The organism is Shewanella cutis (assembly GCF_022410515.1).
GTDB classification, from domain to species: Bacteria; Pseudomonadota; Gammaproteobacteria; order Enterobacterales; family Shewanellaceae; genus Shewanella; species Shewanella cutis.
This window is the reverse complement of sequence record NZ_JACSDI010000002.1, coordinates 115,343-173,013: the sequence shown is the minus strand read 5'-3', so window position 1 is coordinate 173,013 and position 57,671 is coordinate 115,343. Positions and strand designations below refer to the sequence as shown.

Genomic DNA, 57,671 nt, shown 5'->3' with positions numbered 1-57,671 from the left:
TATTGTTATCGAGAGTATTGCTGGCGCAATTGGCGCTCGGAATCTTTGTCACAGGCACATTACTCGTTGGTGCTTGGCTAGTTGGCACTTGGCTCATCCTATTCATCCTAAGTCTTGCTACGGCGTTAATTCACGTTAAAGCGTACTGTTATTTCGTCTTGCTGCTATCAGTCCTTGAGACTGGCTAAGCGCACCGCAACTGCATTTTTATGGGCATCGAGTAGCTCATTGCTGGCAAGGGTCATCACCGCTTGCCCGAGTCCGAGTAGGCCCTTGGCACTGAGTTCTTGCACCGTAAAGCGGCGGCTAAAGTCTGCCAAGGAGAGGCTCGATACCGCGCGGCTGTAACCATAAGTCGGCAATACATGGTTAGTGCCACTGGCATAATCCCCAACCGATTCAGGTGTATAGGCGCCTAAAAACACTGAGCCTGCGGCGCGAATATGATTTAGCACGTCCCGTGGAAAGCGGGTTTGAATAATTAAGTGTTCGGGTCCATAGCGATTCGAAACGAGCGCCGCTTCTTGCATATCTTTGACCAAAATGGTGCGGCTGCCTTTTAGGGCGGTCGCAGCAATCTCTTGGCGTGGCAGGGCGGCCAGTTGCGATTCGAGTGCCTGATTAACCTCCTGTGCTAATGGCTCAGAATCTGTGACTAAAATGACCTGCGAATCCGGGCCGTGCTCCGCTTGCGAGAGTAAGTCTGCGGCAATAAACTGCGCATTAGCATCGCTATCGGCAATGACTAATACCTCGGAAGGGCCTGCTGGCATATCGATAGACACTGTGCAGCGGCTATCCTGTGAGACTAAGCGCTTGGCCTCGGTGACATAACGATTGCCCGGGCCAAAAATCTTATCGACGCAGGGAATCGTTTCAGTGCCAAAGGCTAATGCGGCAATGGCCTGCGCGCCACCGACTTGATAGATCTCGGTAATGCCGCAGACATTTGCTGCATAAACAATCGCATCATTGATCGGTGGTGGGCTCACGAGTACCCGTTGTTCGCAGCCAGCAATTTTGGCGGGCAGGGCCAACATCAGTACGGTTGAGATTAATGGGGCGCTGCCACCGGGAATATATAAACCGACTTTTTCAATCGGTTCGCTACGAAGCTCGCAGCGAACCCCCGCTTGGGTTTCAATGTCGATGGGACGAAATTGCTGCGCGCTGTGAAACACATCAATATTGGCCATCGCTTGGGCAATGGCGGTTTTTAGTTCTGCCGAGACTCGTGCGCTGGCGGCGCTAATCTCGCTCTCACTTAAGCGCAGACTGTCGATATTGGCGCTACTGATATTTACAAGCTTGGCGCCATCAAACTTTTGATTAAACTCTTTCAGTGCTGCATCACCACGGCTAGCAACGGCATCAACAATGGCGCGAACACTTTGTTCTAAGCCACTGTCACCAATTAAAGGTGAGCGCTTAAGCGAGGCTTTTTGTTCATCGGTGGATAACGCTGCCCAAGTCAAAATATCCATAGATCACCCCATCATTTTTTCAATTGGCATGACGAGGATTGAGCTGGCACCTAGCGCGGTGAGCTGCTCCATGGTGTCCCAGAATAAATCTTCAGTACTGACGGCGTGGATGGCCACTCGATTAGTATCGTCGTTTAATGGCAGCACTGTTGGGTTTTCTGCGCCGGGCAGCAGGGCGACAATTTGATCTAAGGTTTCGGTTGGCGCGTGCAGCAAAATATATTTACTTTCACGGGCGCGGATCACGCCGTTTACGCGGGATAAAATGCGATCGATTAAGGCTTGTTTGCTCGGCGTTTGGGTTTGGGTTGATTGAATAATGCAGGCCATGGAGCGGTAGATGACTTCAGTCTCGTATAAACCATTGGCTTCAAGGGTTGCGCCAGTGGAGACTAAGTCACAAATGCCATCGGCAAGCCCTGCACGCGGTGCAACTTCAACCGAGCCTTTTAACATACAATCGCGATAATTTATGCCTTTTTGTTGCATAAAACGGCGCAGCAGATTGGGGTAGGAGGTGGCAATTCTTAAGCCTTCCAAGGATGAGGCATCGGCATAGCTAAATTCGGTTGGCACGGCTAACGAGAGACGACAGGCGCCAAAATCCAGTTGGCGTAACTTCACAAACTCGGCGGGTTTATTTAAGGTTTGGCGCTCAATTTGCTCTTCTTCGAGCACGTTCTCACCAATAATGCCTAAATCCACTACCCCATCCATCACCAGTCCTGGAATATCATCGTCACGCACTCTAAGTAAATCGATGGGCATGTTGTCTGCGTGAGCGATAAGGCGTTGTTCATTAATGGAAAATTTTACTCCGCAGCTCTTGAGTAATTGCTGAGAATCGGTCGATAGGCGCCCCGATTTTTGAATGGCGATACGTAAACGGTTTGATTCGGTCATAATTTTATCTCGCTCAAAGTTAACAAATTCAAAATGATATTCTTTCGTTTCACGCTTTAACGGGTTTATCGATACTGCCAGTCAATGTGGCGGTTAACATATTGAAATTAATTACTAATTAGCTGTTAAATTGTTAGTTAAAAAGCCTAAAAGCAAAAACCCCCGGAATTCCTTCCAGGGGTTAATGATCATCTTTGAATCAGTCCGCCAGAAGGATACGGTCCTCCGGCAGTGAGCATCCGAAGGCTACCGCATATGGTGGTGATGATGGTGGATAGCGTTCAGTAGTTGGCTCATATGACTCTCTATACTCTGTGATTCTGTTTAATTTGGTGTCGGCGGATTCTTATCCATCGAATGTTTTTTTAAGCTAACCGCTTTCTGTGCCGTTTGCAACAGTTAATTTTAACTAAATAAGAATATTTATGCGTTTTGTGAAAATGTTTCATCTTGGTGGGCGCTGGACGATAATCTGCTTATCGTAAGGAGGGGCGAATATTAGATATTTCCTTGGAATGGCACAAAGCAGACTCTGCGTTTAGATAATGAGTTTAGATAAATTCGGCTGGCGACAAGGATGGCAAATCTTGTCTAGCAGCGTTCAATCTAGACTGGCGATTGAGGCTAAGTGTCAGGCACAGCGCTAATGCTGAATTAGCGCGTGACATCCTCTGTTATCGTGTTAAATATTCTCCAAACAGGCGGTCAACTGTCTGTTGGCAATATTTGTCTTCACCACGCCAATATTCGGCAAATACCCAGTCATTTTTGCCTTTGCGTTGTCTATCGAAACAGCGTGGTTTTAATATTCCCAGACTGGCTAATATTTCAATTAATGTTTGTCGCTCGGCTTTACTCGATTTAATCACACTCGCTAATATCTTCTCTAGTGTGCTGGGATAATCGCTCGGGTCTGATGTTTCGATAATCGTTAGTATCTCCCTAAAACAGGCAATATCTTCTGACGTCGGCTCTGGAATATCGGCATTGATAAATTGGCTTAAATCAAAATAGGTATACAAAATATCCCCATGGCGCACGCCGCCCCATTTAATACGCTCGAAATTGAATACGTTAATATCCATCTCGTTATAGGATTCGCTTCCTCGGATGCCATATTGACTGTCTCGGCAAATGCCGCAGGTATAGGAGTGTGCTGTTGGTTTCCCATCCGTGTAGGAAGTGCCTGAAATGACGGTTGTATAGTGATGGGATGGCATTTTTTGGGCGACAGCATAGGATGCAAGGGAAGAGCGCCAATCCAATCGCCTGGAGGTTAGGCTGCTTAAAAATCCTTTTGTTACTTGTGCTTGCGAAATGCCTTTAACTAGCGCCTTGATGGCAACGATGCATTCATCGTGGGAGATCGTTAAAGGATCAAACATTAATCCTTTCGATTTGGCGTAGCTAAAATCGGGTTCGGAGAGACTTCTGTTTTTTGCGTCAATCCAGCCATTCTTCCAATAGGTGGATAATAAAATCTTTTTTGCTTTTTTATCCATATCTGATTCTATTTGTTCCTTTAATCATTGGGTTTAATTTATCTTATAAAAACTTAATTAAAGTGGTTAACGCTCTAAATTTATATAAGCATCGGTTTGATAGTAATAACTGACTGCATGAATTAAGTCATGTAAGGTGGCATTTGGCATCTGTTGTTCTAAGTTAGCCTTGATGCTTTGCAAATCAGCAATACTCAAAAAATATTGATAGCCTTGGTTTTTTGGATAAAGAGGCTCATCCTGTTGGTCGCGCTCCTCTTCAAGTTCATCGTCAATGATTAACACCGCTATTGTGGAGTTCAATGGTTGCTCTAAGGCTTTATACACATCCAAGTGCCACGAAAAAGAACCGAGTTGAGATAATAGGGTTTCCAAGGTTAATGTGAATCGCATGAAATATCCTTTTGTGCGAGTATCATTTACATCATCAAGACGAGTTAATTAAAGCGAAATAATTAGGCTGAAAGCCTCAACAGATCCTGCGTTAATTCGGTTAATGCAAACGATGATAAAATAAACAGTAAATTAATCATGGCCCGCATAATCCAAGGCAATGCACCGTAGGAAAGGCCATATTTATTTGAGGCAATCACGATAACTCCCATGGTGCCAAACCAAGGTGTAAAAAAGAAAATAGCTTGGCATTTAACCAGAGCAACAGCTATATCATGTAGCGCACCGCTGACCAAAAAGGTGAGCAAAACGGCGAGCCACATCGGCAGAAACTGACTGATAGGCCGCATAACATTGCGTGATAAATAATAACCCCATATCGGATTCCAATAATGCCAAAAAATAGGGAATGACTTAGCGCCAAGGGCACGTGATAGCATATTCCTCATCGAGTGATTGGCACCCAGTGGAACACCATTTCGCTTTTTCACATATTGTGACAGTGATAATGTCGTTTGCATGGTTAACCTCTATGCTCCACGCTTACCTTCATAGTGAGTGATCTGCAGTCTGTTTTGCCGTCTAAAGTGTACGGTTATCAATATTCATTACAGCACTACATCTGGCAAGCAGTAAGTTAGGCTTTTATCTGCCATAGCATAACAGGTTTGATTGCTTTTCTCGGGGGACGGCCTAATGAAGACGCCTTGCTTGTCATTAACACGAATCAGCTGCGCTTGATTATCCTGTCTCATAAAAATCGTACCACCATTTTTTAGCGAGACATCAACTATGTATTCGTTCATATTGGCGCAAATCGTGATTTCACAGGATTCAGCATGTTCTTTATCCCCATTTATGACGAGGCATTGCGAAGTCACTTCATCACAACCTGCCCAAGTAAGGTGGCTAAAAGACAACAATAGTAAAAGACCAGAAGGGTATTTCATCGAATCATCCTGTCGCGTTATAAACCGTGCTCTGTGGCTGATAGCGGCAATTTTTTAAAGCGTATTGTCGACTGGCCGCCAACTCCGCAATATTCTCGCATAAAACTATGTTCATGTTGAATTCGGCGCAGGACTGAAACTATTGGTATTATTAGGCGGGCTTAATTACACTGCGGATTTACGGAATCAGGCTCTTTAACGCTTGCAGACTAATTTGCCCAGATTTAGCCGTCTCTGAACTGTATATGTTAACCTTATTAAAGGATCTCGTTCGCCCTTGAATCACTCCAGACGCCCAACTCCGCGGCAAGCCACGCTTCAGCAATCGAGCGATGCTCCACGTTCGATGAGCCGATTGGCGAGTGAAGTGCTGCTCGCTTTTGCTAGTGATGGCGTGCTCGCTAAGCATATTCAAGGGTTTAGTGCGCGTCAGAGTCAGGTTGAAATGGCGCAAATTATCAGTGACGCGATTGCCTGCAAGGGCAATGCGGTGATTGAAGCGGGCACAGGGGTGGGTAAAACCTTCGCCTATTTAATTCCCGCTATGCTGAGTGGCAAGCAAGTGATTGTCAGTACTGGCAGTAAAAACTTGCAAGAGCAATTGTTTTTAAAGGATTTACCCGCATTGACATCTATGCTTGGGATTGCGCCCAAGCTTGCACTATTGAAAGGTCGAAATAACTATTTATGTCAGTATCGGCTCGATAGGCAAATGCAGGAGGCCAGCCATATTGAGGCGCGATTATTGGATGATTTACTCAAAATCAACCAATGGGCAGGCATGAGTAAGGACGGCGATATCGGTGGCTTAACCTCAGTTGCCGAAAACTCTCCCGCGCTTCCCTTAGTGGTCAGTACTAAAGAGACCTGCCTTGGGCAACGCTGCGAATTTTATGATGCCTGCTTTACCCGTAAGGCCCGCAACCGTGCGATGGATGCAAAAATCATCGTGGTGAATCATCACTTATTCTTTGCCGACAGTGTGTTAAAGGACACAGGATTTGCTGAATTATTACCCGATCCCGATGTGGTGATCTTCGATGAAGCGCATTTGCTGCCGGATATCTGCGTCAGTTACTTTGGCCAGCAATCCTCGAGTCGCACTATTGATGACTATTTGCAAAAGTTATTGCAGATTTATCAAACTGAGCTCAGCGATACAGGGCAGATTGCCCAATTTTGTCAACGTTGTTTAGCCAAATTGAGTGACTGGCATAATGGATTGTTTTCTATCGCCGAGTCGGATTGGCGTGTGCTGCTTGGCAATAAGTCAATTGCGCTCGCGTCATGGGATTTACTCGCAGAGTTAACCGCGCTGCAAAAACTCTTGCTCGCCCACGTGGGGCGCAGTGAGTTATTAGATGATATTGCCGTCAAACTGGCGGAGCTTAACCATAAGCTCAATCAGTTTTTCCAATGTGACAATCCACAGGCTGCCTATAGTATTGAATTTGGTAGCCGTTTTGTGATGCTACGGATTTCACCGATTAATATTGCCCGCGAATGTCAGCAGTTATTTGTGGCCAATACCAGTTGGATATTTACCTCGGCGACTTTACAAGTGAATCGCAGCTTAGCGCATTTTGCCAAGGAGTTAGGGATCAGTGATGCCAAGGCGCATATTTTGGATAGTCCCTTTGATTATCCGCGTCAGGCGCTATTTTGTGTGCCAAGGCAATTAGGGAATGTGGCGAATCAGCAGCAGGCACTCAAACAGTTAGTCGATGTATGCGTAAAAGCGATTGAGGCGGCGCAGGGGCGCACCTTTATTTTGTTTACCAGCCATAAAATGCTTGAGCAAACGGCGATGGCATTGCGAACTCGGACTCAATATCCGTTGTTGGTGCAAGGGCAAGCGGGTAAACAGAGTTTGCTCACAAAGTTTCGCCAACTGGGTAATGCGGTGCTACTGGGTACCAGCAGTTTTTGGGAAGGCGTGGATGTGCGTGGCAAATTATTAAGCTGCGTAATTATCGATAAGCTGCCCTTTGTCTCACCCGATGAGCCACTTTACCGTGCTCGCGCCGATAATATCAGCCGGCAGGGAGGCGACCCTTTTACCCAAGTGTCGTTGCCACAGGCGATTATTGCACTTAAACAAGGAGTAGGTCGCTTGATCCGCGACGAAAAGGACTGCGGCGTATTGATTCTCTGTGATAATCGGATTGTAAATCGTCCCTATGGGCAGGCATTTTTAAATTCCTTGCCGCCGATGGCGCGTACCCGCGATTTAGAGCAAGCGCTAGCCTTTTTAAGGCAAATACCTTAATCGGAAAATAATTGTGGGGCAGACAAGCTTTATCTGGAAATGTCTTTTTCGGGAGAATAGATGTGTTTACTTGGCTAAAGGGGTTAATTTCTAAAGACTTATTAATTGAGTTAAGTGAAGCCAAGATTACGATAAACGCTTTTGGCGATAAGGCCAGTATCGAGTATGAACCCTTGCTCGCACTTGTTACTGAGCACAACAAAACGATGATCAAAGCTATCGGCCATGATGCTAACACATTGGACTGTGAGGGAATTCGCATTGTTAATCCGTTTTCACACCCTCGAATGTTTGTCGCAAGCTTTGCTCTGGCTGAAAAACTGCTTCAATACGGCATTTCTCAACTTCACTCCTCAGGATTTAGAGCGGCACCTAGGGTAATATTGCATCAATTGGAAAAGACCGAAGGTGGTTTAACTGATATTGAAGATAGGGTTTTGCGTGAACTTGTAATGGGTGCTGGCGCTAGGGAAGTGGTGATTTATCTTGGCCCGCGTATCAATCCTCAATTTGAGCATTATGACGACATTAAACGTGCACAACTTATAATTAAGAAGGGATAAAAACTATCCCTTCCACTTCAGCTAGACTGAGACTTTTTAAGAATTAGACTTTTAGCCCAACCAAGAGTTGATCAAGCTGTCCCGCAGTTGCCTGCAGTTCATCACAACCCGACACAGATTGGTTGGCCGATTGCTCGACATCATGGGATTGATTGCGGATCTCCATCAAGTTAGTGGCAATCTCGTTAGCCACGGCCGATTGTTCCTCTGCGGACGTGGCAATCAACACACTCATTTCGAACACGCGGCTGCTGTGGTGGGCAATCGACTGAAGATCTTTACCCGTTTGCAGTACATGCTGCTTGCCTTCACTCGCTTGGCTTACGGTGCGTGACATCACTTGAGTGAGGTTGCGTGTGCCCTGTTGCAGTGATTCGATCATGGATTTAATTTCTACCGTTGCCGCCTGAGTACGGCCGGCGAGGGTTCGTACCTCATCGGCCACCACCGCAAAACCGCGACCCTGTTCGCCAGCACGCGCAGCTTCAATCGCGGCGTTAAGGGCGAGTAGGTTAGTTTGCTGGGAGATAGCATTAATGGTCGAAACCACCTCGTCAATCTTGCTGGCGTTGTCGTTAAGGATATTGACGGCATCCGATGCGACAGAAATCTCATCCGACAGCACATCAATCGCGCTTACTGTGGTTTCAATATCCTTAGATCCCGCATTGACCTGTTGATTAGCCTCTTGGGTTTCGGCACAGGATTGCTCAGCATTGCGCGCAACCTCTTTTACCGCTGCGGTCATTTCTTCCATTGCCGTGGCTAAGGAGTCGAGGTGCTGACGCTGATTTACCGCTAAGGCTTGGCCCTGCTGCGCAGTATTTCTAAAAGATGAAACCACTTCGCGGATTTTGCTGGTGGATTCAGCAATCTGCTTCACTAAGTTGTGTTGACGTTCAACGAGAGTGTCAATGCTGATGGCCAAGAGACTGAATTCATCTTTGACTTCGAAAAAGTTTAATCGACCCGTTAAATCGCCAGACGCTGCGCGTTTTAACGCCATAACGGTAGTGTAAAGTGCGCCGCCAACGAAGGTGGAAATGTAGTAGCTAAAGAGGAAGAGCACAAATAGCAACACCGCCATTACACTGTAAATTAACAGATTATCATCGGCTAACAGTGTATTGATTTCGCGATTATCCACACTGATGATGGTGAGTAGATTTTGTTCGCTTAGCGCGCTGATTGCTCGCTCAGGCGTGCTATTGGTATCTATTCCACCGCCATTTCGCGCAATGGTTTGGGCACGGCTATCGGCCTGCGAAATAGATACAATATCAACATTTTGCAAGCCTTGACTAACGAGATTGGGAATATTTTGCCGTTCTTGTTCGGGTAATTTGCCATACAGCGCTGTGGCAATCTGATTGATTTTTTGCGATGTACTTTGTAATCCGTTTAGGTGGCTTTCGAGCAAAGTATGCTGGAACTGGTTATTTAAAAACACCGCGAATCCCACAATCATAAACATGGGGACTAGGGCGAGTATTGCAAATTTGGTTTTTAAGGTCATGTGGATAAGATATTGATCTATCCAACGAAATTTAACTTCTTTCATTAGCGCCTCGATAAATTGGGCTGTGACCAAATGGGTATCGGTCGATTTGCCATAGACTTTATGCTTTTTTGTTTAGTAAGCAGTTGCTTGTATTATTGTTGTCCAATTGCGGCACTTTTGTTTCTTTTGCTGCAATTTTGGCAAGGTACAAACTTAAGTTTACAGTTTAGTTACATGCGTCGCTAGTGGGGAATATATGAAGCTGTGATTGCTGTAAAATGCATCAATTACTTTTTTAAGTGTCCAGCTACAGGTGATTTTTGGGGGTAACACATGAATTTGCATGATAAAAACCCCGAATAGACCCTAGTAATATGCCGCCCGCTCGCGTAGAATTTCTATCCTTTTATTTCGTTATGGCTAGCAATGCGTCTGGCATTAACGCCCGATAACCTGAGCACCGAAATAGCCTGAAAGTTTGGCGCCCATAGCACTTGTTTATCAAGCGCGACTATGCAGTGGAAGAGAAAATGCAGCAGTTAACTGAGATCGTAGAACAAGCCTTAGTCATTATTGACCAGGCCAGTGATCTAAAAGCACTGGATGATATCCGTGTCGATTACCTGGGTAAGAAAGGTAAGATCACCGACATGATGAAGATGATGGGCAGCTTAAGTCCTGAAGAAAAACCCGCTTTTGGTCAGGCGGTCAATGATGCGAAACAGGCCATTCAACAGAAATTAACTGAGCGCATCGATGGCCTGAAAAGTGCAGAGCTGGAAGCCAAATTAATTGCCGAAAAGATTGATGTGACGTTACCTGGTCGCACTATCGAAATCGGTGGTTTGCACCCAGTGACGCGCACTATTGAGCGTATCGAAACCTTTTTTGGGGAATTAGGGTTTTCGGTAAAGCAGGGGCCAGAAATCGAAGATGACTTCCATAACTTCGATGCCTTGAATATCTCTGAGCATCACCCTGCGCGTGCGGATCACGATACGTTTTACTTTAATCCTAAGCTGATGCTGCGAACCCAAACCTCGGGCGTGCAGATCCGTACGATGGAAACTGAAAAGCCGCCATTGCGAATTATTTCTCCGGGCCGTGTGTATCGTAACGACTACGACCAAACTCACACACCAATGTTCCATCAAGTGGAAGGTTTGTTGGTAGATGAGCACGTTAACTTTGCCGAATTGAAAGGCGTGTTACATGACTTCCTGCGTAACTTCTTCGAGGAAGATTTGCAGGTGCGTTTCCGTCCGTCATATTTCCCCTTCACTGAGCCTTCAGCTGAAGTGGACGTGATGGGTAAAAACGGCAAATGGTTAGAAGTGTTAGGCTGCGGTATGGTGCACCCAAATGTGCTGCGTAGCGTGGGTATTGATCCAGAAAAATACTCTGGTTTTGCTTTTGGTATGGGCGTTGAGCGTTTAACAATGCTGCGTTACGGCGTAAACGATCTACGTTCGTTTTTCGAAAACGACCTGCGTTTCCTGAAGCAATTTAAATAACGGAGCTGTATAGCATGAAATTTAGCGAATCTTGGCTTCGTGAGTGGGTCAATCCTGCCGTTAGCCGTGAAGCATTATCCCACCAGATCACTATGGCTGGACTCGAAGTCGATGGCGTTGATGCCGTGGCTGCCGAGTTTAACGGCGTTGTGGTTGGTGAAGTGGTCGAATGTGGCCAGCACCCAGATGCAGACAAACTGCGCGTGACTAAAGTCAGTGTCGGCAGTGGCGAGCTTATCGATATCGTCTGTGGCGCACCAAACTGCCGTCAAGGCTTAAAAGTGGCCGTAGCAATGGTCGGTGCCGTACTGCCAGGCGATTTTAAAATTAAGAAGGCTAAGCTGCGTGGTATGCCTTCAGAAGGCATGCTGTGTTCATACAGCGAGCTGGGTATTGATATCGATAGCGATGGCATTATCGAACTGCCATTAGATGCGCCATTAGGCAAGGATTTACGCGAGTATCTCCAGCTTGATGATGCTGTGATTGAAGTGGATTTAACCGCTAACCGTGCCGATTGTTTAGGTATGGTAGGTTTGGCCCGTGAAGTCGGCGTGTTAAACCGTGCTGCTGTGACTGAGCCACAATGGCAAGCCGTGACGCCAACGATTGATGCCAAAGTGGCTATCAATGTGAAGGAAACCGCAGCTTGCCCACGCTACTTAGGTCGTGTGGTGAAGAATGTGAACGTGAAAGCGGCTACGCCATTATGGATGCAGGAAAAACTGCGTCGCAGTGGTATCCGCTCAATCGATCCTATCGTCGATATCACTAACTTTGTGTTGGTTGAATTCGGTCAACCGATGCACGCCTTCGACCTTGCCAAACTGACTGGCGACATCCAAGTGCGTTTAGGTAATGGCGAAGAGAAAATCACCCTGCTCGATGGCAGCGAAGTGACTATTCCAAACGACACTCTAGTGATTGCCGACGATGCGCGTCCATTAGCGCTTGCTGGCGTGTTTGGCGGTGAATATTCGGGTGTGAGCGACACTACCCAAGACATACTGCTTGAATGTGCGTTCTTCGCACCGTTAGCGATTATGGGTAAATCACGTCGTTTAGGTTTGCACACTGATTCATCGCACCGCTTCGAGCGTGGTGTTGACCCAGAGATGCAACATAAGGTTATCGACCGTGCGACGCGTTTAGTGCTGGAGATTTGTGGCGGTGAAGCGGGCCCTGTTGTTGAAGCTAAATCTGATGCTGACTTACCAAAACCTGCACAAATTTTATTACGTCGCAGCAAGTTAGATAAAATCCTCGGTCACCATGTTCCCGATAGCGATGTGGTTGAAATTCTCGAGCGTTTAGGTTTTAGCGTGGTCGCAGGTGAGGGAAGTTGGCAGGTCACGACCGCCACTTACCGCTTCGATATGGCGATTGAAGAAGACTTAATCGAAGAAGTTGCTCGTATCTACGGTTACAACAACATTCCAAACGTCGCTCCTGTGGCGTCACTGCGAATGTCGGATCATAAAGAAACCGACTTAAGCCTTAAACGCGTTCGTTCGTTGTTAGTGGCCCGTGGTTTCCAAGAGGCGGTCACTTACAGCTTCGTCGATCCTAAGTTGCAAAATCTGGTGCATCCAGGTGAGCAAGCCATGGTGTTACCAAACCCAATTTCCAGTGAAATGTCGGCCATGCGTTTGTCGATGTTTACCGGATTATTGACTGCTGTAGGGTACAACCAAAGTCGTCAACAGGGTCGCGTGAGACTTTTTGAAACTGGCCTTCGCTTTGTTCCTGATATTAATGCAGAATCAGGTGTAAGACAGCAAGCTATGCTCGGTTGCGTCATTACAGGGCCTCAAAATGACGAACATTGGGCTATGGAATCGAAAACTGTTGATTTTTTCGACCTTAAAGGTGATTTAGAAGCAATTATCGGCTTGACAGTTTCCGCATCAGAATTTAGCTTTAGAGTAGCGACACATTCTGCTCTGCATCCAGGGCAATGTGCTGAAATATTGAGAAATGATCGAGTAATCGGTCATATAGGTGCTATCCATCCAAGTTTGGAGAAGCCTTTTGGACTCAATGGTAAAACCATCGTTTTTGAGTTGGAATTGGATGCTTTATTGCATACCAGTTTACCGCTAGCCCAAGCTGTATCTAAGTTCCCGGCTAATCGTCGTGACATCGCGGTTGTTGTAGATGAAAGTGTATCTGCAGGTGATGTAATGAAATTGATAAGAAAAGTTGGCGAAAATCAGTTGGTTGGCATAAACTTGTTCGATGTATACTTAGGTAAAGGTGTTGAGCCCGGCAAGAAGAGCTTGGCGATAGCACTTACATTACAAGACACTACTCGTACACTTGAGGAAAAAGAGATCGCTGAGACAGTAGAATCAGTTGTTTCTGCCCTGAAGACCGAGTTCAACGCATCGTTGAGGGATTAAAGTATGGCACTTACCAAAGCCGAAATGGCAGAACATCTTTTTGAAACACTAGGTATTAACAAGCGTGTCGCTAAAGAGATGGTTGAGTCGTTCTTTGAAGAAATTCGAGGCGCACTTGAAAGTGGTGAGCAGGTCAAGTTATCTGGCTTTGGCAACTTTGACCTTAGGGATAAGAATCAAAGACCGGGAAGGAACCCAAAAACAGGCGAGGATATCCCGATTTCCGCTCGCCGTGTCGTGACCTTCCGTCCCGGCCAGAAACTGAAAACTCGCGTAGAAGCTTCTAACGCGGGCAAGTAATTTTAGATGTTCGACAGTAAAGCCACTCCTTCGTGAGTGGCTTTACTATTTTCTTTTTATGATGAATGACTCTTCCACTGTCTGAGGTGATTTCTTTGTCAAGACAGCCCAAACATTTTGATCGACGTTTTCAACTGGCGTTATTGCACCCTAAATATTGGGTTACTTGGTTGGCGATCGGTCTGTTAGTGATTTTTGGGATCATGCCCGCGTGGCTGCGTGATCCTATTGCTAGAACCTTGGCCAAAATGGTGGCGCCTATTGCGAAAAAGCCGATAGGGATTGCCAGAGCAAACTTAAGCGCGTGTTTTCCTGAAAAATCCGCCGCAGAAATAGAAGCCTTAATTGATGACAACGTGCAGAACTTCGTATTAGTGCTGTTATCTCAAGGTGAGCTGTTAGTACGTTCAAAGGCGCATTTACGCCACCGTGTGAATTTGATGGGCTTTGAGCATGTACAAGCGGCACAAGCAGCAGGGCAGCCAGTGATTTTTATCATGCCGCATGTTTGGCCCATTGATTATGCAGGGCTTAGATTAAACCTCGAACTGCCTATGGTGACTATGGCCAAGGCCCATAAAAATGGCTTATTCAACTGGTTTAATAATCGAGTACGTAGTAGTTGTGGGGGCCACGTTTACATGCGTGAGGCAGGTATACGGGCCTTATTGGCCGAGCTTAAGCGTAATAACAGCTTTTTTTATCTACCCGATGAAGATTTAGGCCCAGATCAAAGTGTGTTTACGCCGTTTTTAGGCACGGTAAAAGCCACATTGCCAGTGGTCGGGCGCTTGGCACAAGCGGGCAACGCGCAGGTGCTACCTGTCAAAATTGGTTATAACCAAGTAACACGCCAGTTTGATTTGACTGTGATGTCCGCTATTGCCGCAGAAGATATGGTGGGTAAAGAAAATGAGGCACTGGCGCTTAATAAAGCGGTTGAGCAAGTGATACTCGCTCATCCAGAGCAGTATATGTGGTTCCTAAGATTGCTAAAGACTCGCCCTGAAGGGCAAGCCTCAATTTATCAGTAAGTGTTTATCGCTTATTGTAAACCCGAATAAAAATGGCTTTAAGTGTGTAGACTTAAAGCCATTTTATCACTGAAGCCGTGCTTGTAATCGATTAAATATCCTCTGCTTGCTCCATTTCAAGCTGCATCAGCAGCATATCTTCACCCTCTAATACCCGCGTATGATAACTGTTACAGGCGGGGCACACGATTGAACGCTCATCGAGCACCGACTCTTGTTGGCAATCAGCACATTTGATCACCAGTGGCTGTAGTGTCATGCTAAGCTCGGCTTCGCGGCAGATCCCATCGAGTTTAAAGGTCTCAAACGCCGTTTGAAGTAGGGTGGGTTCGACACCGCTCATCACGCCGAGTTTGATTGCTACTCGAGTAATTTTAGTTGCTTGATTTGCCCGCGCATGTTGCTCGCACTGTTCAATTAAGGCGCTTACTATAGAATACTCGTGCATTAACAAATCCTTGGTAGCAGTTCACCTTGAGGCAAGTCTAAGTAACGTTTGGTATTCCATGGCGTTCTTAAGATCACTTTTCCGGGTAATTCGTCGCTGACAGTGCCAATAATTGCCGCGCTTTCGCAGTGACCAAAACGTTGCATAATTTCCAACGCACCAAGGGCGATATCGTTGGGCACGGCCAAGATAAAGGTGCCTTCATTGGCTAAATCCATTGGCTCAAAGCCATAGAGTTCACATAAGCCTTTGACCTCATCACAAACTGGGATGCTCGCCTCATTGACTGTGATGCCGACATTGGCGGCAACGGCCCATTCATTTAATACGGCAGAGAGCCCGCCGCGGGTGGCATCGCGCATAGCATGCAGTGGAATATTAGCAGCGATCAATTGCTCCACGACTGGCCAGAGCGTGGCACAATCGCTTTGTAGCGTGGACTCGAGGGTAAGGCCTTCACGCGCCATCAAAATAGCCGCGCCATGGCAGCCGATATCACGGGAGACAATAATCGCATCGCCGGGCGCGACATTGGCCGCCGAGATATTCGGACGTAAAATACGCCCAACGCCTGAAGTATTGATAAATAAGCCATCGGCGCAGCCCTTAGGTACTACCTTGGTGTCGCCACAAACAATTCTAGCCCCACTTTGTTTCAGCTCTTTGGCCATACTGCGTACAATTGTGGTTAAGTCTTTGAGCGAAAAACCTTCTTCGATGATCACGCTACAGCTTAAATATTGAGGCTCAGCACCCATCATGGCGAGATCGTTAACAGTGCCAGCAATCGCCAGCTTACCGATATCACCGCCGGCAAAAAACAACGGTGATACAGTGAAAGAGTCCGTCGTAAAGGCCGTCGCACCCTGTAATTCAAGTTTTGCGGCGTCTTCTTCGCTACGCAAAATCGGGTTATCGAACTCGGCAAAAAACAGATCGCGGATGAGCTTATTCATTTCTTTACCGCCACCACCGTGGCTGAGTTGAATCGCTTTCTCTTTGGTTGATACATCAGCCATGATGTTGCTCCTTGCTATCGATGCCTTGATAGCGGTAATAAGCATTACAAGCGCCTTCGGAGCTGACCATGCAGCTACCGAGAGGGGTTTCGGGATTGCAGCCACGGCCAAAGACTTTGCAGTCCTTCGGTTTGGCGAGTCCACGTAGAATATCGCCGCACTGGCAAGCCTTATGATCATCAATTTCTTTGACGGGCAATCTGTCTTTAAAGCGCAGCTCTGCGTCCCTGTGGGCGTATTCATCCCTTAATTGCAGCGCCGAGTTGGGGATTGGTCCAAGCCCGCGCCAACGAAATTGCGGTCTGATCTGGAAAAACTGTTCAACTTTTGCCTGTGCGGCAAGATTACCTTGCTCAGATACAGCGCGGCTGTATTGGATATCGAGTTCTGCCTTGCCTGCGGCCTTTTGACGCACGATACGCAGGATAGACTCCATAACATCCACGGGCTCAAAACCAGAGACCACTACCGGTGTGCCGTATTGCTCTACGGCTGGGCGATAGATTTTGGCGCCACTGATCACACTGACGTGTGCTGGGCCAATAAAGGCATTGACCCTCGCATTAGGATCGTGCATCACGGCATCAATTGCGGGTGGGACTAATACATGGTTGATATGAAAAAACAAATTCGCCAGCTTTTCCTGCTCGGCCAGTTGCAACAATATTGCCGTCATTGGGGTGGAAGTTTCAAATCCAATGGCGAAAAACACCACGGTTTTATTTGGATTATCACGGGCAATTTTGAGCGTGTCTAAAGGGTCATAGATAGGCCGAATATCACAGCCTTTGGCTCTGAAACTGGCAAGTGAACCTTGGGAGCCGGGGACGCGGATCATATCGCCTAGCGTCACTAAAATCACATCTTCCTGCTGGGCAAGCACCGCGGCTTGATCGATCCGCTCTTTAGGCATAATGCATACAGGGCAGCCGGGGCCGTGGATAAACTCAATGTTATCCGGCAGCAAATCCAGTAAGCCGTATTTCATGATGGTGTGGGTATGGCCGCCACACACTTCCATAATGTTGATTTGTTGATCGAGTGAGTGAGCGACCTGGGCAATATCCTTTGCAAGCGAGGCAATGGTTTGGGGATCGCGAAAGCCTTGATAAAGTTGTTTTAATTCAAGCATGTTCAATCCTTGTCGCAGTGTATCGTCTGTGGTTTGTGATCGTTTACAACTGCGGCTGTTGCTTAATGCGTGGTTTCATTTTCAAGTTTTGCGACTATCTCTTGATATAATTCAAGGCTTTGCAGAGCATCATTGCGATCAATTTTATTCATCACAAAACCGATATGAATGAGCACATAATCACCAATAGCCAAGGGTTCAGTCATAAGATGGCTGCTGACATCGCGTCTTACGCCTAAGGTATCGACGGTTACAGATTGGCGCTCGTTATCAACTGCTACCACTTGTGAGGGGATTGATAGGCACATTATTGTGGCTCTCCCACAGTGTTTCGGCGCAGATTTTCATTTAGCCAAGCGGCAACGGCATGCATGGAATCGCCATTTTTAATCGAGACTTCGAGTATTTGAGTGTCCGGATTGAGTTTTTTAAGCTGGGCTTTGGCCTCGTCGACACTGAAATCGAAGTAGGGTAATAGGTCACATTTTGTGATCAGAACCAGGTCAGCACGGCGGAACATTACTGGATATTTTTCAATCTTATCATCGCCTTCGGGAACGGAGAGCAGCACGATATTTTTATGGGTGCCCACATCATAACTGGCGGGGCAGACGAGGTTGCCCACGTTTTCCACAAAGCAAATATCTAACCCTTCCAGCGGCAAGTGATGCAAAGCACCATGCACCATAAAGGCGTCAAGGTGGCATGCACTGCCAGTTTGAATTTGATGGGCTGTAATGCCCTTTGCGATTAAGCGGTCAGCATCACGGGAGGTCTCTAAATCGCCTTCAATAACGGCGTAATTAAGTTTTGTGTACTCTTTTAAGTGCTCAAGCAAGGTCGTTTTGCCGCTACCTGGGCTACTCATTAGATTGAAGGCGGTAATATGGTGAGCCTCGAAATGGGCTCGGTTGTGGGCAGCTTCTACGTCATTTTTATCGAGAATTTTATGGATCACCGACAAGGTTTTTTTATCGTTAAGCTGAGGATTGGTATGCAATTCCTGATGTTTATGGCTGTGTTCGTGGGAATGACCTGTATGGTGATCATGCCCTTGTTGAATCGCAGAGTGGCGGGGTAGAGAGCAGCCGCAGTCTTTACACATCTTGTCATTCTCCTTGTTCTCGTCACAGATTTGAGCTGTTGTCCGAACAATATGGTGATGCTATCGAATAGGGTTAATTTGATTACGCTAATGTTAAGTGTGATACAAATCCTTAAAGGAATCTTTGATGTTCGTCAGGTTATTAGGTCGTTTTGACCCTGAACAATCAGATTTTGGCCATTTGGTCACGGCGCATATCAAGCACTACGCAGATATGTCATAGCAGCGGTTTATTTGTGGTTTTTATATTGCCTCTTGATGAATTCCATACCAAAGCTGGCCAAGGGCGATACCGCCATCGTTAACGGGAATATGTTTGTTGGGGAGCACTGTATTGCCTTGGAGATGAAGTTTACTGAGGCAATATTCGAGCAGATATTGGTTTTGAAATACTCCGCCACATAGCGCAATGGGCAGTGATGGATAGCGCGCAGCATAACTACAAATAGCATCTCCAAGACTATGCAAAAACGCGCGGGCGATAATGCTTTGCCTCTGGGAGGAAAGTGGCGCCTCAGTGATGTGCACGATAAGCTGTTTAAACAGTTGGCTACTACACCAAACTTGTACTTGTTGCGGGTCATCCTCTGATGAACTCAGCGGTAAATTGAGGATAAGTGGCGGTAAATGTTTTTTATCGGCGCGTCTTGCTGCGGCTTCTATCAGCATGCCCGCTTGGCCTTCAAATTGTGTGGTGTCAATCAATCCTAAGGCGCAGGCGAGGGCATCAAATAATCGGCCAACCGATGAGCTTTTAATCGTATTGCCACTTTGCCAGATCCGGTGCAAATTGCTTAACGTTAAGGGTGTCAGGCTTTTTAGGATCGGTAACTCTAAGGTTTGTACCGCCGCTAAACTCATTTGTTCAAACAGCAGTGCCAGTAATAATCGCACAGGCTGTTTTATTGCTTGCTCACCGCCCAGTAGGGAGATGGCTTCAAAATGGGCTAAGCGCTCAGCTTTGTCTAACCTGGTCAATAACACTTCACCGCCCCAGAGACTGCCATCATCACCAAGGCCGGTACCGTCAAAACTAAAGCCTAATACCGGATCTTGATATTGATTGATGGCCATGACGCTAAGTACGTGGGCATGGTGATGTTGCACGCTTAAGGTTTGGATTGAACCAGAGGCTCCACTCTGTGTATCAAGGCTTTTTTGTTGCTGCGCTTCTGCCCAGCGCGATGGTGCGTAGTCTGGGTGCTTATCATGGACAATCAGCTCGGGACTGAAATGATACAGGCGCGCAAAGGTGCCTAAGGTGCGCTCGAAATACTGCTCGGCACTGACACTAAAAAGATCGCCAATATGCGGACTTAAAAATACATTTGCACCAAATCCGAAAGCGATAGCATTTTTTTGCTGTGCTCCCACGGCGAGGATTGAGCGTGTTAGTGGCGCTGTTAATGGAGAACTTAATGGCGCATAACCCCGCGCTAGACGCAGCACTTGCACCTGCGGCGTATTGCCATTTGGCTGTTGAATAAGTTGCACAACACTGTCATCACAGCCGTTGAGTATCGGTCGGTTATGATCGACGATAGCATCCACCACATGCCCAAGTTGGCTGATAAGCACATCGCAATCGGTGATAATGGGCTCGCCCGACACATTGGCGCTGGTGGCCACTAGCGGGCCATTAAATTGGCTAAGCAGTAAGTGATGCAGTGGCGTATAAGGTAAAAATACACCCAGCTTGGGGATATTAGGTGCGATTTCGGGGCTAAGGTCATGCTCATCCAACGCTTGCATCAATACGATGGGCCGTTCCGGCGAGCTTAAGGTTTGCCACTCCGCCTCCGTGCCCGTAACGTACTGTTTTGCCATTTCAATACTAGGCATCATTACCGCCAGCGGCTTGGCTTTACGCTGTTTTCGTTGCCGTAGTTGACTCACTGCGTAGCTGTTTCTCGCGTCACACATCAAGTGGAATCCACCGAGCCCTTTTATGGCGAGGATGTGTCCTTGTGCAAGCTTATCGGCCGCGGCGGCCAATACCGCTATGCTGTTGTTTTGCGAGTGGAGCAAGGGCGTCAATGCGATTAGCTCACCCTTAGGTGTTTTTAAACTCAGGTGTGGGCCACATTTTGGGCAACTGACTGGCTGAGCGTGGTATCTGCGATTTAATGGATCTTGATAGGCCTTGGCGCAATCGGGGCACATAGCGAAATCCGCCATGGCTGTATGATGGCGATCATAGGGTAAGGCATTGATAATCGTATATCTTGGGCCGCAATTGGTGCAATTAGTAAAGGCATAGCCAAAGTGGCGATCCTGCGGATTGCGCATATCGCCTAGGCAATCCTGGCAGGTACTTTTGTCGGCCGACACGGCAACGAGTGCTGCTAAGCTAGGGTCTTTTGTGCCATCACTTTGGCTATCGCTTTGAACAATCTCGAAGTGTGTCTCCGCTAATTTTACCGCTAGCTGTCCATGGGTTATATGGTCGATACGTGCCAGTGGTGGCGGGTTAGTTGCTAACTCTTGGATAAAAATATCCAGTTTTGCGCTCGGTCCTTGCAGTTCTATCATCACGCCCTTGGCATTATTGAGTACTGTGCCAGTGAGTTGCAAATCGCTTGCCCAGCGGTAGACAAAAGGCCGAAAGCCCACGCCTTGTACTATGCCAGTGATATGCAGTTGGCGACGTTCAATCATATCCTGTTGGTTAGCGGATGAGGCTGCTTGTTTCAATTTCAGTCTTCTTTTAGGTTTGTTCGCAACATTAGAAGATAACAATCTATTCTCTAATGTTGCGATATCTCTGGGGCAAACACGAATGTTAAGTATTTATCCAAGGGTGTTTAATTGCCGCTGCTTAACATACAGCGCACCTACAGCAAGGTTATCTCCCTCTAAGTCGAGACTACGATTGACCAGTAACGGGAAGTTTTTACCTAAGCGTAAACTCATGCGTTTACAGAGGGTTTCGTTAGCTAACTCATTACCCGCTAAAGCAATTGTCTGAACTCCAATATTTAAGTCTATATGCTCAAGCCAATTGGCAAGGTAATCGGCGAGGGAGTCCTGCATCGCAAAAGCCAGTTGGCTTGGGTCGCTGTGGCCAGCCACTCTAAAGCTCAGTAGTGTGCCAAGGGTTTTGCACCAATTAAGGCTCCGATGGGCTTCGCCTTTGGTGAGAGGGTAGTCGATGCGCGGTGCATTCGCTCCCTGATAACGCATGGCAGCTGCCATGAGAGCATCGCTCAAATAGTCTTGTGTCTGGGTTTCTTCCTGCGGATTCAAACCAATCAAGATCGCGGCAATAGCCCATAGGCTCTGAAGATTATCGCGTCTGCCGTGGAGTTTTAGGCTGAGCAGTTTCAAGTAGTCATCAGGAAACTGACTTTTAAACTTCTGCGCAACCGCTTTTTGCGGGCTGCTGTCGAGCCTGTGGAAAATGTCATATCCATTATCGGGCAGCTCAGGCAGGGCAAAAAACAGTGAAGTGTCGCCTTTATTATCGCAGGTGACAATTTGGCTCGGATGATCATGGCTTAAGTAAATCACCGCCGCATTTTTGGCCTGCTTATGGCTGGTAAATTTACCATTTAGCAATGCAGCAAAGAGCGCTGCATCGGTAATTGTATGATCTTCTTGAGCACCTTCGTAATTCGTTTCACTCTCTACAGAGGATAAGACTTGTACGCTAAGCGTGCCTTGGTGTGAGCGTGTTTTTTTATGCGCTTGCCATTGTGCTTTAAAACCGAGAAAGCGAATGTCTTCCCTTAACGGCTCCGGCGCATTGAAATGTTTGCTGATGTTATTAGCATTGTCTCCATCTTGGTGGGACAACTGGGCCCATGCACCGTCAATCCAAGCCAATTTGGGCCTATGGTGCTGACCTTGAAGATAAACCCAATCAATTCCTTTTTGCCGCAAAATTTCGCTAAGGACCGCTACCACGCGACTATAGCCAAAACAAATATCGTATAGCGGCGCAAACAGTTTTTGGTGATCTTGAATGGGTCTTGCGCAAATAAGCGGTTTTTCAATGCTGGATAGCGCAACGACTTGATGATCCTTTAAGCAAAAATGCGCATTTAAGGTGTTTGGATTACAGATCAGCAGTTGTGGTCTGCTGGCATCGCGAGCAAACGGTTCTAAGCTTAACGCTATACCTTCACAGCTTAACGCTAATGAGCCTTGGGTTATTAACTGCTCAGCCATGGCTTTAAGATCGGTTAAGGTGAGGGCTTTTTGGGCAGGGGTTAAGCGGGTTTCACCGTGACAACAGGAACAGGTTAAATCAATGGCGCCAAATTGCGCCGCTTGATTATCGCCAAACAGGGGATAACATTGCTGGCAAAAAGCGGCAACCGATTTATCCGTTTGCGAATTATGAGTCTCTAATAAGGTACGCTGGCCTTGTGGCTCATCGATAACTTTAATGCCTGAGTCAACCAACCAAACAGACATTAAAAAATCAGCGGCAATCGCATCGGCCAGTTGCTCTAGCGGCGCTTGCTCACCTTGGGCTTCAATAAAATAGGTTTGTGGACCAAAATCATTGTGGTTGTCGCAACCAATGCTAATATTCAGCGCATCATAATTTAGGTATTGATTACATAAATGCGCATACAAGGGCACCTGACGTGAGCAGGTAAAATCAAATCTGATGTTTTTCATCTTCTATATTTTCACCAAGAGTGACACCACGTTTATAGGAGTCGGGGATCAGCGAGTCGATACTATGATCGGCAATGCGTGTCGCAGTGAATCCAAGGGAGGCTAAGTGGGATAACAGGGTGCGCTCCATCAAAGGAACTGCGGATGCAACTTTGGGGGTGAGGCCGAGTGTCATAGGTTCAAGCACGGTTGGAGTAACACCTAATACAAAGGTTTTTGGCCTGTCGCCAACCATTTCCATCATGTTTAGGGTTTGTAGCATTTCGACTTCATGGGCGCTGCCTTGCCAGTCAATTTCCTGCGGGGCTTTATCAAAGTCGAAGAAATAGACCTCACCCGCTTCAACCCCGTTTGCATTCACGGTATCGACGACGATCAAATAATCGTATTGGCAAATAATCGGAATGAGTCCCTGGGCCAAGGTGCCGCCATCGAGCATCTCGAGTTGATGGGACTCGTGCGTAAACTGATAATTCTCAGTGATGTAATTGACAAAATGTACGCCGATGCCTTCATCGGCGTACAGGACATTGCCAATACCCAGTAGCAATATCTTCATTGGACTCCTAGTGGTGTGAGTCTGGTTTCGGGTAGTCGTAACCAGAGACAATTGAGTCAACTGAGTTATGTTTGAAGCGTATCCCTGACCAAACCGCCATGTAGACGTGGATAACCACAAAGATAACGAATGCCCAAGTGAGGTAGTGATGCCAAATCCTAACTTGTGCTAGCCCACCCATTTGCGCGGTGATCCAAGCTGCACTGCTCCAAAGCATGCCACCTAAACCTTCATGGTAGACATTGGCATACAGTACGAGACCAGTAATACATATCACAAGCGAAACAAAGGAGATTGCTACGTAGGTCACAAACTGCAGTGGCCCGTAAACGCCAGCTTTATGTAAATGTCCCATCCAAATGTAAGATTTTAGTTGGGTAATCCAGCTCTTAATGCTCATCACATCACGGAACGAGCGTCGCTCGATATCGCTGCGACTGAAAAAATACAAGTAGAAGCGGGCCAAAGTGACTGCGGTTAAGATAAAACCGCAGATCAAATGGGCAAAACGGATCCAACCTTGTACTAATACATCCGTACTTTCGGGCGCCACAAGAAACGGCCAAGCAATATAGAATCCGGTGATCACCAGCACTAAAATCGTCAGTGCCCGTAACCAGTGGAAAATCCGTATTGCGGGACTAAAAACCAGTGTCCGAATGCGGGTTTCAGAATGGTTCATGTTGCGTTCCCTCCCTCGTTGTTATTGACCATTAGGGCTGACACGGAACTCGCTCAATGCCTGACCTTTAAAATCCATCACGTGTACTGAACACGCCATGCAAGGGTCGAATGAGTGAATGATACGTATCACCTCAAGGGGTTTAGTGGGATCTTCCAGTTTCAAACCAATCAGTGAGGCTTCATAGGGACCGAGCTTGCCGTTGGCATCCACAGGACCTGCGTTCCAGGTAGTCGGAACCACGGCTTGATAGTTCTCAATGACACCATTTTTGATTCGGATCCAGTGGCTTAGCATGCCGCGGGGCGCTTCAATCATGGCGTGACCCACATACTCTTTACTAGGATCGATATGAGGATTCACATAGGTGGTTTCATCAGACTGAATGTTTGTTAATAAGGCATCGAAGGTTTTAAGGCCTTCCTGCGCCACGATAACGGTTTGTAGCATCCGCGCAGCGGTGCGGCCTAAGGTGGTGAAGAGTGCCTCCACGGGAAGACCTGTGCGCGCAAGCAGGGCATTGACGGCATCGACAACCACTTTATTGCCACGGGCATAGCTGACTAACAGGCAAGAAAGCGGGCCAACTTCCACGGGTTCACCTTGATAACGTGGTGATTTCACCCAAGAGTATTTACCATCACCATCTAAGGTGGGTAGTTTGCCGTAAACCGTATCCCGCTCAACAAAACCGGTATAATTTGGAATGGTGGTGCCATCGTAGGGATGTTGCGGTGCATCAGCATTGTACCAAGCGTGGCTGACATCCTCGGCAATAAGATCAGGGTTAATATCACTCACACCCGCTAAATCGCCATTCATAATCACGCCTTGGTCGAACAAATATTCGCCATTAGCGAGCACAAAATCATGGGTAGCCATGAAGTTTTTAACATTCACGCCGCCTAGTACGCTAGGCTCAGTGCCAAAGGCTTCGGCTGCCATCACGATATCAGCCTGATAAGCACGTAGGATAAAGTCGGTTACGATCTCATGTTTTTGTTTCCATTCTTGCAGACGAGCAGGACTTAACATATCGCGCACTGAGGTCACACCGCCCACCACTAAGGATTGTGGATGGGGGGATTTACCGCCGAAAATAGCGAGCATTTCTGCTGCAACCCTTTGTACTTCAAGGGCTTTAAGGTAGTGCGATAGGGCTATCAGGTTTTGTTCAGGGGTAAACTTATAGGTGCCATTACCCCAGTAAGCATTGGCGAAGGGACCAAGTTTTCCGGTTTCGACAAAGCCTTTTACACGCTCTTGTACTGCTCTTAATTCACCTTCGCCAGCGGCGATGGGTTTATCGGTATATTTGAGGGCGACTTGGGCGGCTTTCGCAGGATCAGCACTTAAGGCCGAAACCACATCAACCCAGTCTAAGCCGTGGAGATGATAGAAGTGCACTATATGGTCATGCATATATAAGGATGTTTGCATCAGTGAGCGCAGATATTTTGCGTTCAAGGGGATTTGGATCCCTAAGGCATTTTCCACCGCTTCGGTACCGCAGCGATAGTGTGAATAGGTACATACGCCACAGATACGTTGCACAATCAGGCCTACGTCCATGGGCGTACGGCCTTTCAGTATGACTTCAATACCACGCCATAACGTAGAGGATGACCATGCTTTGTTGATGACATTATTCTCATCAACTTCAACTTCGATACGTAAATGACCCTCGATACGGGTGATAGGGTCGATAACAACGCGCTTGCTCATGGGTTATTCCTCCAGCGGCTTGGCAAAAATACTGGCAACGGCGTGGGCTCCAATGCCAACGACTGTCGCGCCTAAAATCACCGCACCGACGGTGTCTGCGGTTGCATCCAATCCATGGAGCAGTTGGCGACCAAGGGGTTTTTCAAAGTCAGCCATATCGTCCCAGAAGTTAGGTTCAGAGCAGCCCATACAGCCGTGGCCCGCTAACACTGGCCAACTGGTGTGGTGGTTGAAGCGTTCCGTAGGGCAGTTATTATAGGTGTAGGGACCTTTACAACCGACTTTATAGAGGCAGTAGCCTTCTTTCGCGCCGTGATCGCCAAATTCTTCAACGAACTCACCTGCATCAAAACGGCCACGACGTTCACAGTTATCATGTACCCGTGCGCCATAGGCCCATTTGGGACGGTTGAACATATCGAGTGCGGGCAATTTACCGAACATGATGAAATACATCAGGGTGCCGACGATGTTCTTTTCGCTAGGTGGGCAACCACCTAAGTTAATCACGGGTTTGCTGACCACTTCGTGCACTCCCTTAGCCCCCGTTGGGTTAGGGTAGGCGGCTTGCACGCCACCAAATGCTGCACAAGTGCCAACAGAGATAATCGCAGCGGCGCCTTCAGCTGCATGTTTGACGATTTCTAGACCTGTGTGGCCTTTACAACCTACGGTTAAGAAACTGCCGTTATTGGCGGTTGGAATAGCTCCTTCAACGGCCAGTAAATACCGACCTTTGTAGGTTTCGAGTGCGTGCTCTAGGTTTTCCTCGGCTTGCCAACCTGAGGCAGCCATTAAGGTTTCGTGATATTCCAATGAGATATGATCAAAAATCAATGTATCTAAATTGGGGCTATCGGTACGAATCAAGGATTCGGAGCAGCCAGTACATTCGGCCATATGTAACCAAATTAAGGGTACACGGTCGGCGAGTTCGGCCGCTTCAGCAACTAAGTTACTAAAGGGGAGTGGTAGGGCGAGCATCCCCGTCACCATGGCACTCCATTTCATAAAGTCACGGCGTGATATGTTATGTTGTTGTAATTTTTCGAATAGGGTTTGCTGTTGACGGGGAGCGAATTGGCGCAATGCATCTAAGCGCGCCTTTCCCTGTTCATAGAGGGCTGCATGTGTGTCCATGGGTCAACCTTTTTTGTTGTTTAAATGTAAATTGGTAAGGGTTTACATAATTGACACATGCAGTTTAGGCGCTAGGTGGTCAAAAATTCTTGATGCATATCAAGAATTTTCCAGAGATGTGATTAAACTGATTTTGACATTTAATTAACATGATTCAGATCTAATTTTGGTTTTGTAAATGAGACAAAATGTCCCAGTTTTAACATTTTCTCTGCTAGCGCTCGCTTTGCAATCAATTGAAGTCATAAAGATTAATGCTTAATGCTGACTTTATTTATTCTTTTAACGTTTAAGCAAACCTTAAGATTCAGTTAATAAATTCAAACTTAATTGTGATGTAAGGGTAACCTATGAAAAAACTCGTGTTGTTCCTCGGAATGCTTAGTGCAAGTGTGCTTGCAGCGCCTTCACTCGATCACTTTGTATTTGATACACAAAGTCAAACCGTATCCCTTAATGAATTTAAAGGCAAAGTCGTTTATGTCGATTTTTGGGCCTCTTGGTGTGGACCCTGCCGTAAGTCTTTTCCTTGGATGAATGCCATGCAGCAAAAGTATCGAGAGCAAGGGTTAGCGGTTGTAGCCATAAACCTTGATACCGACAAAGCCCTTGCCGATGAGTTTTTAAAGCAAGTGCCAGCCCACTTTAGCGTGCGTTTTAATCCCGAAGGCGATGTGGCGCGAAGCTTCGATTTATTGGGGATGCCCAGCAGCTTTATTTTCAATCGCCAAGGCCAGTTAGTGAATCAACATGCTGGTTTTTTCCAAGACAATATTGCTGATTATGAACAAGAACTCGTGAATCTTTTGAAGGAGTGAGCTATGCGAAAAATCACATTAGTTGCTGTCTCGTTATTGATGTTAGGGGCGGGTGGTTGCTCAAGCTTAGGGGTTGAGCCCTGGGAAAAAGGGCAGTTTGCCCGAAGCGACATGGCGCTCGATAGCGAAAAGTTAGATCAGGCTTTGGACGATCATATCTACTTCAGTAAAGAAGGCAGCAGTGGTGGCCGCGCTTTTGCCGGTGGTGGTTGCGGTTGTAACTAACCTCAATTTAGTAATCGCTAATACCTTAGGTTTTTCGTCTAAATAAGCTTCAGTGATATAAAGGTGTTGTCAGCCATGACAAATAACAACAAGTTAGACACAAATGCCCCGCAAATTGTGCAAATGGAACCGCAGACAAAATACATCGCCAGTGCGTTGGCGTTAGCCAGTTGCGGTTTGTTTGTATCGAATGGACACGCGACTGAATTAGCAAAAAATCTCGATGACTGGAAAGTCGATGCAGCACTTATGTATTACGGTGAGCAGGATAGGGTACAGGCGGTTGAGGCCATAGGTACGGCGCAAAAAGCCTTTGGTGATGATAGCGTGCTTGATCTAAAACTGGTTGTTGATAGCTTAACGGGGGCTTCGGCCTCTGGCGCTGTCGCCCAAAGTAACAGTCAGACCTTTACCCGTCCTTCTGGTAATGGCCAATATACCGTTGCTGCGGGGGAGACGCCGCTCGATGATACTTTCCACGATACTCGAGTGCAGGCGAATGCGAACTGGTCGCAGGTACTGAATCCCGATTGGAAGGTAAATGGTGGTATTTATGGCTCTAAGGAATTCGACTACATGTCGATGGGGATTAATGCGGGAGTTGAGCGTGGTTTTAATAAGGACAACACGACGCTGTTTTTAGGTACCGCGTATAGTTTTGATGTGGTTGACCCTGTGGGTGGCAGGCCTGTTGCGTTATCAACTATGGCGATCCGTGATTACTTTACTAGCGACGAAGCTTATCGCAGTGCGTTTGATGCCACTCGTCAAAACAGTAGTGATGATAAACAAACCATTGATTTGATGTTGGGCATTACTCAAATTCTCAATCAGCGCTGGTTATTGCAGGCCAATTACGGTTTATCCAGTGTGACAGGTTATTTAACCGATCCCTACAAAGTGTTAAGCGTCGTTGACACTAACGGCACGACGGAAAACATCGTCTATGAAAATCGCCCTGATTCACGCTTAAAACATAGTTTTTATATGATGACCAAAGGGGCGCTCGATTCGGGAGTGGTCGATTTTTCCTATCGCTATACTACGGATGATTGGGATTTAACCTCACACACCTTAGAAACCCATTATCGTTATTACTTCAGTGGCAGTTTTTATGGTCAGTTGCATCTTCGTTACTATCAACAAACGGCGGCGAATTTCTATCAACCTTTCTTGATGGCGGAGTCGCCATTACCTGAGTTTGCCAGTGCCGATTATCGAATAGGTGACATGAGTGCCTATACTTTTGGCGTGAAGTTTGGTCATCGTTTAGCGGGTGGACACGAAATGTCCTACCGTTTGGAATACTATCAACAAGATCCGAAAAACAATGGCACCGAGATCCCAGGTCAGTTGCAAAACTATGATCTGTTCCCGACTCAAAAGGCGATCACCGCACAGTTTAGTTATTCTTTTTAAAGGTAAACTGTGTTAATTAGTACAAGTTAACGTTGCAAGTTAGCACGCTAGGAATTGGGCAACTGAGCTGCCCAATTCCAGTATCCTGTATGTAGGAACTGCATTTAAACCTGTCATTGGTGCAGCCACATTAAGCACCACCATAAGGAACGCGATATGTCATCATTTTCTCCAAGCACGCCATATCGACTCCTGCGCCGTGATTGGGGATTTTTGGGCGAATTTAGGGCTATGGCCAGCCCATGCGAATTATTGATTGCTAGCCATGATGAGAGCACCGCTTACGATATGCTCGATATGGCGGCTCGTGAGGCCTATCGCATCGAGCAAAAATATAGCCGATTTATTGAGGGTAATTACCTATGGCAGTTGAACCATGCCCAAGGCAAGCCTGTGGCTATTGATGAAGAAACTTGGCAGCTTTTATCCTTTGAAAAACAATGCTTTGTGTTAAGTGGTGGGTTGTTTGATATTTCGGCTTGCCCGTTGATGCAAGTGTGGCGTTTTACTCAGGACGCCATTCTGCCCGCAAAGGTTGATATTGATGCGGCGAGGGCCTTAGTAGGATTTGAGCGCCTTGAATTTAATTCTCGCGAGCTAAAAATCCCCGCTGGTATGCAACTCGATTTCGGTGGTATCGCAAAAGAATATGCGGTCGACAGTGTGGCCTATGAACTGGCTGAGTCCTATCCCAAGATTTCGGTCTTAGTGAATTTTGGCGGTGATATCGCCTGTCCTGTCGCGCATTCTGTGCCATGGCAGGTGGGTATTGAAGATCCTAATCGTCTTGACCATGCCGCCAAAGTGCTTGCCATCACACAAGGTGCTTTAGCAACAAGTGGTGACACAAGACGCTTTATTGAGGTTGATGGTAGGCGTTATGGGCACATTGTCGACCCGCGAACCGGATATCCCGTGAGTGGCGCTCCACGGTCGGTGACCGTTCTTGGGCCAAACTGTGTGACCGCTGGGATGCTCGCCACCATGGCGATGTTGCAGGGTGAGCAGGCTGAAGCCTTTTTAACCAAGCAATCGGTTCAGTTTAGTATTTTTCGATAGGGCATCATCATGCGTATCATGTTAGTGGAAGATAATGAGTTGCTGGCGCAAGGAATTTGCCTAAGCCTTGCTAAAATGGGCATGCAGGTTGATCACTTAAGTAGTTATCATCAGGCGTTGGTGGGAATAAAAAATGAAACTTTTAGCGCCATTGTGCTCGATTTAGGTCTTCCCGACGGAAATGGTAAAGAACTCCTCAAAGCATGGCGATCGCAGGGGGTATCTATTCCCACCATAGTGCTGACCGCGAATACCGATTTTGATACCAAATTAGAGTGCCTCGATGTTGGCGCCGACGATTATTTAGGCAAACCCTTCGATGTGCGTGAATTAGCCGCGCGTATTAGAGCAATCGTGCGCCGTCAATTCGGTCTTGACCATAACAGCTTAAATATTGGCGCATTAAGTATCGATCTCAACACTCGAGAAGTGACTTTTCGTGAGCAAAATGTGTCCCTCTCGCGACGGGAGTTTCAGCTATTACTGGAACTTGCTCAGTCCGCAGGCCGAGTGTTAACCCGTAATCAGTTAGAGCAACTCACCTATGGCTGGGATGAGGTGGGTAGTAATTCAATCGAAGTTCATATTCATCATTTACGAAAGAAATTAGCCAATGAGTTGATTAAGACGGTTCGCGGGATTGGTTATACCCTGACGGAAGTGAATTAGCCGTCATTATGGCAACTTGAGTAAGGATTTAAGTGACAAACCTAACGTATATCGGTATTTAGTAACAGCCTTTTAGGGCATGTTTACACTCACCATTAACAACGGGGATAACAGGGTGAATCGACTCAAGGTGCTGGATGTGTATTCTTTACGTTTGTTATTAACCTTACTAATGCTCTCAGGTATTTCATTATCTGTAGGGATTTCAAGCTGGTTAAGCACCCGAGATGCTAAGCACCAAATTGAAGAATTGTTTGATGCTCAAATGCTGCAAACAGCCAAAATGCTAGAGTTGTTTTACCATGATGAAGCGGATTTTAAGCATCCCCAAACACAGCCTCAAGTTCTCCATGTCCCAGATAGCCAAGTCAGTAGTTTTGCTGAAAAAGCTGACGCGCTTAAGCTTGCCTATGAACATAAATTGGCGTTTCAGATCTGGAGTGAAACCGGGCAGGCGCTGGTATTTTCTGACAACATTGAGCGTGAACCTCTTACCAAATTTGAACAGGGCTACAGTAAAAGAGTCTTTGAAGGTGAGTTGTGGCATGTGTTTAGCTTTTTTTCTGCCAAGCATAAAGTGTGGATAATCACGGCCCAGCAAGATGAAGTTCGTCAAGAGTTGGTTTCACAAATCATGCAAAATGCGGTAATCGTGCCACTAATAGTGGTACCGTTAACCCTGCTTATCGTCAGCTTACTGTTTTATATTTTGTTTCGTCCGCTAAAAACCTTCGAACGCGAATTAATGGCACGCTCGCCTAACGATCTCACGCCGTTAGCCATGTCGTTACCTAAGGAGTTAGTGCCAGTGCGACGGGCGCTCAATCAGTATATCAGCAGTATTGCACGTTTTATTGCCAGAGAGCGCCGCTTCAGCGCCGACGCCGCCCATGAGCTAAAAACGCCATTATCTGTGATTAAGTTACATCAACAGGGTTTAGAGGGATTAGTCGGAGATGATCCTGCCCAGCATATCCACCTCGCGGCGATTGATGCGGGTGTTAAGCATATGAGTCATACCGTTGAACAATTACTCCTGCTTGCCCGTGTCGATTCTATTGCTGAATTGAATGTACAATCCTATGCCTTGTTGCCTATGGTTGAGGATGCGCTCAATCAACTCATGCCTCTGATCACTGAATATGAATGGAATATTGATGTGGATGCGGGATTAATCCTTAAATGTGACCGATTTTATTTGTTGGTGGTCTTGAAAAATATTATTGAAAATGCCTGTAAATATAGCCCAATAGAAACCGAGATCAGCATCAGTGCAGTCAAAGTCGCTACAGGAGTTGAGATAAAAATTTCTGACCGTGGTCAAGGGATGACAAGCGAACAAATCGCCAGTGCAACCGAACGTTTCTATCGAGTGAATGAAAATGAAGGGATAGGGGCGGGATTAGGACTCTCTATTTGCCATCATATTATTGGTTTACACCAAGGCCAATTGACAATTGCTTCCCGTGAACAGGCTGGCTTAGTTGTCACGTTGTTTTTGCCACAATAGCGCCGCATAGGCAGGTGAGTTAAGTGTTTTATATCATCAAATTTTTACGTTAACAGGCTCGCATATTGGCGGCTATCACCTAAGATTATTGGCGATGGTCAGGCTGAAAAACTCACTAAATATGTGTTCAATCTGCGAACTTGGCAGCACTTTATTAGCATTTGTTACTTTTAAAGATCAATATGGTATGTTAAATCAAATTTGATATTCTTAATTGATATAAGTATATTGCTAAATAGTATCGGGCAAAGGGAGTTAACTGCATCTTTATTTATGAGTTTTTAACTCCTTCTGATATCTTTCGCGATATGTAACAGTATGTGTTTTTTTTCGTTCAAACAGCGGTAAAAAAATTTCACTGTACATATAAAAAACACTGATTTCTTAGATTATTTTTAGGTTACCTATTCTATGGTTAGCTTGTTGCGTTGCCAATCGTTTAAACCTTCTTCTTCACTCATTTGCTCACTGGCTCTTAGCGCGGCATTTGCGCTGTCGGGCACTGCGTTTGCTGATGAGTCAAAGCCTGCTGAGAACAAACCTGCTACTCCTGTGGTCAGTCCGCCAAAGGCAACGGCTCAGTCTGCAAATAAAACTCAAGTGAGATTCACCAAAACAGGCACCTTTGATGGTGACTCAGTGGTGAAATTGGCGCGTAAACTGGCTTCTAAACCCTACGTGGTTTTAAAGGACCCTATGCCAGCGGGTCTTGCTAAGCTAACCTATGATGAATACCGCGATATCCGTTTTAACCCTGTTTCGTCAATTTGGCGCGATCAAGGTTTGCCATTTCAAATGCAAATGTTTCACCGTGGGTTTTACTTCCAAGATTTAATTGAAATTGCCATTGTGGAAGCAAACCAAGCGACCCACTTAGCTTATGAACCTAAGTATTTCACAGCAGGAGAGGTGATATCTCAGGCCTTGCCCAATGATGACATTGGCTACTCAGGATTTCGTATTCATAACCAGTTAAATACCAATGGCGTTTTTGACGAGTTGATGGTGTTCCAAGGGGCGAGTTATTTCCGCGCTTTAGGTAAAGGTAACGCCTATGGTTTGTCTGCCCGTGGTTTGGCATTAAAAACCGCTGATCCTGAAGGTGAAGAGTTTCCGATTTTCCGTGCTTTTTGGGTAGAACGTCCATCCTACGACAGTAACCTTATTGTGGTGCATGCATTGCTCGATAGCCCAAGTGTAGCGGGTGCATATCGTTTCTCTGTTCGCCCTGGTGATAACACTCAAATCGACGTTGAAGCGACGCTATTTCCCCGTGTAGAGCTGAGTAAAGTTGGTTTAGCGCCAAGTACGAGTATGTTCCTACATTCGCTTAATGGCCGCCACGATACCGATGATTTTAGACCTGAAGTCCATGATTCTGATGGTTTATTAATGTTCAATGGCCGTGGTGAACACCTATGGCGTCCGCTGGCAAACCCACGTCAATTGCAGGTGAGTGCGTTTTCTGACAACTCTCCGCAGGGTTTTGGTCTTATCCAGCGTGAGCGCAACTATGCCTCTTACCAAGACCTTGAAGCACAGTATGAACGTCGTCCAAGTTTATGGATTGAACCTGTGGGCAACTGGGGACAAGGTGCAGTTGTTCTGACAGAAATTCCAACAGAATCAGAAATTCATGATAACATTGTGAGCTTCTGGAAGCCGCGTCAGCCTATTCCTGCTGGTAGCGAATATCACTTTGCTTACCGCATGAGCTGGGGCGATGAACCAGTAGCGAAAACCAATTCTGTCGTGGTGAGTCGCACCGCAAGTGGGCGTGCAGACATTGCGAAAGCGACCCCAAGACGTTTGTTTGTTGTTGATTATCATCTCAATGGCACTATGCCAGATGAATTACCTCTGGCGAAGGTTGAATCTTCCGGTGGGGTGATTTCAAATGTGGTGATCGCACGTAATGCGGCAAACAATGGTTATCGCCTCGCGTTTGAGTTAGAGCCGGAAGATAAAGACCTTATCGAATTACGTGCTGAACTCAAGTTCTCTACACCGCGTCAGGTTGAAACCTGGCTCTATCGCTGGACGCTTTAAGGTCCATGACGGAGCAATATAATATGACTGTATCCGAGAATTCGGTACTTGATACTGAAGTGCTCGTGGGTGGTAGTGCCATGCCTAATGAAAGGCCTGGCCCTATGGAGCCCCAAAGTTTAAGCCAAATGCCAGAAGGATTCCCTCGGCGCAGCACTGTGGCAAACGGTGTTCGTTCACGGACTTCCCGGCGGTTTTTTGTGGTCGGTGGCGCTTTGTTGCTATCGTCCTTTGCTATCTATGAAATGGGCGCTGTATTCAGTATAGGTGGTATTACCCCACTCGAATATCTGATGTTGGCGTTGTTTGCGATTAACTTCTGCTGGATTGCACTCGCGTTTTGTAGTGGGATAGCTGGTTTTTTACTTCTGCTGAAAAAGCCTAAGCCAAACGAGCTTGCGCAAACGGAGTTGCATACTCGCACCGCAATTTTAATGCCGACCTATAATGAATCCCCCGACAGGGTGTTTTCGGCGGTTTCAGTTATGGCTGAGGCATTATCGCAAACGGGTCATGGACATGCGTTTGATTGGTTTATCTTAAGCGATACTACAGATCCCGAAATCGCTCTGTTAGAAGAGCAGGCATTTTTGGTTCTTCGCCAAGAAACTCATAAACATTCGCGTGTTTATTATCGTCGCCGTCGTAAAAACGTCGCACGAAAAGCAGGGAACGTGGCTGACTTTTGCCGACGTTGGGGCTCGCGTTATGATCACCTATTAGTACTCGATGCTGACAGTTTGATGGAGTCATCAACCATCACTGGCTTAGCGCAGCGGATGCAAGCCGATCCTGATGCTGGACTCATTCAAACTATTCCATCACTCATCAATGGCACTACCTTAATGGCGCGTTTGCAGCAGTTTGCTGCGCGTATTTATGGGCCAGTGATTGGAACTGGACTAGGATGGTGGGTACAAAAAGAAGGTAACTTCTGGGGGCATAATGCCATTATCCGCACCGAAGCCTTTATGGGCGCGGCAGGATTGCCCAACCTTAAGGGTAAACCACCTTTTGGTGGGCACATTCTAAGCCATGACTTTGTCGAAGCTGCCCTTATCCGCCGTGCGGGTTGGAGTGTCGTCATTGCATACGACTTACCCGGCTCTTATGAGGAATGCCCTCCATCGATTGTCGACTTAGCCGTTCGCGATCGCCGTTGGTGTCAGGGTAACTTACAGCATTCACGCATTCTGCCAACCAAAGGATTACACTGGATCAGCCGTCTGCACTTAATGACCGGGATTATGGCGTATTTGTCTTCGCCATTTTGGTTGTTATTGATTTTAACGGGTTTGATGCTCGCCCTGCAGGCACACTTTATCCGCCCTGAGTACTTTACTGATCAATTCTCGTTATTCCCTACTTGGCCAATCATGGACTCCGATAGGGCATTAAGATTGTTCTATATCACCATGGTGGTGCTGTTTGGTCCGAAGATCTTTGGGGTGTTGTTGCTGTTGAAAGATGGCAAATTTGCCCGCAGTGTGGGTGGACGCATTAAAGCCATGTTCAGTGTGCTGTTTGAGGTGATCCTTTCTGCGCTGATCGCGCCAATCATGATGTTCATCCACTGCGGTGCGGTGATGTCTATCCTGATGGGGCGTGACAGTGGTTGGTCACCGCAGCGCCGTGATGATGGCAGTATGCCTTGGTTAACCCTGATTTATCGGCATCGCTGGCATATGCTTGCTGGCGTGATGTTAGGTTATGCGGCGATTTTGGATTCGTTAACCTTACTTGCGTGGATGAGTCCTGCGTTGATTGGTTTGTGGTTAGCGGTGCCCATTTCGGCTTGGACGGGTTCTATCAAGATTGGTGAGTTCTTCAAACGTATCGGGATCCTCGCCACACCAGAAGAACGCAATCCTGCGCCTATTTGTATTCGGGCACAAGAAGCGCGAGCAGCTTACCAGTCGCATATTGAGCAGCCTTGGACATTAGCGCAATTACTGAAGGATCCTGCGTTGATGGAGCTACATTTAGCGATGGTTGATAAACAGCCACTACGGGCTGCAGGTACACCGATTGAACCGGTTGAAGCCATTGTGCATGTTAAAGTGCACGAGGCACAGTGTCAGCAAAGTGCCTTGGCTCTCTTTAATCGTCAGGAAATGGCGTTGGTGTTAGCTAATCCACTTATGTTGCGGAGTTTGCAAAAACTACCTGAGCAGTTTGTGCCAGAAGATCTTGTCTCCTTCTGCTAATCGCTTTCTAATGAGCTAAATAGTCAAAATGCCATTGATAATCATCAGTGGCATTTTTGTTTTTGGCAGATAATCGTCTGCAATTCGTTAGTCGCTTCAGCTATAGTAATCTTAATACAGACGTAAGTTGCTGTTGTAACAGGGGGACGTTTATGGTGCCTGTAACTCGATTAACACTATCCTACACCTTAGGACCTTGCCGGAAAATGTCGCAAAGGCTGTGGTGGTTAACAGCATTACTGATGGCATTTATATTGGTTTCTATCGAACTGCAAGCGGTGGAGCCAACTGATCGACCTAATCTTGCTTTTGAGCCAGACATTTCGATTGAAGAACTCCTTGATCACACATTGTTGCTTGATCTTGCAGACGTTAGCCCCGTATTTAGTGCTAATTATCAAAAACTCAGGCAATGGCAACATAAGCACGTAAATCTCGATGAGCAAACTGAACTCATAAAAATGCGCCAACAACTTGTGCGCTATTGGCATTACCTCGATCAACAAGCGGAATGTGTTGAACCTTGTATTAGTCAGATATTTACTCAGCAATCTAGCTATTACCATGCCGTGAGCTTGACGCTGTATCAACTGATGCAGTTAGAAGATTTGACTTCATGGGAGTCGTTAATACTAGAGGAGAAACTCAGTCCAGGGCAGCAAAGCCCATTGATCTCGCCCATCGCTCGGCGGTTATTTGTATTGGGATTTCTGCCAAATGAACTCCGTATGGAACCATCGGTAGAGGCGAATAATGGTATGCTTTATGGTGATGAGCTGGTCACTGCCATTAAGCTATTCCAGCAGCAACACGGCTTACTCGCCGATGGTGTGATAGGTAAGCAAACCCTTTTCTGGCTTAACCAATCCCCGCGAGCCAGAGCTAAGTTGCTGGCGAGAAATGTGCTTAGACAGTCGATTTTTACAGCTCAGTTACCCGCACGTTATCTACTCGTCAATATTCCTGCTTTTGAGCTCAAACTAATTGAAGATGGGAAGGTGGCTTTACGCTCTAAGGTTATTGTCGGTAAAGCATCGCGTCCAACGCCCTTGTTAGCTAGCCAAATTTCCAGTGTTGTAATGAACCCTGAGTGGCGAGTGCCACGCACGATTATCAAACGTGATATTTTGCCGCATATTCGCCAAGATGGATATTACCTCACGGAACGTGAATTTGATGTTTATGCTTATGACGGTCAACAAGCCGAGCACTCTGCAGATGAATGGCAAGCACTCGCCTCATCACATTTTCCTTATCAGTTGGTGCAACGGCCTGGACCCAAAAATGCTTTAGGCCGCTATAAATTTCATTTCGACAATAGTTTTAGTGTGTATTTGCACGGAACTTCTGAACCAAGTCTCTTTAAAAAGGCTAACAGAGCGTTATCATCGGGCTGTATTAGGGTCGAGAATGTTGAGGAATTAGCCCTGTGGTTTAAGACCCACTTAGTCAAAGATCAACGTCTTTGGGATAAATTGCATACTGATACCACTCAATCCCAATGGTTTGCTTTGTCCGATAAATTGCCCGTATTTGTGGTTTATTGGACGGTATGGCTCGATGATGCAGGGCAAGTGCAATATCGCAATGATATTTATCAGCAAGAGAGTGAGCTGAGTCATGCGGTTTCTGCAACGATTTTTAACACTCTCTAATTGATTGAACTATTACAGTATTTTGCAATCCAATATTTTGCTTGTCGATGAAGACTTGATCTGGATGGCAATTCAATATAATTTGCGTTCTTAGTGTCCAAAAAAAGAACAAATGGTGATGATGTGACCTTACTTTGTCCTGCCCGTAGGCAGTTGTTATTAGGCCTCGGTGGTGTGGCATTGTGTTCCTTAATTCCTTCTAAAGCGATAGCTAGCCGTTCTACTAAAGGTGTGCGTGAACTCAGCCTTTTCAATCGCCATACAGGTGAATATAACAACGGTAGCTACTGGGTTGACGGCCATTACCAGAGTGAAGTGTTGGCCGATTTTAGCCATTTACTGCGAGATCACCGCCAAAATGTTGCAGCCCCCATGGATAAACGTTTATTCGATTTGCTCTACACCCTTAAGTCAACGTTAAATACCGATAAAGAGATCCATGTGATTTCTGGTTATCGTTCCCCAAAAACCAATGCGATGTTGGCAGGCAAGAGCGGTGGGGTTGCCAAAAAAAGTTATCATATGCAAGGCATGGCAATGGATATCGCTATTCCTGGGGTGAATCTAAAGACTATCAGGGATGCTGCTTTATCACTGAAATTGGGAGGGGTGGGCTACTATCCTAAGTCTGGCTTTGTGCACGTTGACTGCGGTCCTGTGCGGCACTGGTAGTTTGTTCGGTTTGTAATGTGAGCTGCTGATAAAATTGCAGCTCTAGTATTTGAATATCCTGTAAATAATGCTTTAGCAGTGGCAAAAAAACTTGCCTGAGCTTATTCATTTCACGGTGTTGCTGCCAATCGCTAATCTGCTGATTTAAACCTTGTGAAAACTTAAACTGTCTTAGTCTTTGACTCTCAACAGCCGATGATTCAAAAATCTGCATTAACATGAGTAAACTGCGGTTTTTTTGTTGGGTACAAGCAAGCAGTTCCAACAATTTTAACTCTATCGTGGTTTGTTGGTAGGGGACGGTGTCAATAAGAGAGACCAGTTCACGGGCTAATTGGCATGAGAGTCGATTTTCTTGTTGCAATAAATACAGCTCGTGACGCATGTTTTACAAGACTGAATTGACAAAATTTGCCCGAGCTTAACAGGCATCAAATAGTTTAAGTGTGATCAAAATCGCGTGTCTTTTGATTCAGATCAAAGGCGTTTCGCCTATGTAACAGTGCGAAAACAAGTCCTCCAATTTAATAAATACTTTTGTTTATTGATAACGATAACCCGCTTGTTTCCTATCTACACCGAGTCTTATCGTTGTTGTGCCTGCTGGGGAACTGTGTTAGTATGCGCGCGCTTTATATGAGTCACCATTGGTCGAAAATGGTGACATTTTTTACTCTAAATTTAAGTGAGAAACACATGTCTTACACTATCCCAGCACAAACCCGCACTGAAATAGGGAAAGGTTCGAGCCGCCGCCTACGTCATGCAGGTAAAGTTCCTGCTGTTATTTACGGCGCAGGCAAAGAGCCAGTTTCTATTGTTTTTGATCACAAAGATATCATCAACGCTCAAGCAAACGACGATTTCTACACTTCAGTAGTCACTATCGTTTTAGATGGCAAAGAAGTAGGCGTTCGTGCACAAGCTATGCAACGTCACGCGTTCAAGCCAATCATTGAACACGTTGACTTCGTTTACGCTTAATTGTCGTAATTGAAGAAAAAGCGCCTATATGGCGCTTTTTTTGTGGCTGTTTTTTTCACTAAACAGTGATAGCGACCCGCCCTAAATAGCGTTGACACTTTTCAATCGATATTTGGAGAGTCTCGGATGTATTGATATTTTATTGTTGTTTTTGCTGCAAAACTCAGCCTCAAGGGCCTACAGCAAACTTTTATATTGGCTCTACTACATAAGAATCGTTAGTCGTTTAACGACTCTTTATTCTTCGTTTCTCGAACTGCCTGAGCAAACCAAATCTAAACGTAAAACCTCAACACCCGAATGACTTCAACAAGGGTGACTTCTACAAGTAAACGATGACCTTCTTCTATAGCCAGCCTGCACAGAACTGTTGTTTATGGCGAGTTACTCCATTATTACTTGATATTAAAGTTGTAATAAATATCGAGGGATTGGCCTAAGGTTCCGGACACTGTTTCAAGATAGAGTTGGGATAATAGGTAATACCGAACCGTCATTTCATAGCCTGGGTTGAATACACCCACACCATATTTGACCATCAGCTTATCACCGATAAAACCACTGATCGCCACGCGGCCTTCATCGTTCGTGTCGAGTTGTACGTTAGAGAAACCGAACTCTTCAATAATCCCCGTTGCCGTGTTGCCGATGTTATTGATAGCGCCACCTCCACCCACTTGGGAACTGAGTCCGAGTGCTGCCCCCATCATTAATGAATTGTTCTGCTCGTTGTTACCGCTATTAAAACCGCTACCTTTAATAATGTAAGACAAGATTTCGGCTTGTTCCTTGGCCGGATTCGAGAAGAGGGTTACCACTGGACGAGTGGGGGTACCCGTCACTCGCACACCGGCGATAAGATCTTCACTTTTAATTTCCCTGATTGCTTCAATATTTAAGTTCGGAACCGAAATCGGCCCAACAAATTGGACTTCACCTGCGCGGATCTTCAGGGTTTGCCCCATAAACTTATAACTGCCTTGTTTGACCTTGATATCGCCAAACAGCAATGGTGGACGAAATGCCTGTTGCTGGAGTTTTAACGTGCCTTGAAGCTTACCTTTGAGGCCCATTCCATCCACTTTTAAGTCGTTTCCTACGTTGATGTTAAGATCTGCCACAATCGCATAGGGGCTGGCTTTGGGTTGTGTTGCGGTAATCGAGTCATCGAACACCACATCTTCTGACAGTGCAACACCTCCCTCGGCCAGTTGTACAATTTTGATACTGCCTGAGGGCACATCGACCACGCCTTTGACTTCGAGTTGTCGGCTGCTAAAGGCAATGGTTAGATCCGGAGATATATCAAGCAGTGCGAGTGGCGGTTGGATTACGGCGAGTTTATCACCTTTGACGGCGAGTTCTCCGCTAAATTGCCCTTGGGGCCAACGCATTTCTCCGATGATTCGACCTAAGCCGTTGCCCATCATCCAGCGGCCTTTAAGTTCAGCTTGTTGGCCACCAAGATCCATCGACATATCAATTTTATTGATAAGAGTCGGGTTTGCTGTTAGCGCGAGTGCACCTTGAGTGAGCGAAACATTTCCTGAGACCTCGGGCGCATCAAGGGTGCCAGCAAAGTTTAATTTGCTGGTCAGCAAACCTTCGAGGGTGTTGAGTTGTGGGAAAAATTCGCCCAGTGGTTGCAGGTTTATTTGTTTGATATTGGCATAACCTGACAGGGTACGGTCGGGCGTCACATTCACGGTGATTTCACTTTGCCAGCTTGCCACATCCTCAGAGTCAAAGCTGATTGACGACAGTAGGCGTTTGCCATCTAAGTTAGCCTTTAAAGCAAGTTGCTGATATTGGATAGTGACTTCACGATTTTTAGCGCGTTTGAGTTTAATACTACCTGGCGCAAAATTAAAATCGACATTCGCGGTAGGTTTACGTCCTGCGGCCCAGGCAAAGTTCGCTAGCAGTGAGGAACTACCATCCCAGTTCATATTGCTTGGCAATACAGGGACTAAGAGCTTACCAAGATTGCCCGCATAACTGAGTTGCGCGTCGCCTTTTTGACCTAGTGATACTTGATTATCTAAGCAAATTCTACTGTTAGGATTGACTAGACAGAAGGGGCTAATACTGCCCTTGGTGTTATTTTGATCCCAAGCGATAAGGATATCTTTATCTATCTCCCAGCGGCCGACAGGTGTGGCTAAGTTAATCTTGTTCACTTGTGCCAGTAGTTGGGATTTTTTCATATCGTATTGGCTGGTCACGCCAAGCTCGAGCCCTAAATCTCCAGTGGCACTTAAGGTCAATTTCTGGTTTTGGATATCACCCTTACTGCCAAAGGTAACGGTATCTAAACTCTTTGAACCAAGTTGTAATGCTTTTGATTTAAGAGATATAGCAAACTCATGCAAATCCAAAGGCTTATAGTAGGCTTTTAAGGTTGATTCCCTGAGTTTAATATTGTGGTGTACCAGATCGACCAGTTGGGCGGTTAACTCAAGCTGGGGATGTTTTTCATCTCCAGTCACATTGATATCGGCCTGTAGTTGACCACTGGCTTGGGGCAACCATAGACCGAAATCTGGCACGAGCAGTTTGCCCGCTAGGTTCCAATTTTTATTGGTTTCACCCGCTAAGGTTAAGGTCGAGCCTAGAACTTGGGCATTAATCCCTTTTGCACTAACATAGAGTTTATCGTTTATGCTGACATCGGCAGTAATATCAAATGGATATCCCTGCATCGTGCCAGATAATTGTGTCTGTGTCAGGGTGACTTGCCACGCGTTATCCTGTAGGCGTCCCGAGGTATGTAATTGGCCAGAGATCAAGCTATTGGGCAGACTGGTGGCAGTCGTTGCAGCATTATTTTTCGAATTTTTCGGGTCTTTACTTGGGGCAGACTCTTTGGTCTGCGCGGTTTCTGGTAAGGTGATTTCCTGTAATTTCAGCTTATCGAGTAATACCTTGGCTTTCCAAGTCATAGCGTTGGCGTAATCTAGCTCACCTTCGACATCAACTGCACCTAATTCTCCTTTAGCGCTAAATTGCTTTATCGAAAGCTTGGCATCTTGATGGTGTAGCTCACTGCGGATGGCTAAGATTTTATGGAAAGGCGAAATGACATTGGCTTCAATCGTTGCGGCTTGTTTATTGAGTGAGCCTTGGCTATTGAGGGTTAAATCACTGACGATATATTCGGGGTTGTTAAGTGGCCATTGTAAACGGGCTTTCTCTAATGTTGCCTTATAGGTAAGGGCAGGATCCTTGAGGGTGATTTGCCCCTCGAGACTAAAATCGGCATTCCCTTGTGCTAAAGCCTGGAGGCTGAGCTGCCCTACGCTGCCCGTTAGTTTAAGTTTGAGTTGTTGGTGGGTGAGCTCTGGTAACTCAGCGACTTGTGTCAAGTTAGCCTCGATATCGAGTGCAAGGGGATAATCCTGCTCGAGGGCAAGTTTGCCCATCACCGAAAGCTCACCGTAGCTGTGGGTGAGCATCAGTTTATCTAAGGTCAGTTGATACTGCTCAAATTGCCCTTGTAATTCAATATGGCTAAACACATCTTCGCGTGCGCCAATTTGTAAGTGGCTGTTATCTAAATTAAGACTTTTAACATTGACCGGAAAGGGCATAAACACTTGAGGTAAATGCGCGAGGGCCCATTCATCAGCGAGCGTATCAGTTGGCACTGCTTTATCGCTTTGAGAGGGCGTTGAAGGGGCTGAGGCTAGGGACTTATCCGCTGCCGGTTTGTCAGTCGCGTTTGTTGTATTTTCTTTTACCGCTTCTGTAGCAGGCTTAACCGTTTCAGGTTCCGTTGTTGCTGTCGTCTGAGTGACCTGTGTTGGGGCGGTTATTGCGGTAGTGGTTTCATCACCCGTTGGGATTAATATCGCTAAGCCTTCACTAGTAAGTTGTTCAACAGTAAGTCCTTTCGCAAACCAAGTGGCTGAGGTTGCAATATGATTGGCTGAAAAGCGCATGTTATCGACGCGGACATTAATGTGATTCAAATCCGCCGTATCAAGTGTGATCCCAAAAGGTAATACTAGCTCAGTTGGCTCATCCGTATCATCGGAGATGACTTCAATGTTGTTTGTGTTATTGTCAGCGTTTAGGGCATCAGTCTCTATGCTGATATCCACTTTACTGGCATTTAAGGCATTAACACATAACTGTTTTTGCAATAAACAAGTAGGCCGCCAAGCTAAGTGCAGATCCTCTAACTCAACTTGGATCCCCGCCATTGACCAACTGGCGTGGGCTAAGGTGAGTTCTTTATTTAAGGTGCCTGAGGTGTAGGTTAATGCCAGATCAGGCACAAATTTATCTGCTAACTCAACACTTATCCGCGAGCCAATCTCAGTCCCTAGCAGTAATGCCATTAAGACCAAGAGGCTTAAGGGAACGTAAACAATAATCCGTGTGCAGAGTTTAAATATTTGCCATAGACGTTGGGTAAAGGTTTTTGGCGGTGCAGCAGCTTGGCAAGGTTCGGCGCAAGGGGTGTCCGAAGATCTTGTTTGCAGTTGTTCTGGATCGGTTTGTTCAAGACTATTTTGCTCAAGAATAGGGGGCTGACTCATAGTTCTGTCCCCATGGTTAAGTGAATGCGCCATGAGCGATCCATAGTGTCCGTCTCTTTCAAACCTACCCCTAAATCTAACTTAATTGGGCCAATGGGAGATATCCAATGAATACCGCCGCCCACTGAGACGACTGGTTCAAATTGATTGTTATCAAAGGCGTTACCCGCATCTACAAAGGTGGCGACCCGCCAAGTCGGTGTCACGTAATATTGATATTCTACACTCCCGACCATTAAGTAACGGCCACCAATTACCTCTCGATTGACGTTGCCATCGGCATCGATATAGTCCAGATAAGGGCCTAACTCTTGATAGCCATAACCGCGAATCGTTTGATCGCCACCCGCAAAGTAGCGCAGCGATGGCGGGATTAAGGCCAGATCATTTTCATTGGCAAGGTTTGCGGCTAAATCCATTCGCGCCACGATTCTGTGATTATCAAAAAAGGTATCGATCCACTTAAATTTAGCTTGCAAGCGGGCAAGGCGTGTTTCGGAACCAAGGTAAGGATCCGCATAATCAAGGCTGTATGTTTGTCTATAACCGGATTTGGGATCGAGGGAGTTATCTCCACGGGTCGTTTTAGAAAAATTGATCCCCGCCAGATAAAAACTAGGGTTGTAATCTACATCTGACTGGGTGTACTCCTCACGAATGGCATCGAGGGAATAGCTCATGAGCCATTGATTATCCAGCCGTTGTTGCCTTAATAGCCCGAGTAAATATTTGGTCGATTCCAGTTGTCCAGTATTACGAAAATCGCGATTTTCAGGCTCGTAAATCTGTGTGACGCCGTATTTATCCCGCTGCAAGCCTAAACGGATCTTAAGTTGATCGTCTAATGGATGGGTGAGTGGGATGGTATAGGTCGTCAAAAACTTAGGTCTATCGGGTGACCACTCCAAACTGGTTTCTTGTGAATGGCCATATTTATTGATCTGTGGGGTTCGCCAAGTGACACGCACGCGAGGATCGAAGGTTTTATCTGAGCTTTGGCCGATATCGCCACCCAAACCTAATTCAATGGAATGGCTGGCTTTATTGGTAAGCTCCACTTTGACAGGTAGTTGATTATCCTTCGCCAGATCGAGCTGCGGTATCACTTTAATATTAGAAAAATAGCCAGTATCTAATAACTGACGATTGAGGGCGCTGACCCTGCGGGTCGAATAGGAGGCATCTTCCTTAAAAGGGATAAGCTTGGTGAGGATATCCGGCTCTAAGGTATGGCCCTCAAAACTCACTTGGCCAAAATGATAACGCGCGCCCGAGTTAAAATGCAGACTGATTTGGGCAGTGTTTAAATCGCGATTGATTTTGATCTGCGATTCAGTGAATTCGCCATCAAAGTAACCTCGAGCCAGGGCAAGGGTAACGAGCTGGGATTTTACATCCGAATACACACCGTGATTGAGTGTATCACCGGGCTTAATATTGACCTCAGCAAGCCATTTATCGAAGGCCCGATCATCAAGCATTTCGCCTGAAAAATTGATATCGACCCATTGGATTTTAACGGGCTCGCCTGCTTTCACCGTAAGTTTGAGTTCCCACGGGCCTTTGTCCTTTTCGATTAACTGTTCTTCCACCTCGCCATGGTAATAGCCCATGGATTGGAGGGCGGTAGTGACATTGTCTTCCACATTAAATAAGAAGGCTCGGCGCTGCACTTCAGAGTCTGGCATCGCACCTAAGTGCGCGAGAATATTACGCTTTAGGGCTTCGTCGACCCCATTGACTGAAAGCGTTAAAACGTTATCGGCAGCCAAAGACACTGACGTCAGCAAACTCAGGCCAAGTAGCAAATGAAGACGAAAAGATAATGACGTAATTTGCAAGAATCGCTGCACTTTATAATCCCTGTGATGTGGCTTTATTGTCGCCAGAATAGGCGTAACAGGCAAGGAGATGATTGAAATTAGTCATTGAAATGGTTACAAAGGACGTCACAGTTTAAGGGAATGTAAATAATGAAAATAAAATTGGTTACCTTTAGTTTAATTCTCTCGAGTGCACTTTTTATGTCACAAAATACCCACGCTAATGAAAAACCTTTTGCGATTGCGATCCACGGTGGCGCAGGCACGATTTCTAAAGCGAATCTCACGCCTGAGCTGCGCCAAGCCTATAAAGACAAACTAAAAGAAGCCGTTGATAAAGGCTCAAAGCTACTCGAACAGGGAGGCGATAGTTTAGTTGCTGTGCAAACTGCCATTAATGTATTGGAAAATAGCCCATTGTTTAATGCAGGCGTGGGGTCGGTTTATACCTATGATGGCGGCCATGAACTGGATGCTTCAATCATGGATGGTAGAACCATGAACGCGGGTGCTGTTGCGGGTGTGCGCCATATCGCTAACCCCATCGATTTAGCCTTAGCCGTGATGAACAAGTCCGAGCATGTGATGTTATCGGGCGCGGGCGCAGAAGAATTTGCGCTGACCCAAGGGTTTACCTTAGTGCCAAATAGTCATTTTGATAGCGATGCCCGTTATCAGCAGTTACTCGACGCGAGACAAAAACTACAGGCAGCTCAAAAGTCCGAGCAAATAGCGGGTATTGAGATGAACGATCTCGATTATAAATTTGGTACTGTTGGCGCAGTTGCTTTAGATAAAAACGGTAACTTAGCAGCGGGAACCTCCACTGGTGGAATGACGGCTAAGCGTTTTGGTCGAATTGGGGATTCGCCCGTGATTGGGGCGGGAACCTTCGCTGAGAATGGTGTTTGCGCCGTCTCAGCCACGGGGCACGGCGAGTTCTTTATTCGTTACCAAGTAGCTGGCGATATTTGCGCTAGGGTGAAATACCAACAAAAATCGATTCTTCAGGCGGCGGATGAGGTGATTAATCAGCGTCTTATCACTGCTGGTGGTTCAGGCGGAGTGATTGCGGTTGACCATCGAGGCAATATTGCAATGCCGTTTAATACCGAAGGAATGTACCGCGCAAGCCGCAGCAATGGTGAACCTGCTCAGGTGATGATTTGGCTGGATCAATAATGTGAGTTTGCTTGGCCCTCGTCCCTAATAAATAAGTGCCGCATACGCGGCACTTATTTTTTGTAACATATTAGAGATATTACGAATTGACTGGGCTGTTACTTTTGAGATCCATATGCATTTTGATTAAATGTTCTTCCATATCGAAAGTCACCTTAAACCCTAGGCTCTTAGCAAGGCTTGCCATATTACGGTTTTCAAACATGGTAAAACCAGTGAGTACGGGTGTGTCATTCGCTTGATAATACTTAATCAGTTTTTCGAGCAGCAGTTTACCCAGCCCAATGCCTTGATGATCGCCACGTACCGCCATGGCAAATTCAGCCTCAGTATTATCGGGGTCGATGGAAGCTCTAACCGCGCCTAAGGTGATGTCATCGCCGTCTGGCCCTTTGGCGGTGGCGATAAAGGCCATTTCACGGGCGTAATCGATTTGGGTCAGTACCGCCATTTCCTCGTGGGTCATTTTCGAACGCACGCCAAAGTAGCGCTTATATCTGTCCTCATCGGAGAGGGAATTGTCAAAGGCTAAATGCTTAGGCTCATCCTCGGGAAGAATAGGGCGCAGCATCACTTTAAGGCCATTTTTAAGCTCGGCAAATTCTTCTAATTCTTTGGGATAGGGCATAATCGCAAGGCGAGAGGGATTATCGGTATTCGCGTCGTGCAGGCGAATATTCACATCGAGCAGGGTAATATTTTCGCCGGCCGCAAGCACTGGGTTGAGATCCAATGAAGCAATCTCTGGGCAGTCGATAATAATGTGAGATATTTGCGTCAGCATCACGCACAGGGCATTCATATCTAGCCCAAGTGGTAAATGCCTATCCTTTAACTTATGGGTTTTTAAGGCTTGGATCACCATGTAGCGGGCGAGCGCCATATTCAATGGCGGTAAGGCTACGGCTGCATCTTTGGTGGGATCCCACTCTGAACCGCCTTCACCTAAACAAATGGCGGGGCCAAATACGGGATCGCTGATCACCGCCACCCGAATTTCCTGCGCGCCCGCGGTCAGTGCCATCTTTTGCACTATCATCCCTTCGATAATCGCTTCGGGATTGGCTTGGTGTACCCGCTGGGTAATGGCATTGGCGGCATGGCGAATGTCTTCCTCCGAGGTGAGGTTGAGCATCACCCCGTGAACATCGGATTTATGTAAAATATTCGGCGATTGTACTTTGAGCGCGAGGGGATAACCTGCTTGATTAGCGATGGCAACGGCTTCATCGGCATCTTTTACAAACCAGGTGTCTATCGTATTGAGGCCATAGGCGCGCAAAATGGGGCTGGCTTCATGGGTTTCGAGTACTGCTTTACCTTTAGCCTGTGCTGCTTGCAGTAATTTCCGCGCAGTTTGGCTATCGGTAGGAATATTGTCAGGAATTGATTGTGGTACTTCCTGCAGCAGTTTTTGGTTGCGGCGGTATTCCACCATATGCATAAAAGCACCGACCGCACCCTCAGGAGTGCGATAGGTAGAAATCCCGCCCTTAGTAAAGCGTTTACGGGCTTGATAAGCCGAGTCTTCACCGCTCCAGTTGGTTAAAATATTAAGGCGGTTCTTTTTAGGGTGGGCATGGATGACTTTCACTAAAGCATCAGCAATCTCAACGCTTTCACCCAAGGCGGAAGGAGAATGCAGTACCAAAATGGCATCTAATTCCTCACTATCCATTAAAATGGTGAGCGCATTGGCATAACGGCTTGCGTTAGCATCACCGATAATATCGACGGGGTTTTGTTTCGACCAAGTTGTGGGCAGTACGGCATCAAGTTTAGCTAAGGTGTCTTGGGATAATTCCGCCAATTTCCCCCCACGCAGGATCAGCTCGTCGACCGCTAATACTGCAGGGCCGCCACCATTGCTGATGATGCCTAATCGCTCGCCTTGCAGCGGATTAGAATGGGCAAGGCTTTCGACCGCCGCAAAAAGTTCTATTAAGTCATTTACCCGCAGCATACCCGCGCGCCTAAAGGCGGCTTCGTAGACGGCATCATTGCCACCAACACCACCAGTATGTTGTTTTGCGGCACGAACACCTTCGGCGCTACGCCCCGATTTAATCACCAAGATGGGTTTATTACGCGAGGCCGCGCGGGCAGCAGAGAGAAAATGACGTTTCTCATTCACTGAATCGATATACAACATAATGGCACTGGTATGGCTATCTCGACCGAGATAATCGAGCAATTCATCGAAGTTAATATCGGTGCCATCGCCAAGGGAAATAAAAGACGAAAATCCGATGCCTTTATTGTTCGCCCAATCAAGTACAGTGGTACATATCGCGGCTGATTGGGATACAAACGCAATTTTGCCAGGCAGGGCACTGGCATGGGCTAAGCTTGCATTGAGCCCTAGTGGCGGTAGCAATATCCCTAAACTATTAGGCCCTAGGATCCGCATACCATAGCGTTTAGCATGTTGCATGGCTAAGTCCAGTAAGCTAACACCATCATCATTCACTTCCTGCGCCATCCCTGAGGCCATAATAATTGCCACTTTACAGCCAAATTGGGCGAGCGTTTCGACAATCGCGGGCACGCGGCTGCCACGGGTACAAATCACGGCCAGATCGGGTTTTATTGGCAATGCTTCAATATTGGGATAGGCAAGCACTCCCATCACTGCGCGGTATTTGGGTGTGACTGGCATGATGGGCCCAGAAAATCCACTGGAGAGTAGATTTTTCATTAGCACATTACCTGCGCGTTTCTCGCTGTTAGAGGCGCCAATAATGGCAACGGATGTGGGTTTAAATAAGGAATGTAGTGTTCGTTGACTCATAAATGATCCCATCCCAGACGAAGACGTTGCCAGTGTAACCTACACCAGTGTGCCTGCACAGTTTTGATTCGAGTATGGCGCCTAAGTTTATTAGGGTCTGTTGATCTTTGCTGTACAAATGTTGCTCAGCAATGCATCAGTAGCCACATTAACATAAACGCCAGTGACACCATACTGGCGTAATTTCTTGCTAGCTTGTCATATCTTGTTGATATTTCTCGATAGTGTTTTATTCTTCCAAAAGCATTCTCCACTAAATGTCGATACCGATATAAGCACCAATCGACGCTTTCTTGAGGTGCATTCTTGTAGTGGCGCCTTGGAATAACAGATTTCCCGCCTTTATTGGCGATAAGTTCACGAAAAGCATCGCTGTCATAACCTTTTATCTACAATGACGCTATCAACTTGCTTCAGGTGCTCAATTAAGCTGGGGGCGTGTGTAATATCGTGTTTTTGGCCTTCTGATAATTCGAAATAAATCGATAATCCTCCGCTGTCGACGGCTAAGTGAATTTTGGTTGAATTACCGCCTCGACTTTTACCAATACTCTCATGACTTAGCGTCGCTGCACCTGCACTGTGCTGGAAAGCTCGCACTATCGAGCCATCAATAAAGACTCATTCTATATCAGCAATGTTGGCTAAGGCCTTGAATAAATGTGCTAAAACGTCTTTCTTAGACCATAAATGAAACCGTCTAAAGACCATGCTCCAATGACCGAACACTTTAGGTAAATCACGCCAAGGGATACCTATTCTAAGGCGGTAAAGAATACCTTCGAATGTTTGTCTATGATCAGGTTTGTCATAAACATGGTCTGTGCTTTTCATTAAATGAAATAGCTTTGCACAGCGAGCATTGGTTAGCATAAGTCTTGGCATGGCTTGAGGTTATGGTTACTTTTGGCGAAGCAAAATATAACGTCTTGCCATGCTGTCTAAAAATTACTCTCAAAAGATCAACAGACCCCAGTAAATCATCAAGTTAAATCTTGGCATACTACTATTATGATTACTTGGGTTAATAAAAAGTAAAATTTTTTTGATTGGTTTGAAAAAAACTGAATCTCAAACTACTTTTTACACACGGAACAATTATTGTGAACTGTTTATGAGATTCATGGATGGCGTCATTGCAGTTTTTGCAATAGCACTAGGTTACTTTGTTGGTTTAAACACCTTTGGGATCGTTAGCCCGGTACTGGCCGTTGTAATCATGTTGTTTTGGTTGTTTCTTCGTCTGCAACAATTCACTTTAGGCACTGGAACATCTGAAACAGAACAACATAATTTTGCGGATCCTAGTTGGCAAACACATCAGCACTTATACCAAGAGGTGATTACGACCGTCCATGAGTGTGAAAATAATATCAACAATGTTCTCACTGTTCAGGGAGATGCAGTCAACTTACTCGGCGATTCATTTGAAGGCTTAGGTCGACTTATGGCTGAACAAACTGGCTTTATTTCGGATCTGGTGAAAAGTACTGATGACGCTGAGATATTTCACTCTGAGCAGATGAAGCAGTTTGCGAATAACACCTCGAAAATATTAGAGCGTTTTATTCAATCGACCATAGAAATGTCTGCCTCAACGATGGAGCTGCTTGAAAAAGTTAATCTCATTTACGAATCCATGCCTCAAGCCATGAAGGCTTTACAGGATATTGACCAAATATCATCTCAGACAAATTTATTAGCATTAAATGCTGCCATTGAAGCTGCACGTGCAGGCGAGGCCGGCAGAGGCTTTGCTGTCGTCGCCGATGAAGTGCGCGCCCTGTCTAATCGCAGTGGAGGTTTTAGTGAAAGTATCCAAAAACAACTGAGATCTATTCAAAATCAAATTGAACAATTGACCCAGCAAGCCAGTAAAGTTGCCGCGCAGGATATGCGTTATATCATTGATGCAAAAAAAGATATTGATATAACATTGAAGCAAATTATTTTAAAAGCGGAAAAGGATTCTAAGGTCATTGCACGGATAGATTCAGCAGCCCATGAACTTGAAACGGCAATTTCAGACACCATAAGGGGCTTACAATTTAGCGATATAACCTCCCAAAGCCTCTCCCATACTCATCAGTCATTGTGCCATTTAAAAGAATCTCTTAAACAAGTCACTGAGATATCTCATGAGGAGTTTGGTATTGCCGGTGATAAGGTCACTGAAAGTATCTTTCATCATCGAAATAAAATACATAATCCTGTATCAAGGAATGAAATAACGAGTGGCGAAATCGAGCTCTTTTAAATGGATATCATGTTATGTCAACGATTCAAACAATTATCTTGCCAGAACGATTTGATTTTGATTATCACAAAGCATTTACTAGTGACTATCAGAAAATATTAAGCCTTAAAGAGGTTAACCATATCATTTTAGATTTTAGTCGCGTTTTATACCTTGATAGCTCGGCTTTAGGTATGATGGTGTTATTGCATCGCAGAGCACAAGAAAGAGGGATATCGACATCAGTAAAGGGAATGCATGGGCAGGCCGAAGAGATTTTAAATATCGCTAATATGCAAAAAATTTATATTATCGAGTAGTGATATCTATGTCAGCCAACTTAGAAAGTAATCACTTCATTCTGATTGTAGACAATGATGCCGTTGCCAGTCAGTCTATAAGTGATTTTATTCACGGAAAAGGTTATAACGTGATTATCTGTGATAATCTAGAAGATGCATTTTTTGAAGTGTCACTCAATAAAATTGATTTGATTCTAGTTAATTACTTTCAACCCGATGGTACAGCCTTAACATTGCTGGATCATCTTAATTCCTTGAGTAAAGAAATTCCTGTTGTAGTGATAAACGATAAGAAAGAGCCGCAGGCATTTTTAGATTGCTTTAAAATGGGGGTTTTAGATTTTGTTGTCAAACCAATTAATGTTGAGGTTTTTTGGTATAAAGCAGAAATTTTACTGACACGTATTAAGCTACAAAAGAAAGTCAAACAACAAAGTGTTGAACTAGAAAAGATGCTTTATGAAAAAGCAAGGGAAGAGCAACTAGCCCGCCATATTTTTGAACACTTAGTCAACATTGATAATAATCAATTTGATTTTATTAAATCATTTTGTCAAGCGAGTGCTAATTTTAGTGGTGATATTTTATTAAATGGGGTATCTCCCAACGGTAATTTATTCATCATGTTAGCTGACTCAACTGGTCACGGACTAAGTGCTGCTATGCCAATCATGTTATTGACCAGTACTTTTAGAGCTATGGTTTCAAAAGGTTTTTCATTAGTTTCATTGATTTATGAACTCAATGAAAAAGTATTTGATGAATTTCCTGAGGATAGGTTTGTTGCCTGTATTCTTCTGGAGGCGGATTTATTTCGTAATAAACTGTATGTGTGGAATGGTGGGATGCCACCTGTCTATCTTCACTTAGGTCATGATGAACAACATTCAGATGAACGAGCAGTAATCAACAAGGAATTAAAATCAACCAACATGGCCCTTGGTATTTTACCGCCAAACACATTTATTGCAGATATTTTTTCTATTGATTTACCCAGTGAAGGATATGCATGTTTATTTAGTGATGGTTTAATCGAACAACCAGCATTGGATGGAAGTCCATTTGGGAGGGTAAGACTAAATGCACTTTTTAATGATAATTTAGATGCATTACCAGTTTTTTTGGATGAACATTTTTCTGAATATTTCTATGGTGATAATATTGCTGATGACATTACTGTTTGCACACTTGATTTCAAGCGTCTACATCAATGGAATCAAACGCGAGACTTTAATTGTCTCGCATCAAATCTTAATGGTGAGTTTAATTGGGATGTGGAGATTTCAGGCTCAATGTTGTTAAGTGCTGATTATTTAGGGTCGTTGAATCAGTTTTTAAGTGTATTTGGATTTGCTACTAACTTTTGTCAGAGAGTATTTACTGTCGTGGCTGAACTGTTTAACAACGCTATCGACCATGGAGTCCTTGAATTGGACTCTAGACTAAAAAATGATCCTGAAGGTTTTGAATTGTACCATAGTATAAGGGATAGTTATGCAGAGCGGTTATCTTCGAATGATTGGGTAAAAGTGTGCATAACTTGGAACCATATGAATGAGCTAGTGATTACTGTCGCCGACAGTGGGAAAGGGTTTGTTGGTTTTGATAAATCCATTTCATGTTACCCAGAGCTTTCTGGTCGAGGTATATCACTTGTGAAAACATTATGTAAACACTATGAATTAATTTCACCCGGTAATATCACTAGAGTAGTCATGGAATAGCGCATGAGTAAAAAAATATTAATTGTTGATGATTCAGCGGCCATTAGGCAAATGGTTGAAGCCACATTGAAATCAGCGAACTATCAGGTCACTTTGGCAAAAGATGGCCGAGAAGCTCTCGATTTATGTAATAGCCAGCGGTTTGATTTCATTTTGACGGATCAAAATATGCCACGGATGGATGGATTAACCTTAATTAAATCATTGCGGGGAATGTCAGCATTTTTGCGGACTCCCATCATTATGCTAACCACCGAGGCTGGGGATGATATGAAAGCCCAGGGTAAGGCTGTTGGCGCTACGGGATGGATGGTTAAGCCCTTTGACCCACAAAAATTATTAGCAATCACAGCCAAAGTGCTGGGTTGACGGTATCGGGGGCACTATGTCCATTAATATGGCTGAGTTCCATCAGGTCTTTTTTGAAGAAAGCCATGAGCATCTCGAAAACATGGAACAACTGCTCATTGCTATCAATCTTCAGTCGCCAGATCCTGAAGAATTAAACACCATTTTTCGTGCTGCGCATTCCATTAAGGGGGGGAGCGGTATTTTTGGCTTTACAGCTTTATCCAGTGTGACCCATGTGATGGAAAACCTGCTCGATAAAGTCAGAAAGGGGACATTTGAGTTATCTTCTGGGATCATTGATTTACTCTTGAAGACGGTTGATACCCTTTCCCATATTCTTAGCCTTTATCGTGAAGAGGAGCCAATTGATTGGCAACAAGTTGAATTTGCAAAAAATCAGCTAGTAGCCGCATTAAATGGCGACCCTTTTTTGAGCGCTAGCCCTGAAGTCATTCCCGTCACATCGACTAAAACAGAAATAACACAAACTTCGGTGGTTGTTTCCGATGTGAGTCATCAGAATGATATCGGTTTTGGCTTCTTTGAAGATGATGTTGAGTTAACCTTAGCGATTGAGAATCAAGATTTTGGCTTTTTTGATGAAGCCTTTACCGCTAAAGAAATCAGTGTTGAAGATATTAATAAAACGCTTTTGGATAGTCAGCTAGTCACAAACACTGAACCTGATGATGACCTCGGTTTTGGCTTCTTTGAATCCCTTACACCCGAAAGCGTTGACAGTGAAATTGATGCGTTGGTGCATATTCAAGCTAACAAGGCAATAGCCGTAATTGAGCCCCTTACTAAGCCTATTAATAGTCCGTCTGCTCCAAAAATACCTCGCTATACAGGCAATACTGCTGAGTCTACAAAAGTTGCACCTGCAGATCCCGTTGATCCTGCCCCAGTGTTAAATAAATCCGTGGCTTCAGGTGCAAAATCGACTCCAACAGCGGCAACGAAGAAAGTTAACACATCTACTCAAGATGCCACTTTAAGAGTGGAAACGTCCAAAATCGATACTTTAGTGAATCTTGCCGGTGAGTTGGTGATCACCCAATCGATGTTAACGCTGATTGGTAATGAGATATCTGGCGAATTGGGAGAAAGGCTGAAGACTGCATTGGTGGAACTTGAGCGAAACACGCGGGAGATGCAAGAGGCCGTGATGTCGGTCCGAATGTTGCCAGTATCCTTTGTATTTAATCGGTTCCATCGATTAGTCAGGGATTTATCCGATCAGCTTGGTAAAAATGTCAACCTAGTGATTGAAGGGGGCAACACTGAAATCGACAAGGGCATGATTGAAAAGTTGGTCGATCCTCTCACTCACCTCGTGCGCAATAGTTTAGATCATGGCATTGAAAAACCTGAAGTAAGGCGCTTGTTGGGCAAAGCAGAAATTGCTGAATTATCGCTTCGGGCAAGTCAGCGGGGAGGTAACATTGTTATTGCGGTACACGATGATGGTGCTGGTTTGCATCGTGAGAAGATCATACAAAAAGCCCGCGAAAATAATATGTCAGTCACGGATAACATGCCGGATAAACAGATTTGGCAATTGATTTTTGCTGCTGGGTTTTCAACAGCGCAGGAAATTACCGATGTTTCAGGCCGAGGCGTAGGTATGGATGTAGTGCGTAGAAATATTGAGGCTCTTGGGGGACGCATCGATATCGATTCTGTGGCGGGTCAGGGCGCCACTTTCGAAATCCAATTGCCACTGACCTTAGCCATTGTTGATGGTATGAGCGTGAGTGTAGGCAATCAAATCTATATTCTACCGTTAGTTCATATTATTGAATCAATACAACCACATACTGAACAATTAAAGTACTTGGTTCAAGAACGTTTAATCCGCGTCAGGGAAGAATATTTACCCCTATTAAACCTTCATCAATTGATGGAAATTACCCCTTTCGCTAAGTGTCCCGAAGAGGGCATTGTGGTGCTCCTTGAAAGCAATAATAAGCGTTTTGGATTGTGTGTTGATGCATTGGTTGGTCAACAGCAAGTTGTGATTAAAAGTCTTGAAAAACATTATCGTCGGATCCCTGGTGTCTCAGGAGCCACCATCATGGGTGATGGTAGTGTCGCTTTAATTCTCGATGTGGAATCACTGGCACAGCAAATTAAGAATTAATTGAGGATATGCTAATGGATAGCCGCGCATCGCTAGCCCCTAAACCCGAATTTA

Annotated in this window: 47 protein-coding genes and 1 pseudogene (2 of these 48 running past the window's edge); 24 read left to right on the top strand and 24 right to left on the bottom strand. The window is 45.7% G+C overall.

Annotation, left to right across the window (positions count from 1 at the left end; genetic code table 11):
- From hisC to H9J30_RS05975, 7 genes are all read right to left on the bottom strand, one after another.
- A protein-coding gene (gene hisC / locus H9J30_RS06005; RefSeq protein ID WP_240130196.1) for a histidinol-phosphate transaminase crosses the window boundary here: on the bottom strand, positions 1–97 show its beginning. The gene continues 1,094 nt to the left of window position 1, outside the view; the window shows 97 of its 1,191 coding nt (coding positions 1–97); its start codon is at positions 95–97; its stop codon lies off the left edge, out of view.
- Between the two features lie 70 nt (positions 98–167).
- Positions 168–1,484 carry a histidinol dehydrogenase gene (gene hisD, locus H9J30_RS06000; protein WP_240130195.1) on the bottom strand — a complete coding sequence of 439 codons (1,317 nt, stop codon included), beginning with the start codon at positions 1,482–1,484 and terminating at the stop codon, positions 168–170.
- 3 nt (positions 1,485–1,487) lie between these two features.
- Complete coding sequence (hisG, locus tag H9J30_RS05995; RefSeq protein ID WP_240130194.1) at positions 1,488–2,387, bottom strand: ATP phosphoribosyltransferase; 900 nt, start codon at positions 2,385–2,387, stop codon at positions 1,488–1,490.
- Positions 2,388–3,061: 674 nt separating this feature from the next.
- The gene (locus H9J30_RS05990; RefSeq protein WP_240130193.1) at positions 3,062–3,889 is read right to left on the bottom strand and encodes a hypothetical protein; all 828 of its coding nucleotides are present in this window, start codon (positions 3,887–3,889) and stop codon (positions 3,062–3,064) included.
- A 66-nt stretch (positions 3,890–3,955) separates the two neighbouring features.
- Positions 3,956–4,282, bottom strand: a complete 327-nt coding sequence (locus tag H9J30_RS05985; protein ID WP_240130192.1) for a DUF7716 domain-containing protein — start codon at positions 4,280–4,282, stop codon at positions 3,956–3,958.
- Positions 4,283–4,344: 62 nt separating this feature from the next.
- Complete coding sequence (locus tag H9J30_RS05980) at positions 4,345–4,803, bottom strand: acyltransferase (RefSeq protein ID WP_240130191.1); 459 nt, start codon at positions 4,801–4,803, stop codon at positions 4,345–4,347.
- Between the two features lie 87 nt (positions 4,804–4,890).
- Positions 4,891–5,232 (bottom strand): hypothetical protein, encoded by a 342-nt coding sequence (locus tag H9J30_RS05975; RefSeq protein WP_240130190.1) that lies wholly within the window; start codon positions 5,230–5,232, stop codon positions 4,891–4,893.
- Positions 5,233–5,509: 277 nt separating this feature from the next.
- Here H9J30_RS05975 and yoaA point away from each other — a divergent pair, with 277 nt between their 5' ends.
- Positions 5,510–7,501, top strand: coding sequence for a DNA repair helicase YoaA (gene yoaA, locus H9J30_RS05970; protein ID WP_427915901.1), 1,992 nt, complete (start codon positions 5,510–5,512; stop codon positions 7,499–7,501).
- A 62-nt stretch (positions 7,502–7,563) separates the two neighbouring features.
- Positions 7,564–8,064: a rod shape-determining protein gene (locus tag H9J30_RS05965; protein ID WP_240130189.1), complete on the top strand. Its 501-nt coding sequence runs from the start codon at positions 7,564–7,566 to the stop codon at positions 8,062–8,064.
- A gap of 43 nt (positions 8,065–8,107) precedes the next feature.
- On the opposite strand, the gene H9J30_RS05960 is transcribed toward H9J30_RS05965, so the two are convergent.
- Positions 8,108–9,625, bottom strand: a complete 1,518-nt coding sequence (locus tag H9J30_RS05960; protein ID WP_240130188.1) for a methyl-accepting chemotaxis protein — start codon at positions 9,623–9,625, stop codon at positions 8,108–8,110.
- A 470-nt stretch (positions 9,626–10,095) separates the two neighbouring features.
- On the opposite strand from H9J30_RS05960, the gene pheS reads away from it, so the two are divergent.
- From pheS to lpxM, 4 genes are all read left to right on the top strand, one after another.
- Positions 10,096–11,079 carry a phenylalanine--tRNA ligase subunit alpha gene (gene pheS / locus H9J30_RS05955; RefSeq protein WP_240130187.1) on the top strand — a complete coding sequence of 328 codons (984 nt, stop codon included), beginning with the start codon at positions 10,096–10,098 and terminating at the stop codon, positions 11,077–11,079.
- A 14-nt stretch (positions 11,080–11,093) separates the two neighbouring features.
- A complete protein-coding gene (gene pheT / locus H9J30_RS05950) occupies positions 11,094–13,481 on the top strand; it encodes a phenylalanine--tRNA ligase subunit beta (protein ID WP_240130186.1) in 2,388 nt (795 codons plus the stop codon).
- Positions 13,482–13,484: 3 nt separating this feature from the next.
- Positions 13,485–13,781, top strand: a complete 297-nt coding sequence (ihfA, locus tag H9J30_RS05945; RefSeq protein ID WP_011622581.1) for an integration host factor subunit alpha — start codon at positions 13,485–13,487, stop codon at positions 13,779–13,781.
- A 95-nt stretch (positions 13,782–13,876) separates the two neighbouring features.
- The gene (gene lpxM / locus H9J30_RS05940) at positions 13,877–14,815 is read left to right on the top strand and encodes a lauroyl-Kdo(2)-lipid IV(A) myristoyltransferase (RefSeq protein WP_240130185.1); all 939 of its coding nucleotides are present in this window, start codon (positions 13,877–13,879) and stop codon (positions 14,813–14,815) included.
- Between the two features lie 91 nt (positions 14,816–14,906).
- On the opposite strand, the gene hypA is transcribed toward lpxM, so the two are convergent.
- The 11 genes from hypA to hyaA all read right to left on the bottom strand — a co-directional run bounded on the left by hypA (position 14,907) and on the right by hyaA (position 27,254).
- The gene (gene hypA / locus H9J30_RS05935) at positions 14,907–15,263 is read right to left on the bottom strand and encodes a hydrogenase maturation nickel metallochaperone HypA (RefSeq protein ID WP_240130184.1); all 357 of its coding nucleotides are present in this window, start codon (positions 15,261–15,263) and stop codon (positions 14,907–14,909) included.
- Positions 15,263–16,282 carry a hydrogenase expression/formation protein HypE gene (gene hypE, locus H9J30_RS05930; RefSeq protein WP_240130183.1) on the bottom strand — a complete coding sequence of 340 codons (1,020 nt, stop codon included), beginning with the start codon at positions 16,280–16,282 and terminating at the stop codon, positions 15,263–15,265. The genes hypA and hypE overlap by 1 nt, the downstream gene beginning before the upstream one ends.
- Positions 16,275–17,414 (bottom strand): hydrogenase formation protein HypD, encoded by a 1,140-nt coding sequence (hypD, locus tag H9J30_RS05925; RefSeq protein WP_037417937.1) that lies wholly within the window; start codon positions 17,412–17,414, stop codon positions 16,275–16,277. The genes hypE and hypD overlap by 8 nt, the downstream gene beginning before the upstream one ends.
- A gap of 62 nt (positions 17,415–17,476) precedes the next feature.
- Complete coding sequence (locus H9J30_RS05920) at positions 17,477–17,722, bottom strand: HypC/HybG/HupF family hydrogenase formation chaperone (RefSeq protein WP_037417941.1); 246 nt, start codon at positions 17,720–17,722, stop codon at positions 17,477–17,479.
- Positions 17,722–18,519, bottom strand: a complete 798-nt coding sequence (gene hypB, locus H9J30_RS05915) for a hydrogenase nickel incorporation protein HypB (RefSeq protein ID WP_047539671.1) — start codon at positions 18,517–18,519, stop codon at positions 17,722–17,724. Before hypB ends, H9J30_RS05920 begins: the two co-directional genes overlap by 1 nt.
- Before the next feature lie 243 nt (positions 18,520–18,762).
- Complete coding sequence (hypF, locus tag H9J30_RS05910) at positions 18,763–21,177, bottom strand: carbamoyltransferase HypF (RefSeq protein ID WP_240130342.1); 2,415 nt, start codon at positions 21,175–21,177, stop codon at positions 18,763–18,765.
- Positions 21,178–21,309: 132 nt separating this feature from the next.
- Positions 21,310–23,148, bottom strand: coding sequence for a Kae1-like domain-containing protein (locus tag H9J30_RS05905; protein WP_240130182.1), 1,839 nt, complete (start codon positions 23,146–23,148; stop codon positions 21,310–21,312).
- Positions 23,129–23,707 carry a HyaD/HybD family hydrogenase maturation endopeptidase gene (locus tag H9J30_RS05900; protein ID WP_037417949.1) on the bottom strand — a complete coding sequence of 193 codons (579 nt, stop codon included), beginning with the start codon at positions 23,705–23,707 and terminating at the stop codon, positions 23,129–23,131. Before H9J30_RS05900 ends, H9J30_RS05905 begins: the two co-directional genes overlap by 20 nt.
- A gap of 7 nt (positions 23,708–23,714) precedes the next feature.
- Positions 23,715–24,389 carry a Ni/Fe-hydrogenase, b-type cytochrome subunit gene (gene cybH, locus H9J30_RS05895; RefSeq protein WP_240130181.1) on the bottom strand — a complete coding sequence of 225 codons (675 nt, stop codon included), beginning with the start codon at positions 24,387–24,389 and terminating at the stop codon, positions 23,715–23,717.
- 21 nt (positions 24,390–24,410) lie between these two features.
- On the bottom strand, positions 24,411–26,114 hold the full coding sequence (gene hyaB / locus H9J30_RS05890; RefSeq protein ID WP_240130180.1) for a nickel-dependent hydrogenase large subunit: 1,704 nt from the start codon (positions 26,112–26,114) through the stop codon (positions 24,411–24,413).
- 3 nt (positions 26,115–26,117) lie between these two features.
- Positions 26,118–27,254, bottom strand: a complete 1,137-nt coding sequence (gene hyaA / locus H9J30_RS05885; protein ID WP_240130179.1) for a nickel-dependent hydrogenase small subunit — start codon at positions 27,252–27,254, stop codon at positions 26,118–26,120.
- Positions 27,255–27,604: 350 nt separating this feature from the next.
- Here hyaA and H9J30_RS05880 point away from each other — a divergent pair, with 350 nt between their 5' ends.
- The 10 genes from H9J30_RS05880 (at position 27,605) to mepK (ending at position 39,537) form a co-directional block, all read left to right on the top strand.
- The gene (locus H9J30_RS05880; protein WP_240130178.1) at positions 27,605–28,072 is read left to right on the top strand and encodes a TlpA disulfide reductase family protein; all 468 of its coding nucleotides are present in this window, start codon (positions 27,605–27,607) and stop codon (positions 28,070–28,072) included.
- Positions 28,073–28,075: 3 nt separating this feature from the next.
- The gene (locus tag H9J30_RS05875) at positions 28,076–28,297 is read left to right on the top strand and encodes a DUF4266 domain-containing protein (RefSeq protein WP_240130177.1); all 222 of its coding nucleotides are present in this window, start codon (positions 28,076–28,078) and stop codon (positions 28,295–28,297) included.
- 75 nt (positions 28,298–28,372) lie between these two features.
- Entirely contained in the window at positions 28,373–29,716 is a 1,344-nt protein-coding gene (locus H9J30_RS05870; protein ID WP_240130176.1) for a DUF3570 domain-containing protein, read from the top strand.
- 156 nt (positions 29,717–29,872) lie between these two features.
- A complete protein-coding gene (locus tag H9J30_RS05865; RefSeq protein ID WP_240130175.1) occupies positions 29,873–30,775 on the top strand; it encodes an FAD:protein FMN transferase in 903 nt (300 codons plus the stop codon).
- A gap of 9 nt (positions 30,776–30,784) precedes the next feature.
- Entirely contained in the window at positions 30,785–31,444 is a 660-nt protein-coding gene (locus tag H9J30_RS05860; RefSeq protein ID WP_240130174.1) for a response regulator transcription factor, read from the top strand.
- A gap of 115 nt (positions 31,445–31,559) precedes the next feature.
- The gene (locus H9J30_RS05855; RefSeq protein ID WP_240130173.1) at positions 31,560–32,954 is read left to right on the top strand and encodes an ATP-binding protein; all 1,395 of its coding nucleotides are present in this window, start codon (positions 31,560–31,562) and stop codon (positions 32,952–32,954) included.
- Between the two features lie 411 nt (positions 32,955–33,365).
- Entirely contained in the window at positions 33,366–35,003 is a 1,638-nt protein-coding gene (locus H9J30_RS05850) for a glucan biosynthesis protein G (RefSeq protein ID WP_240130172.1), read from the top strand.
- Between the two features lie 23 nt (positions 35,004–35,026).
- The gene (gene mdoH / locus H9J30_RS05845; RefSeq protein WP_240130171.1) at positions 35,027–37,210 is read left to right on the top strand and encodes a glucans biosynthesis glucosyltransferase MdoH; all 2,184 of its coding nucleotides are present in this window, start codon (positions 35,027–35,029) and stop codon (positions 37,208–37,210) included.
- A gap of 206 nt (positions 37,211–37,416) precedes the next feature.
- On the top strand, positions 37,417–38,865 hold the full coding sequence (locus H9J30_RS05840) for a L,D-transpeptidase family protein (protein ID WP_240130170.1): 1,449 nt from the start codon (positions 37,417–37,419) through the stop codon (positions 38,863–38,865).
- Positions 38,866–38,988: 123 nt separating this feature from the next.
- Positions 38,989–39,537 (top strand): peptidoglycan L,D-endopeptidase MepK, encoded by a 549-nt coding sequence (gene mepK, locus H9J30_RS05835; RefSeq protein WP_011072173.1) that lies wholly within the window; start codon positions 38,989–38,991, stop codon positions 39,535–39,537.
- On the opposite strand, the gene H9J30_RS05830 is transcribed toward mepK, so the two are convergent.
- Entirely contained in the window at positions 39,488–39,922 is a 435-nt protein-coding gene (locus tag H9J30_RS05830) for a hypothetical protein (protein WP_240130169.1), read from the bottom strand. The genes mepK and H9J30_RS05830 overlap by 50 nt on opposite strands.
- Before the next feature lie 311 nt (positions 39,923–40,233).
- On the opposite strand from H9J30_RS05830, the gene rplY reads away from it, so the two are divergent.
- On the top strand, positions 40,234–40,521 hold the full coding sequence (rplY, locus tag H9J30_RS05825) for a 50S ribosomal protein L25 (protein ID WP_240130168.1): 288 nt from the start codon (positions 40,234–40,236) through the stop codon (positions 40,519–40,521).
- A 395-nt stretch (positions 40,522–40,916) separates the two neighbouring features.
- Here rplY and tamB read toward each other — a convergent pair whose 3' ends face one another.
- The gene (gene tamB / locus H9J30_RS05820) at positions 40,917–45,065 is read right to left on the bottom strand and encodes an autotransporter assembly complex protein TamB (RefSeq protein ID WP_240130167.1); all 4,149 of its coding nucleotides are present in this window, start codon (positions 45,063–45,065) and stop codon (positions 40,917–40,919) included.
- Positions 45,062–46,918 (bottom strand): autotransporter assembly complex protein TamA, encoded by a 1,857-nt coding sequence (locus H9J30_RS05815; protein WP_240130166.1) that lies wholly within the window; start codon positions 46,916–46,918, stop codon positions 45,062–45,064. The genes tamB and H9J30_RS05815 overlap by 4 nt, the downstream gene beginning before the upstream one ends.
- Positions 46,919–47,038: 120 nt before the next feature.
- Here H9J30_RS05815 and H9J30_RS05810 point away from each other — a divergent pair, with 120 nt between their 5' ends.
- Positions 47,039–48,070: an isoaspartyl peptidase/L-asparaginase family protein gene (locus tag H9J30_RS05810; RefSeq protein WP_240130165.1), complete on the top strand. Its 1,032-nt coding sequence runs from the start codon at positions 47,039–47,041 to the stop codon at positions 48,068–48,070.
- A 79-nt stretch (positions 48,071–48,149) separates the two neighbouring features.
- Here the strand turns inward: H9J30_RS05810 and H9J30_RS05805 are convergent, their stop codons facing one another.
- Positions 48,150–50,861 (bottom strand): acetate--CoA ligase family protein, encoded by a 2,712-nt coding sequence (locus tag H9J30_RS05805; protein ID WP_240130164.1) that lies wholly within the window; start codon positions 50,859–50,861, stop codon positions 48,150–48,152.
- A gap of 125 nt (positions 50,862–50,986) precedes the next feature.
- A pseudogene (locus tag H9J30_RS05800) lies at positions 50,987–51,746 on the bottom strand (IS5 family transposase).
- Positions 51,747–51,975: 229 nt separating this feature from the next.
- Here H9J30_RS05800 and H9J30_RS21590 point away from each other — a divergent pair.
- The 6 genes in view from H9J30_RS21590 to H9J30_RS05770 are tightly spaced (at most 16 nt apart) and all read left to right on the top strand, a layout consistent with a single transcriptional unit that may run on beyond the window.
- Complete coding sequence (locus H9J30_RS21590; protein ID WP_345795760.1) at positions 51,976–53,118, top strand: methyl-accepting chemotaxis protein; 1,143 nt, start codon at positions 51,976–51,978, stop codon at positions 53,116–53,118.
- A gap of 14 nt (positions 53,119–53,132) precedes the next feature.
- Positions 53,133–53,417 (top strand): STAS domain-containing protein, encoded by a 285-nt coding sequence (locus H9J30_RS05790; RefSeq protein ID WP_240130163.1) that lies wholly within the window; start codon positions 53,133–53,135, stop codon positions 53,415–53,417.
- Between the two features lie 8 nt (positions 53,418–53,425).
- On the top strand, positions 53,426–55,123 hold the full coding sequence (locus H9J30_RS05785) for a SpoIIE family protein phosphatase (protein WP_240130162.1): 1,698 nt from the start codon (positions 53,426–53,428) through the stop codon (positions 55,121–55,123).
- A 3-nt stretch (positions 55,124–55,126) separates the two neighbouring features.
- Positions 55,127–55,492 carry a response regulator gene (locus H9J30_RS05780; RefSeq protein WP_240130161.1) on the top strand — a complete coding sequence of 122 codons (366 nt, stop codon included), beginning with the start codon at positions 55,127–55,129 and terminating at the stop codon, positions 55,490–55,492.
- Positions 55,493–55,508: 16 nt separating this feature from the next.
- Positions 55,509–57,617, top strand: a complete 2,109-nt coding sequence (locus tag H9J30_RS05775) for a chemotaxis protein CheA (RefSeq protein WP_240130160.1) — start codon at positions 55,509–55,511, stop codon at positions 57,615–57,617.
- A 14-nt stretch (positions 57,618–57,631) separates the two neighbouring features.
- On the top strand, positions 57,632–57,671 hold the beginning of the coding sequence (locus H9J30_RS05770; protein ID WP_240130159.1) for a chemotaxis protein CheW. Its footprint extends 473 nt past the window's final position; only the first 40 of its 513 coding nucleotides appear in the window; it begins with the start codon at positions 57,632–57,634; the stop codon falls past the right edge of the window.

What these genes read in the sequence shown, in the direction of transcription:
- H9J30_RS05870 (WP_240130176.1), top strand. Translation starts at nt 28,373, where the DNA reads ATGACAAATAACAACAAGTTAGACACAAATGCCCCGCAAATTGTGCAA.
- rplY (WP_240130168.1), top strand. Translation starts at nt 40,234, where the DNA reads ATGTCTTACACTATCCCAGCACAAACCCGCACTGAAATAGGGAAAGGT.
- hypD (WP_037417937.1), bottom strand. Translation starts at nt 17,414, where the DNA reads ATGCTTGAATTAAAACAACTTTATCAAGGCTTTCGCGATCCCCAAACC.
- tamB (WP_240130167.1), bottom strand. Translation starts at nt 45,065, where the DNA reads ATGAGTCAGCCCCCTATTCTTGAGCAAAATAGTCTTGAACAAACCGAT.
- H9J30_RS05875 (WP_240130177.1), top strand. Translation starts at nt 28,076, where the DNA reads ATGCGAAAAATCACATTAGTTGCTGTCTCGTTATTGATGTTAGGGGCG.
- hypA (WP_240130184.1), bottom strand. Translation starts at nt 15,263, where the DNA reads ATGCACGAGTATTCTATAGTAAGCGCCTTAATTGAACAGTGCGAGCAA.
- H9J30_RS05920 (WP_037417941.1), bottom strand. Translation starts at nt 17,722, where the DNA reads ATGTGCCTATCAATCCCCTCACAAGTGGTAGCAGTTGATAACGAGCGC.
- H9J30_RS05805 (WP_240130164.1), bottom strand. Translation starts at nt 50,861, where the DNA reads ATGAGTCAACGAACACTACATTCCTTATTTAAACCCACATCCGTTGCC.
- cybH (WP_240130181.1), bottom strand. Translation starts at nt 24,389, where the DNA reads ATGAACCATTCTGAAACCCGCATTCGGACACTGGTTTTTAGTCCCGCA.
- H9J30_RS05900 (WP_037417949.1), bottom strand. Translation starts at nt 23,707, where the DNA reads ATGAAGATATTGCTACTGGGTATTGGCAATGTCCTGTACGCCGATGAA.
- hisD (WP_240130195.1), bottom strand. Translation starts at nt 1,484, where the DNA reads ATGGATATTTTGACTTGGGCAGCGTTATCCACCGATGAACAAAAAGCC.
- H9J30_RS05990 (WP_240130193.1), bottom strand. Translation starts at nt 3,889, where the DNA reads ATGGATAAAAAAGCAAAAAAGATTTTATTATCCACCTATTGGAAGAAT.
- pheS (WP_240130187.1), top strand. Translation starts at nt 10,096, where the DNA reads ATGCAGCAGTTAACTGAGATCGTAGAACAAGCCTTAGTCATTATTGAC.
- H9J30_RS05905 (WP_240130182.1), bottom strand. Translation starts at nt 23,148, where the DNA reads ATGAAAAACATCAGATTTGATTTTACCTGCTCACGTCAGGTGCCCTTG.
- H9J30_RS05975 (WP_240130190.1), bottom strand. Translation starts at nt 5,232, where the DNA reads ATGAAATACCCTTCTGGTCTTTTACTATTGTTGTCTTTTAGCCACCTT.
- hypF (WP_240130342.1), bottom strand. Translation starts at nt 21,177, where the DNA reads ATGATTGAACGTCGCCAACTGCATATCACTGGCATAGTACAAGGCGTG.
- H9J30_RS05785 (WP_240130162.1), top strand. Translation starts at nt 53,426, where the DNA reads ATGTCAGCCAACTTAGAAAGTAATCACTTCATTCTGATTGTAGACAAT.
- mdoH (WP_240130171.1), top strand. Translation starts at nt 35,027, where the DNA reads ATGACTGTATCCGAGAATTCGGTACTTGATACTGAAGTGCTCGTGGGT.
- H9J30_RS05810 (WP_240130165.1), top strand. Translation starts at nt 47,039, where the DNA reads ATGAAAATAAAATTGGTTACCTTTAGTTTAATTCTCTCGAGTGCACTT.
- H9J30_RS05790 (WP_240130163.1), top strand. Translation starts at nt 53,133, where the DNA reads ATGTCAACGATTCAAACAATTATCTTGCCAGAACGATTTGATTTTGAT.
- H9J30_RS05830 (WP_240130169.1), bottom strand. Translation starts at nt 39,922, where the DNA reads ATGCGTCACGAGCTGTATTTATTGCAACAAGAAAATCGACTCTCATGC.
- hyaB (WP_240130180.1), bottom strand. Translation starts at nt 26,114, where the DNA reads ATGAGCAAGCGCGTTGTTATCGACCCTATCACCCGTATCGAGGGTCAT.
- pheT (WP_240130186.1), top strand. Translation starts at nt 11,094, where the DNA reads ATGAAATTTAGCGAATCTTGGCTTCGTGAGTGGGTCAATCCTGCCGTT.
- hypE (WP_240130183.1), bottom strand. Translation starts at nt 16,282, where the DNA reads ATGGCTGATGTATCAACCAAAGAGAAAGCGATTCAACTCAGCCACGGT.
- H9J30_RS05865 (WP_240130175.1), top strand. Translation starts at nt 29,873, where the DNA reads ATGTCATCATTTTCTCCAAGCACGCCATATCGACTCCTGCGCCGTGAT.
- hypB (WP_047539671.1), bottom strand. Translation starts at nt 18,519, where the DNA reads ATGTGTAAAGACTGCGGCTGCTCTCTACCCCGCCACTCTGCGATTCAA.
- H9J30_RS05840 (WP_240130170.1), top strand. Translation starts at nt 37,417, where the DNA reads ATGTCGCAAAGGCTGTGGTGGTTAACAGCATTACTGATGGCATTTATA.
- H9J30_RS05860 (WP_240130174.1), top strand. Translation starts at nt 30,785, where the DNA reads ATGCGTATCATGTTAGTGGAAGATAATGAGTTGCTGGCGCAAGGAATT.
- H9J30_RS05775 (WP_240130160.1), top strand. Translation starts at nt 55,509, where the DNA reads ATGTCCATTAATATGGCTGAGTTCCATCAGGTCTTTTTTGAAGAAAGC.
- ihfA (WP_011622581.1), top strand. Translation starts at nt 13,485, where the DNA reads ATGGCACTTACCAAAGCCGAAATGGCAGAACATCTTTTTGAAACACTA.
- H9J30_RS05980 (WP_240130191.1), bottom strand. Translation starts at nt 4,803, where the DNA reads ATGCAAACGACATTATCACTGTCACAATATGTGAAAAAGCGAAATGGT.
- H9J30_RS05960 (WP_240130188.1), bottom strand. Translation starts at nt 9,625, where the DNA reads ATGAAAGAAGTTAAATTTCGTTGGATAGATCAATATCTTATCCACATG.
- hisG (WP_240130194.1), bottom strand. Translation starts at nt 2,387, where the DNA reads ATGACCGAATCAAACCGTTTACGTATCGCCATTCAAAAATCGGGGCGC.
- hyaA (WP_240130179.1), bottom strand. Translation starts at nt 27,254, where the DNA reads ATGGACACACATGCAGCCCTCTATGAACAGGGAAAGGCGCGCTTAGAT.
- H9J30_RS05780 (WP_240130161.1), top strand. Translation starts at nt 55,127, where the DNA reads ATGAGTAAAAAAATATTAATTGTTGATGATTCAGCGGCCATTAGGCAA.
- H9J30_RS05880 (WP_240130178.1), top strand. Translation starts at nt 27,605, where the DNA reads ATGAAAAAACTCGTGTTGTTCCTCGGAATGCTTAGTGCAAGTGTGCTT.
- H9J30_RS05985 (WP_240130192.1), bottom strand. Translation starts at nt 4,282, where the DNA reads ATGCGATTCACATTAACCTTGGAAACCCTATTATCTCAACTCGGTTCT.
- H9J30_RS05850 (WP_240130172.1), top strand. Translation starts at nt 33,366, where the DNA reads ATGGTTAGCTTGTTGCGTTGCCAATCGTTTAAACCTTCTTCTTCACTC.
- H9J30_RS21590 (WP_345795760.1), top strand. Translation starts at nt 51,976, where the DNA reads ATGAGATTCATGGATGGCGTCATTGCAGTTTTTGCAATAGCACTAGGT.